We start from the raw sequence: 56,629 nt of genomic DNA, 5'->3' as shown, positions 1-56,629 counted from the left end.
GGGCCTGATCCCGCAGCCGTTGCAGCCTCACTGGCCCAGCGAAACGCGGCGATGGCGGCGATCACGACCCACGGCATGGCCGAGGGTGGCGTGCTGACGGTGCCCGGTGGCGGCGGCGGCACGGATTCCGTCGACGTTGCGGTGAAAGCGGCACCCGGGGAGAAAATCTTCGTCATGCAGCCGGAGCAGGCTGAGAGGCTGAAGCAATCCTCGAAGCTGCAGCACGTCACTCCCGAGCCGTTAAAGGACTTCCTCGGCGACAGCGTGCCGATACCAGGCGGCGGCTTCGCGTCGATGGGATCGATGATGGATGGCCACCCGGTCGGCGCTGCGGTTGCTGCCGGGTCATCCGGCGGCGCGGACGGCGACTGGAAGAAGGTCGATATCCACGTCTATCCGGGTGTTACGGCCGACACCTTCATCAAGTCCCGCGCTGAGGTCATGGGGGCGATGCGATGACCGTATCGGTCCCGCAGATTCCGAACGAGATCGCGGCCGGCGCGCAGGTCACGTTCACGCAGGACGTTGCCAAGAGCACCAGCGAGGGCGGCAACTCGAACCGCAAGGAGATGCGGAAGATCATCCGCAACTACACGGTCACAATCAGCCCAGAATACTCAGACGAGATGCAGGCCATCATCGAGTCGACCAGCGTCGCCCGGTATCCCGTCGCGATCATGGACCCGCTGCTGTTCTCGATCGTCAATGAGCCGGCAGTGATCCAGCCGGGCGGCGCGACGGCCAAGATCGTCAAGACATTCCAGCCGTCAACTGGGACAGTCTCGCGACAGAAGCGCATTCTCCTTCCGGTCCCCGCCACGCTCAGCGTCCTGATCAATGGCGTCGCAGCGACGTCTGGAGCGGCAACGCTTGCGGACTACGGCATCCTCAATCTCAGCCCCACGCTCGATCCAGACACTGACCTCGTCGAGGTGACCTGCCAGTTCTACACGCCGTGCTGCGGCCTCGACGCGCCGTCGGCAACGGCCTTTGGCCGGGTCGGCTCGGCGGTCCAGTACCAGTTCACCAGCATGCGCTTTGAGGAGATATTCGAGGCCGAGTTCGTGGAGCTGACCTCGTGAGGTCGTATCCGTTCGACGCGCTCAAGGCGCGCGGCCTCCACGCGCTGATCCAGATCGATATGTTCGTCGGGAACCTCCGCCTGACGACCTATTCCGAAGATGTGGTCGTCGACGGCGAGACATGGTACGCCAAAGGCGGCGTCAACATCACCCAGATCGCCTTCAACTCGGACGGCACCCCGGCGGCCGCCGACATCCGCATCGTGCCAGACGGCGTGTTCGTGCATTCGAGCTGGGGTTCGCGCGGCTATCTCGAGGGGCTGACCATCACGGTCAAGCTGTTCGACGTCGGCAACAAGGCCGCCGGCGGCTACAACATGCTGCCCGGCACGGTGATCGGGTCATGCTCCGAGGATACCGACGGCAACATCATCATCGGCACGCAGGGCAGGCTGGCGCTTCTGAAGGCCAATCTGCTCGAGGTCCACACCATCACCTGCAAGGCCGTGTTCGGGGACGACCGCTGCAAGATTCCCCTCGACGTTCCGCAGGTCACTCGCAACACCCACTACATCACCAAGACCCCGCTCAGCAATTGGGTGGTGACGCAGCAGGTCTTCGCCCGCGTGTTCCAGGCCGGGTCGTTTCACGACCTCGTCTACGAATGCACGACCGAGGGGATCACGCACCCGACGACGCAGCCTACATATCCAACCACCGTTGGCGGCACGGTAACGGACGGAACGGCCGTCTTTACCGCCCGCGCGGCAAGGCTGGTCGCCGCCACGGGGCAGGCGCTCGACTTCTACAATATCCAGCTCGACGCCGATCCGAGTCCCGAGCCCACGACACTCGGCAAGATCATCCCGCAGAGCGGCCCGCTGGCGGCCATCAAGATTCCGATCAGGGCCTACGATTCAGGAACCATGATCGTGACGACGTTCGAGCCATTCGCGCCGTCGAGCTTCCCGCCCGGGACGAGTTTCCTCGTTCATCCCGGATGCGACAAGCTCTGGACGACATGCAGCGGCACATATGGAAACGGCGACAACTTCCGCGGCGTGCCCTACGCCCCGACGTCCGACGATACGATGGCGAGGGCGTAAATGTCCTACCTGGTGCCTGACGGCAGGGGCGGCTACGCCCCGGCGCAGTCCTACGACCCGTCGCAATACACGGCATCGGCAGCGCCCGCGTCGTGGGGCACGCACTATGCCGACGTCAGCATCCTGACGCCCATCAGCATCCTCGCTCCAGTCAGCCCGGCCGCGACCACGACGCCGGCGCCGACCACGCCGGCCTTCCAGCAGTTCTCCGCCAACACCATCGGGACCGTGATCCCGCTGGCCATGGGCAACGTCCGCCTTGCCGGTCAGCCGATCTGGGACGGCGGCATCGAGGCCACGGCCACCGCCGGCGCGTCCAGCTTCGTGTCGATGTGCTGCGCCTATTGCGAGCCGATCGACGTCGCAGAGCCGATCCGCATCCAAAGGATGTGGGCCAACTCCACGCTGTTTTATGACTATTCGGCAGGCGGCGTCATCACGGTCGCGAATCTTTCGCCAGAGGACCAGCAGGCACTTGCCGACTGCGTCTCGACGATGGAGTTTCATGCGGGCGGCCCGGGCGAGTTGCCGAGCCCCATCATGGAAGAGTTCCTTGGTGCGGGGAATGTCCCGGCCTATCGCGGTCTGCGGACCATCGTCTTCCCAAACTTCCCGATGGCAATCGCGAACAACGCGGTGCCGAATATCAGCGTCGAATTCCGGCGGACCGATACGACGCTGCTCAATGTCAGCGACTGCCTCAACGGCGTCATCGCCGCGGCATTGGCGCGGCGCGGCTACGTCGGCTATCAGTCGGTCACCGGCATCGACGACCAGTGCTACGGTGTGATCGTGACCAGCCAGGGCTCGGTGGGCGACTTCCTCACCTCGCACAAGGACATCTACAATTTCCAGATCCTCGACGGCGATCACATCAAGATCGTGCGGCGCGAGGTCAACTCGTCGCTGGTGATCGACTTCGACGTTGATGAAGCTGACCTCATCCGGACCAATGGGTCGCCGACCATATCTTTCAGCCGGGCGACCCCCGACCAGGTCCCGGTCGGCGTCAACCTGACGTACCCGGACTTCAACCGCGGCTTTGATCTCAAGCCGGAATCGGCGCTGCATGAGGGGACGTCAGCCTCCACCCTCATCAGCTCACTCTCATCCTCATTCGTGGTTGATTCCACGACGGCGCGCGATCTTGCCTTCACCATCCTGTACACCTTGAGGGCCAAGGGCCTCCGCCTCGCATATGAGATGACCGACACCCGCGTCGAGGCCGGAGACACTGTCCAGATCACGACGACGAGCGGCGACCTCTACGTCACGCTGGTCGAGAAACAGACCCACACCAAGAACCGGACGGCGCAAGTCCAGGCTCTGAATCTGCTGACGGCAACCGGGGTCGACGTCAGCGGAGATTCTGGGAGCAGCGGCGGCTCCAATACCCGCCTCAGTTGGCCTGCGGACGTCATGCTGGCGGATTTTGTCGTCGATTCCGAGCGCGTCTACGCGGCGGCGGAATTCCCGATCTATGCCTCGGTGAACAGCTGGCCAACTCCACAGCTCAGGATCGGGTCATCCAAGTACAAGGCGCTCGATCAGAGCGACGTCGCCGGCGCCAACTGGGGCCGTGCGAACTACCCCGTCAACATGTTCGAGGACGATACCTACGTCTATTGGCTCGATCATGGCTATCTCTGCCTGTCTCGTCTGCCAAAGACGGCGACCACGATCACCGGCATCCAGACATGGACGGTCCCTGCGGGCTTCTATGATGGCGGAGCCAGCCCACACAACGTCAATACGAACACGGCCGGAAACTACGGCTTCACCTTCCGCAACGGCAAGCTGTACCTGCCGTGGATGGGCGGGTTCAATGGCTCGGCGTTCGCGAGCAGCAACGACATCAAGCTTGTTGTCCTCAACATCCAGATGTGGGGCGATCAGACATCCGCAGCGTGGGAACTCCACGACGTCTATAGCTTCGCCTCTGGCGACACGGCCTACACGGCAGCCGGCTGCGTCATCCTCGACAATGACCTCGTCGTCATCCCGGCCACCTCTGGCCTTGTGACCGGGACCAAGTTCTGGTCGTCCGACGTCGCCGACCTAACGGTCTGGTCCACCAATCTCTCGACCTTCACGCTCAAGAATTCGGAAACCCTGATCAGCCACGGCGACGTCTTCTACGGTGCCGAGGAAAATGGCAGCACGGGGCGCGCCTACGAGAAGCACCGCATTGCCCTCTGGGACTTCTCGTCAGGCTTCAGCGAGACTGTCGTCAACCTGACCGATGACCCCAACGTGGTTGCCATCAGCCAGGTGCGCGGCTGGGGGTGGCGATCGGACACCCACTTCTTCGTCTTCTGCAACCACACGAACTACAACTATTTTACAGACTTCCCGGTCCGCGCGCCCCGGCGCTACATCGCTCGCCGGAAGCTCAGCGACGGCTCGGCCGACGGCGGAGCGTTCGTCGACGAGATCATCTGGAACGGCTTCGACTTCTACGGCTTCCGCGGCCGCTATTTCAACGGCAAGAACTACATCCATTGGGATGCCTTCGCCCGTAACCACACGCGGCTTACGGAAATCAGCGAAAGCCTCGACCCGTCGACGGCGGTTCACTGGTGGCCGAAGCAGACAGCGACGCCGACGAACGACAGCTTCGCCTCGGCGCGGCTGATTGAACTCGACCAACTCGTCCAGGTCGACATGCGGTACGGCACGACAGAAGCGGCCGAGGACGACCCGCCGTGGGCCGCGCCGACTACGGGATCGGTCAACGACCCCTATACCTACCGGAACGGCCACTCCATGTGGCACAAGTTCACTTCGACGGTGACGGGTACGGTCACCGTCACGCTCGACGCCACGCTCAGCACAATTAAGGCCATCACATCTCCGAGTGACCGGCAGCTCGGTGTCACGGTGTGGACCGGCTCCGTCCTGGGGTCTCTGACGGCGGTCGCCCACTACACGCCGCGATCGATCGGCGGCACGGGCACGGTGTCGTTCACGTTCTCCGCTGTATCGGGGACCGACTACTACATCTCGACCCACGCGTACTCAGGCTCGCCCCCTGGCGCCACGAATGACGTCTTCGGCGGAGCGTTCGACCTCGACACCCAGGGCTTCGGCATCACCACCCTGAAGCTGACGGTGTGAACCAGAACAAGGAGAAATGCCCATGTTCGTCATCAAGAACGTGACCACCATGCCGTTGCCGATCGACGGGGTGTCGGTCGAGCCCGGCGAGCAGCTGTCGGTCACGACGCTGTCGACCGACATGGTCGCTGCGCGCGAGGCCGGCAAGCTTCAGGTCAAGGATGCTGCGACCACGCTCGAGGAGCGCAAGGCCGACGTCGACGGGGTCAAGCCGTTCAAGGTCGGCGATCCCGCGATCGACGAATAGAATTCGGAAAATTCGCATCAGCACCAGCCGCCCTCGAGGCGGCTTTTTTATTGTCAGGGAGCAAGAGCGATGGTCGATCAGTTCGGCAAGGATCATTCGTGGCAGGACGCCATGAAAATCTACCTGAAGTTCGAGGGCGGCAAGGACGATGATCCGGTCGACCCCGGCGGCCGCACCAACCAGGGCGTTATCCAGCGGGAATTCTCCGCATGGCTGCGAAAGAACGGCAAGCCGAACCGCGACGTCTTCACCATGACGGACGCGGAGCGTGATGAGATCTACTGGGAGAACTACGGCCAGAAGGTCCGCTTCAACGAGCTGCCGCCTGGCGTCGACCTCGTCGTAGCCGACGGCGCCATCAACTCGGGCCCGTCGCAGTCTGTGAAATGGGTCCAGCGCGCGCTCGGCCTCACCGCCGACGGCGTGCTCGGCAACGTCACCCTGCAGGCCATCCTCAACTATCCGGACCACGACGACCTGATCGCAAAGGTAGTCGAGCGGCGCAATGCGTTCCTCCGCTCGCTGAAGACCTTCTATCATTTCGGCAAGGGATGGCTTTCCCGCACCTCCCAGCTGCAGAAGATCGGCCAGGCCTGGGCCATGGGCAGCGTCGGCCCTGCCGTCGCATGGTCGCCGAACATGAACAAGAAGGCGACCATCGTCGACGCGCAGCCGCTGGTGTCCACCGCTCCGTCGGACGCGACGACCGCCGGCGGCGCCGTCACCACGACGCTCACCACCGTGCAGTCCACCCTGCAGCCGCTCCAGGGCGCCTCGCACTTCGTCGACCAGGCGCTGACTGCCATCATGGTGCTCGGCGCGCTGGCGACCGCCGGCGGCCTGCTATGGGCCTGGTACGCGCGGCGCAAGAATTCTGCACTGACCGATGCGCTCGACCTCGCGCCCGCTCCTGCTGTCAACGACAACGACATCGTGCCCGACGAGGTCAAGGCGCAGTACGTCGACCCCACGGCTCGAGGCTCCGAGACCGGCAACATCGCGCCCGGGACGGTGACCACCTCCGGCCGGCAGGCCGGCGACACCGAGGACCGCGTGAACCCGCCTGCCCCGATTCCGGCTGGGAAGCAGAGCGCGGCGTAAGGAGGCCGGCATGATGGCAGCCGCGATCGATCTGAGTATCTGGTTCAACTGGATCGTGGACCACATCCCGCTCTGGGTGTGGCTTACGATCGCGGCCGCCGGCGCGGGCGCAACCTTCTACTTCTTCTCGCCGATCCTGCTGCCGATCTGGGCGGCACTGCCGGCGCCTGTGCGCGTCGCGCTGATCGGGGTCGGAGCCGCGCTGCTCGCCTTCCTCGGCGGACGCTACCGCGGACGAGCTAATGCCGAGGAAGAGGAGCGCCGGCGCAACGCCGATGCGCTGGCCAAGAGAACGGAGGTCGACCGTGAAGTCTCAAATCTCTCTGACAAGCAGGCTGAGGACCGGCTTCGCGATCGCTGGTCTCGCGATTAGCCTGTCGGGCTGCGGCGGATCGGTGTGCACGGGCTGGTCGGCGATCTATGTCTCCAAAGACGACCGCCTGACGCCTGGCACATCCAAAGCGATCCTCGGCCACAATGAGTACGGCGAGCGGCTCGGGTGCCCGGCGTTCAAGCCGAAGTGAGCCCGTGGCGGCTCGTCGCCGCGCCTTTGCACGATGGAAGGTGAAGGTCGCTAATGACCGATTTTCAGATGGCGATGCTGGCACTCACCGGCGGCGGATTTCTCCTGACGTGCGCAACGGTGATCGTTTCGGTAACGCGCGCGGTTTCCAAAATCGAGAAAGACACCTCATCCAAGATCGCGGACGAGGTGATTGCCAGAACGAACGCCATCGCCGAGAGCCGTCGTCAGACTGAAAAAGCGCTCGCCGACGCCGTCACTTCGCGGAATACAGACATGACGAACATTCGCGATGACATGGACGCCATGTTCCGGGCATCCGATGACCGCGTCAGGGAAATCGCGAACGCGCTGCGAGGATTCACGGAGACCGTGGAGAAGGACGTCCATCGGGTCGAGAAGTTTGGCTTGCAATACTACGTGCAGAAGCCGGAATTCGAGCGGGCAATCGGTCAGATCGGCTCCGACCTGAAGGCTGGTTTTGCCGAGCTCAAGACCGAGATTCGCGAGTTCAAGACCGAGATGAAGGAAGACATCAAGGAAGCGAGATCGGAACACAGAAGCTAGAGCTTCATCCGCACTGCGATTGTGGCGCCCCGCTCGGCTCCGGCCGGCGGGGCGCTTTTTGCGTTTCTCAGGCCATGCCGGGAGGCGTGTTCGGGTCGGGCTCGCCGAGCAGGATGATGTTCGCGAGCGCCGCCATCAGGACGGCATTCCGTGTGAAGACGGCATTCTCCACGCGCACCGCCAGCACGGTGTGCGTCTCGTTCTTGGCGATGATCCTCGCCTCGGTGTCGAAATCGATGCTCAGATCACGTTGGTCTCCGCCCTGCGTCATTGCAAAACCCCGTACTGTTTTCTGAAATACTGCCGCACGCGCATCAGACCTTGAAAAATTGTCGCCATCCGCGTTTCGGTCTGTGCGCGTTCATCTCAACACATGCACGCTGAGGTCGACAACAGTCTTGGTGTCCAAAATGGACGCGACGAAAGGCGAAGCATCATCATCGCAGCTTCTCATGAGTTGCGCGCACCAGCCTGACGAGAGGTGCAGCTTGATCATTTCGGGACAGTTGGTCGAGCCGCTTTGCCGTCGTCCGGTAGGTGCCGCCGACCTTGTCGACGATGCCGAGCCTACGCAGTCGCGCGAGGCGGCGGATGAGGGTCGCGCGCGGCATGCCGACAAAGGCCGCGAGCCCGCTGGCCGTCATCGGCCTGCCCTCGACCGTGCTGATGTAGACTGCCGCGCCGATCAGCAGCAGCCCGATGCGCGATCCGAACTGATGCTGCATCTCCGGCGCCACGGTCCTATGCAACTGGCGCGTGAGCTCGACCCAGAGGCGCGTGACGTGGTAGAGCCTGGACTTGGTCAGCACCGGCGGCAGCCCTCCTCGCTGCTTGGCTGGGCACGGCTGGTGCCGGGCGGTTGATATTCAGCAGCAGAGCTTGCTGACCCCCGTTATTGCCGCCACGCAGGGAGCGACCCTGCGCTGCTACTAGCGGTTATTCGTGGGGCCGCCCGGCCTATGCCGGCAGTTGAGCTCTGCTGCCTTATCTCGCGGGGGCGGATATCAAGCCGCGCTCCGCGAGCGGAGGGGAGTATCACATCAGGTTCGGTGGTTTTCGAGAGACCAGAGGTTGCGTAACCGGTTCCTACGGCAGATGCTGCCGCGCACGCAACAGGAATCCCGTCACGACTGCTTCCGCATCTGGTCGAACAGCTCCTGGACCTCGGTCAGGCGCAGCTTCGATCCCTTCGGCATGTGCTCGAGCAGCATGTGCCTGGCGCGCGCAGCGATCTCCTCACGCCGTGTTACATCATACTCGGCGTGGTAGGCCTGCATCTCGGCGATGAACTGTCGGGCGACCTCAGGCGGGATCTCGAGCGGCTTTCGGCTCAATGGAGGCGTCGGCTTGCGGCTCATGGCCGGTACCGTGCCGGCCGCACATAGGTGACAGGATCGGACCTGATCTCGCCGCCCTTCTTGCCGCATGCGCTGCAGGTGAAGCTGGGCTCGACATCCGATAGCCGGACGTGGTCCGGCCAGCGGTCGGCGCTCATCGTGACATTGTGGCTGCAGGCGAAGTCCCGGCAATAGACGATGATGCCGCGATGGCCCTGCTCGCGCATCTCGCCGAAGGTGATCTTGACGGGGTAGGATCCGGCCACGTCAGCGGCGCCCGGTGGTTTTGCAAATGACCGGGAACTGGCCGGAAACAAGCGGATCGAAAAACGGGTCCATTGCAAAACCGGTCGAGGAATTTCAACGGGATAGCCCAGAACTCATTAGGCTACCGTTACACCATTCCCCAAGAAAGGCCCTGATATCAACAGCTTAGCTGGATGTCTGGACATCTCGGTACAGCGGGTTCGCCTGCCAAATCAGCGGTCCGCGCGAGAGCGACCTTCTACCTGCTTGGTCCCACGCTTGGCAAGCATTGTTGGCGGCGAATGGGCGTGAAAATCGCGGCCGGTGCGGCGTGTGGGGATGCGGCCCGGCTCCCCGGTCGCGGCGTCAGAGACCCGCACAAAGGAATTCAAGCAGCACGGAAAGATCTGTGGCAAGCAATGCCCCGGCGCAAAACCCTACGGTGCCGAGCGCAACCGCGCCGATCCAGCCGTGATGCGCCCATCCATAGCTCGCGCCGACCAGGGTAGCGAACGAGATCACGGCAATCGCCCACACGATGTGGACGGCGACCTTCAGCACCTTCAGCACCTTGAGCATTCGTGACCCGCAGCAAACGCCACTTCGATGCGCTTCCATCCATTAGGTCGGTCGCGCAAGCGGCACGTTCAAGCGGCCTGACAAAGCGCCGCACCGCCAACGTTGCCGCGGGCGGTGCGCGAGACTGAATGGATCGAGCCAGCCGGCGCTCGCTGCCCCGGCTCAGTACAGCCCGCCGGTGCCCGACCGCATCACCGCCTGCCCCGAATCCGGCGGCGGCTGCTGGGTGCCGTCGATCACATCGGTGCCGGCGACCAGCGTCGGGTCGTAGGCCGGCGGCGCGCTGCCCGGCTTGAACGCTTCGAGCACCACGCCCTTCTGACCGGCAGCCGCGCGCAGGCCGGTCTTGGCGTCGACCAGGACGAGGCGGATGCCGGCCGGCTGCTTGAACGGGGTTGCGGGCTTGTCGGCCAGCGCGAGCTTCATGAAGTCGCGGGCGATCGGCGCTGCGGTGTGGCCGGCCTGGGCGTTGCGGCCGAGCGAGCGCGGCTTGTCGTAGCCGACATAGAGGCCGACCACGAGGTCAGGCGAGAAGCCGACGAACCACAGATCCTTGGCCTCGTTGGAGGTGCCGGTCTTGCCGGCGATCGGCTTGCCGACCGCCTTCAGCGCGGTACCGGTGCCGGCCTGCACCACGCCCTCCATCAGCGAGGTGATCTGGTAGGCGCTCATGGGATCGAGCACCTGGTCGCGATGGTCGACCAGCTGCGGCTCGGCCTGGTTCTTCCAGCCCTCCGGCGCGTCGCAGCCGCGGCATTCGCGCTGGTCGTGCTTGAAGATGGTGTGGCCGTAACGGTCCTGGATGCGGTCGATCAGGGTCGCCTTCACCCGGCCGCCGCCATTGGCGATCATCGAATACGCCGTGACCATGCGCATCACCGTGGTCTCGCCGGCGCCGAGCGAATAGGACAGATAATTCGGCAGCTCGTCATAGACGCCGTAACGCCGGGCGTATTCGCCGATCAGGGGCATGCCGATCTCCTGCGCCAGCCGCACCGTCACGGTGTTGCGCGACAGCCGCAGCGCGTTGCGCAAGGTCATCGGCCCCATATACTTGCCGGCATCGAAGTTTTCCGGACGCCAGATGTTGCCCTGCCCCTGGTCGATTTCGATCGGCCCGTCGACCAGCACGCTCGAACCCGTGTAGCCATTGTCCAGCGCCGCCGAATAGACGATCGGCTTGAACGTCGAGCCCGGCTGCCGGTAGGCTTGGGTGGCGCGGTTGAACTGGCTCTGGTCGAACGAGAAGCCGCCGACCATCGCCAGCACGCGGCCGGTGCGCGGATCCATCGCCACCATCGCGCCCGACAATTCGGGAATCTGCCGCAGCCGATACTGGCCTTCGACGCGCTGGCCGTCCTTGTTGTAGAGCGGGTCGGCGTAGATCACGTCGCCGGGCTGCAGCACCTGCGCCACCGAGCTCGGGTTCTTGCCCTTGTACGGCCCGGAGAGCGCCCTCGCCCAGCGCACGCCCTCGAGCGTGACGATGCCGGTGTCGCGCTGCTTGCTGACGGCGCCGCCGAGCTCGCGGCCGGGCTGGAAGCCGATCCGCGCCGACTGGTCGTTGCTCTCCAGCACCACCGCCATCCGCCACGGCGAGATGTCCGACAGCGACTTGATCTCGGCGAGCGGCACGCCCCAATCGCCGGTGATGTCGAGCTTCTGGATCGCGCCGCGATAGCCCTGCTGCTCGTCATAGTTCACGAGCCCGGTCACCATCGCCTTGCGCGCCATCACCTGCACCTTGGGATCGAGCGTGGTGCGCACCGACAGGCCGCCTTCATACAGCTTCTTCTCGCCGTAGCGATCGAACAGGTCGCGACGGACCTCTTCCGAGAAATATTCGCCGGCAAAGGTGTGCGCGCCGTTGGAGCGGTTGGTGACGGTCAGCGGTTCCTTGCGCGCCTTCTCGGCGTCGGCCTGGGTGATCCAGCCGTTCTCCTGCAGGCGGTCGATCACGTAGTTGCGCCGCTCGATGGCGCGGGCGCGGTTGCGCACCGGATGCAGGCTCGCCGGCATTTTCGGCAGCGCTGCCAGATACGCGGCCTCCGAGACCGAGAGCTCGTTGACCGACTTGTCGAAATACACCAGCGAGGCGGCCGCGATACCGTAGGCGCCGAGGCCGAGATAGATCTCGTTGAGATAGAGCTCGAGGATCTTGTCCTTGGAATAGGCCTTTTCGATTCGCATCGCGACCAGGGCTTCCTTGATCTTCCGGGTGAACGACACCTCGTTGGTCAAGAGAAAGTTCTTGGCGACCTGCTGGGTGATGGTCGAGGCGCCCTGCGGACGGCGGTTGGAACCGAAATTCTGGATGTAGGCGACGCCGGCGCGGGCCATGCCGGTATAATCGACGCCGCCGTGCTCATAGAAATTCTTGTCCTCGGCGGCGAGGAACGCGTTGATCACGAGCTTCGGCACCGCCTGGATCGGCAGATAGAGCCGGCGTTCCTTGGCATATTCGCCGAGCAGCGCGCCGTCGGCCGCGTGGATGCGGGTCATCACCGGCGGCTCGTAGTTCTGGAGCTGCGAATAGTCCGGCAGGTCCTTGGAAAAGTGCCAGAACGCCCCTGCCACTGCGGCTAGGCCAGCCAGGAACAGGATGGACCCCGCGGTGAACAGGAATCCGAAGAACCGTAACAGAAATCTCATCGACCAGATTTTCCGTGGCGAATACGTGGCTCGTTCTGAGCCCGTTGCGCTGCCACACAGGCGGTCCGGTATATCGGTCGCCTCCCGGACCTGCAATTCGACGCGGGAGAATTATAGAGGCCCAAACGTCAAACTAATGCCATAGAGCGCGGCTCGGGCGCGGCGTCCAAATCAGCGCAATGGGCCGCAACAGGCGATGGCTCCGCGCGGCCGGAATCTCCAGCCTCAACCACCGGGCCTGCGCCAGCGGGGAGCGGAGTCCGTGCCCGCCCTCCCGCTCTGAGCCGCAGCAAAACCAGCCACCGATCCGGGCTTCTACGGGATGCGACTCAACGTAACATCCACAAAGCAGTGGATATTGCTGCGGAAATTGCGGCGTTAACTTTTTGTTAACTATAACTACTGCAAGTTGTTATCACGCAATCGACTCGCGAGGGCTGACTTGAATGGCACTGCGCGGTTTTAGACGGCCATTTTCGACCACTGAAAATATCCTCGGATTTCCACGACCGCCCGCTCCCAATGCCGGCGTCCAGGCTCTCGATCTCGTCTATCAGGCGGCGGATTTGTTCCGCAGCATCGAGGACAGGGCCCGTGCCGGCGAAGCGCGCGCCGAGGCCGCCGAGCGGGCCCAGATCGAAATCATCAACGCCACCGAACGCAAGCTGCGCGACGCCTCGCGCGCGCTTGAAGAGGCCCGGCAACGCATCGAGGTCCAGCAGGAGCAGCTCGAGGCGATCGAATTCCGCGCCCAGGCCGCCGAGGCCGACGCCCGCGAAGCCAGACAATCGCTCGCGCTGGTCGAGGACGCGATTCGCCGGCGGCTGCTGCTCACCGCCGACGAAGCCGCCGCCGGCGGGTCGTCGCAGGTCGCCTGAGGCCACACGGACGCGGTCTCGTAGCCCGGATGAGCGCAGCGATATCCGGGACTCGGTCCCCGCATATCGCTTCGCTCATGCGGGCTACGGCACTCAACGCACCGCTCAATACCCTGCGGCCAGTCCCGAATTGCGGCGCGGGTCGTTGGCGCCGTAGAAGCGGTTGTTGCCGACCGGCTTGCCGCCCAGCGACGGCGCGCCGATGATGATGACGGCGAGATGGTTGGCCGGCTGCGGCGGCCCGAATTTGTGGCCCATGCCCTCCAGAATCTTCCGCGTGTCCGGCGACAGCGTAAAATTCTCGAGATTGGTCGCCTCGGGCAGCCACTGCTGGTGGAAGCGCGGCATGTCGACGGCCTCCTGCGCGTTCATGCCGTAATCGATGGCGTTGATCATGGTCAGCAGCACCGCGGTGATGATGCGGCTGCCGCCGGGCGTGCCGATCACCATCACCGGCTTGCCGTCCCTGGAGACGATGGTCGGGCTCATCGAGGACAGCGGACGCTTGCCCGGCGCGATCGAATTGGACTCGCCCTGCACCAGGCCATAGAGGTTCGGCACGCCGACCTTGGCGGTGAAATCGTCCATCTCGTCGTTCAGCAGCACGCCGGTCTTGGCCGCCGTCACCTTGGCGCCGAACCAGTCGTTCAGCGTGTAGGTCACCGACACCGCGTTGCCGTCCTTGTCGGCGATCGAATAATGCGTGGTGTTGCTGCCCTCGTGCGGCGGCACGCCCGGCTTGATATCCTTCGACACGCCGGCCTTGGCCGGGTCGATCGCGGCGCGGATCTTTGCGGCGTAGCTCTTGTCGAGCAGGCGCTCGAGCGGGTTCTTCACGAAGTCGGGGTCGCCGAGATAGCTGTTGCGGTCGACATAGGCGTGACGCATCGCCTCGATCTGGTAGTGCACGGCCTCGGCCGAGTGATAGCCGAGCTCGCGCAGCGGATAGCCTTCCAGAATGTTCAGAACTTCACAGATCACCACGCCGCCGGAGCTCGGCGGCGGCGCCGAGACCACGTGATAGCCGCGATAGTCGCATTCGACCGGCGCCAGCTCGCGGACCTTGTAATTGTCGAGATCCTCCTGCGTGAGCAGGCCCTTGCCGGCCTGGTTGGAGGCCACGATCGCAGCGCCGACCCAGCCCTTGTAGAAGCCATCGCTGCCGCGCTTCGAGATCTCGCGCAGCGTTTCGGCAAGCTCATGCTGCGTCAGCCGCTCGCCGACCTGGAACGGCTTGCCGTTGTTGTTGAGGAAGATCGCAGCCGAGGCCGGGTCCTCGCGAAAATCATTGGTCGTCGAATGCAGCATCTCGATGTCGCCCTGGTCGAGCACGAAACCGTCCTCGGCGAGCTGCAGCGCGGGCGCGATCAGGTCGGCGCGCTTCATGGTGCCGTATTTCTCGCGCGCGTATTCCATCCCGGCCACCGAGCCGGGTACGCCGACGGCGAGATGGCCCTTGGTCGAGAGGCCCTTGATGACGTTGCCGTCCTTGTCGAGATACATGTTGGCGGTGGCGCCCTTCGGCGCGGTCTCGCGGAAATCGAGGAAAGTCTTGCGGCCGTCGGCGAGCTCGATGGTCATGAAGCCGCCGCCCCCGAGATTGCCGGCCGCCGGATACGCGACGGCTAGCGCGTAGCCGACCGCGACCGCCGCATCGACGGCGTTGCCGCCGCGCTTCAACACATCGACGCCGACCTGGGTGGCGAGGTGCTGGGCCGACACCACCATGCCGTTCTCGGCGGCGACCGGCGCCACCGAGGCGGCGCGCAGCGGCGCTGTGGCCACGGTACCGATCGCTACAATCGCGGCGGCGATCCACCGCACGCGCATCGTTGATTTTTGCATGGACTTACCCCCGGGAACGCCGACGTGTCGCGGCCTAGGTTGCACTTTGAGCGCGTAGGTTTAGCAGGCCGCACGCGCGCGCACTATAGGCGAAGCCGACGTTCAGCGCGTGCGACGCCCGCCTACCGCTCGGGGTCTCGCCTGCCTCTGCGCCGCTGGCGCGCGCCGTCAATCCGCGTTTATCGAACCGAAAGCAGCCAGGCGGAGAATGCGCGAATGATCCGCTCGCGGGGATGGCCTGGCCTGCGGACGACGTAGAACCGATATCCGGGTAGACTGAGGTCAAACGCCTTTACCAGCGCGCCGGACGCCAGTTCGGGAGCCACGAGCACATCGCTGAAAATCCCGACGCCTTGGCCTGCGACGACCGCTTCGATGGCGTGAAGCTCCTCACGGAAACTCAGATGTTGCATGTCCGTGAACTCGGGCAGATTGCGCCATTTGCGCCGCGCGACGGCGAGCCACCGCTGCCAGCTCGGCGGATCGATGTCAGATGGAAACCAATAGGAATGAACGAGGACATGGTTTCGAAGATCGGCCGCACTCTTCAGGCTGCCTCCGGCAGGAAGTAGCGCAGGGCTGCACACCGGCCAATAGGTGTCGCTCAAGAACTCTTCGACGATGCCCTCTCGCGGCACCTGGCGCGAGGTCGCATAGCGGATCGCCACATCGGCATCGCCCGCCGGCAAGTCGAGAACGCTGTCGGTGCCGGTGATATCGAGCGGTGCCTGAGGATGCTGCTTTCTCCAATGCGGCAGGCGGGGCACCAGCCATCGCGCGGCAAAAGCGTTCGTCGTCGTGATGCGAAGGGCCTGCCGATCGTCCTTGCGCCTGATCGCGCCGAGCGCGGTGGCAAAGGCTTCAAGGCCGTCGCGCACCACGGGAAACAGCCGGGCGCCCGCCTCCGTCAACGACATCGGTCGTGGCATGCGCCGGAACAATGCCTTTCCGCAATACTGCTCCAACAACCTGATCTGATGGCTGATCGCCGTCGGGGTGACGCCGAGTTCGGCCGCAGCCTTCTTGAAGCTGAGGTGCCGCGCGGCGGCCTCAAACGCGCGCAGTTCGATCAGCGGCGGCAGCTTGTTCATGCCTCAGCCTAGATGAATTGTATTCATCTTCAAGCTCAATTCTTTGAGTTTGCCTTCCGCGCCGGCAAGGTGTGAGTGATGGCGAGGCACAACGAGGGTAGCCCACCATGACCGCACTCCGATCGATTGCCGCTGAGGCGGCTGAGCTTGGCAACAAATTTGGCGGCACGCTCATGCAGCCGGGCGATGCGGGTTACGACGAGGCAAGACGGGTTCACAACGGGCTGATCAACAAGAAGCCCGCGCTCATCGCACAATGCCGGGATGCATCGGATGTCGCCGATGCGGTCAGGCTCGCGCAGCGACTGGGACTCGAGGTCGCGGTCCGTGGCGGCGGTCACAACGTCGCTGGCCGGGCAACGATCGACGGCGGCGTGATGATCGACCTTTCAGCAATGAAGCGCATCGAGGTCGACCCGGAACGCAGAACGGTGCGCGCACAGGGCGGTGTCACCTGGGCGGAGCTCGATCGCGAGACGCAGAAGCATGGCCTGGCGGTCACGGGCGGCGTCGTTTCGAGCACCGGAATCGCCGGACTGACGCTTGGCGGCGGTCTCGGCTGGCTGATGGGAAAATACGGCCTTGTGCTCGACAATCTTGTGTCGCTCGAACTGGTCAATGCCCAGGGCGAGTTGATACGCGCCAGCAAGACGGATGAGCCGGACCTGTTCTGGGCTGCGCGCGGCGGCGGCGGCAATTTCGGCATCGCCACCACGCTCGAATACCAGCTTCACGCGGTGGGGCCCACCATTACAGGCGGTCTGATCGCATACCCGTTCGATCGCAGCCGTGATGTGTTGTCGCTGTTCCGCGAACGCACGTCGTCGCTTTCAGACGAGCAAATTCTGTTCGCCACGCTGGCCCATGCTCCCGATGGCTCGGGCGTGAAATTGGCGGCGATGGTGACGTGTCATTGTGGCCCGCTCGCAGCCGGCGAACTGGCGATGCGTCCGCTCAGGCAATTGGGCACGCCCGCATTGGACGGGATCGGCCCGATGCCGTACTGCGATCTCAACAGCATGCTGGATGCGGGCTATCCCAAAGGTGCATTCAACTACTGGAAATCGACGTTCCTGCGAGATCTCTCCGACGACGCCATCCGGACAATGATCGAATGCTTTGCGCGCTGCCCGACCCCGATGGGCCAGTTCGTCGTGGAGCATGTCCACGGGGCGGCGGTTCGCGTCGGAATCGAGGAAACGGCATTTCCGCATCGGCAGGAGGGCTACAACTTCCTGATCCTGACTCAATGGCTGGATGCCGCGATGACCGATCGTTGCATCGCCTGGGCCCGCGATACCTATGCGCGGATGGCGCCGTTCGCTGCGGCCGGCAGATATGTCAACTATCTCGGGGACGATGAAGGCGGAGATCCCGTTCCCGCCGCCTACGGAGCGAACTACCGGCGCCTTCGCGAGCTGAAGAGCAAGTATGACCCCAAAAACTTCTTCCGCATGAATCAAAATATCAGGCCGTTAGTCTGATCGAGATCGTGACCGGATTCGCGAGCATAGGATGAACACCGATTTCGAGGTGGCGATCGTCGGTGGCAGTCTTTCCGGGGCAGCGCTCGGGCTAGCTCTGGCAAAACGCGGCATCCGGGTGCTGATTCTGGAACGAGACTCAATGTTCCGCGATCGGGTGCGTGGTGAGGGCATGCACCCGTGGGGCGCTGCCGAGGCGCAAGCCCTTTCCATTCTCGAGCTACTGACCGACGGCTGTGGACAGGAGGTCCCTTATTGGACGCGGCATAACCCGGCTTCGACACCCGTGCGGCGCGACTTGCCCGCGACGACGCCGGGAAAACGGGGATGCGTGACGTTCTATCATCCGGCCATGCAGGAGCGTTTGCTGCGCGCGGCATCGGAGGCCGGCGCGGTCGTCTGGCGCCCGTCCCTGGTCGTGCGCGTCGCTCCGGGCCAAAGGCCAGAGTTGACGGTGCAGATCGGAGGGAGGGAGCAGTCGCTTCAAGTCCACCTTGCTGTCGGGGCTGACGGACGCAACTCGCGTATGCGAGTTTGGGGAGGATTTCGGGTTCAGAAGGATCCTGACCTGCTCCGCATCTCCGGGGTGCTGCACGCAGATCTCGATCTGGACGAGAGCTCCGTTCATTCGCTCGAAGAACCGGTGTCGGGTCGCAAGGTGCTAATCTTTCCGATCGGCGGAAGAAGCTTCCGATCTTACTTCGTTTCGCGCGCTACCGACGGGGCTCCGTTGAGCGGCGAACGACATGCCCAGACATTTCTGGATGCGTGTCTCGCGACGGGCGCGCCGCCGATTTGGCTGAAGCACGCCAGGACAGTCGGCCCGCTGGCCTCCTTCAACGTTGCTGACCAGTGGGTCGAGCACCCCTACTGCGACGGCATAGTGCTGATTGGCGACGCGGCGGCGGCCAGCGACCCATGCTATGGCTGCGGCCTTTCCCTAACTCTGCGCGATGTTCGGACTCTGCGAGATAACATCGCCGCAAATCCCGACTGGTGCGCTGCGGCGGAAGCTTATGCGGACGAGCATGACCGCTACTTCGGCGCGTTGCATCGGATCCTTTCATGGAATCGCAACTTGAGCTATGCATCAGGGCCCGTGGCGGAAGCACGTCGTACGCGCGTGCGCGACCTGCTTCGACGCGACCCCCGGCGTTGGCCGGATTTCCTGGGGTTGGGTCCCGATGCGCCGAACGACGAAGCCGCGCGCCGTCGCTTCTTCGGCGAAGACTGAGTCCGGTACGAGGTCATGCCATGCGGGCTCAGCACTTGAGATCGGTGATCTGACCCGGGTCGCGGTGGTGGGAGCCCAGACGTGACGTCCGCCGCTTACTGAAGGGCAGATTTCCACTTCTGTACCATAGCTGAAAGCCTGTTTGACGATCGAAAAACGGGAGCGATTACGAAGTGTTTTTCCTTTTGTTCGCAGTTCTGATCGTCTGCGCGGTAACGCTTCTGGTGATCTTTGGCTCGGTGCGGTGGGCAGCCGGTTGCCTTGTTCTTCTGGGGTTCGCGCTAGCCGGCGGCTGGACCTATCGCCGCGTCATCGGGCCAATCCATGATGATAGTCCGATGGCCGGATATGGCTCTTTTCTCGCACATCAATTTTTGAGCGGTTATCTTGTCGCTGTGGCGATTTCTTTGCTCGGTCTGCTTTGGTATCGCGCCAGACGTCAAGGCTGATCGCCGTCGTGCGCGGTCCACGCCCTAGCTCCCGCTGCGGACCTTTGCGCTGACCTCGACCGCCAGCACCGCGCCCTGCTCGTCGCGCACGAGAACCCTCACCGTGGTGTCGCCCTGCTCAAAACTGTCCTTGGTGACGTCGCATGCAGTGCGCCGGGCCTGCAGCTCGGCCGACCGCTCGTCGGCCAGCTCGATGCCGTCCTCGTCCCGGAGGACGCGTCCGCTCTCATGGAGGTCAAAGAAGAATTTTGGCACAGTCAGTCCCTAGGCCGCCGGACCCAGATGGAGATAATGCGGGTCGAACTGCCCGAGTTCCTCCAGCCTCGGCTGGTCGAGCAGCTGGAACGCGGAGCGCTCGACCTCGAGCAATCCTTCGCGGCGAAGCTCCTGCAGCACCCGGTTGACGTGCACCGTCGACATCGCCAGGCAGTCTCCCAACTCCGCCTGCGTGATCGGAAGCCGGAACGAGCCATTCGGCGCACGGCCGATGACCTCGAGCCGCCGCCGCAGTTCCGACAGCAGGTGCGCCATACGCGCCAGCCCGGTCCGCCGGCCGACATTGACGATCCACTCCCTGAAAATGGCCGCGTCGATCAGCGTCTCCCGCCAGAGCGCCGCCGCCACGTTGGGGTGCACCTTATTCACGCGCTTCAGCGCGTCATGTGGGACGAAGCCAAGCGTGCACGCGGTCAGCGTGACCAGATCGTGATCCATGATGCCGAGGTGAAGGCTTTGCAGATCGGGAATCTCGCCGGGAACGTGCAGCGACAGGATCTGTCGCTGTCCATCGAACGTGGTCTTGGCCCGGAACATGAAGCCTTCGGCGACGAGGCAGCACTGTGTCGGCCTTTCCCCGTCCCTGACGACAATTTCGCGCGGCCCGACCATGCGTCGTTCGATCGGCAGCTTTTCGAGCATGCCGATGTCTTCCTGATCGAGCCTGTTCGAGACCGTTATCTTTCTCACCAAGGCATCCGCCAGATGGTTGGCCATCGTCCCGTTCCCTGAAAATTCCGGCCAGGACAGGCCAAACGAGCGGTCCCAGCTTCACAAGGGCGGACGATCGACGCTATCTGTCCACCAGTGCCCACTGGCTGTCGTCGGGCGATATGAGGCAAGTCCGCGAGTGCGGACGGTGTTCCTCAGCCGCGTATCGCATTGTAAATGCAGGTCTTCGCCGGACGGAGCACGGCTTGCCGCGCCTTGCGGGGATAGGAACGGCGAGAATTTCATTTCGGTCAGGAGCGAGAGCGGCGTGGAGTTCTTCCAGATCGCCCTCGCATCGACGACAGTCTAGTGGTCACTGCGCTGTGATGTTCTGGGTCGCGGTCGCTGCGCCCGGCGCAGGTTCAGCGGTAATAGCCCTGTCGCGCGACGGCGTAGTATTGCGGGTTGATGCCGCAATAGGCGTCGGTGCCCGACGCCGTCACTACACATTGCTCGTAGGTCGCGAACTGGCAGTTACCGGGATAGCCCCAGATGCGGCCCTGCAGGCAATAGCGGTCGTTCGGGACGTATGCCGACCAGTTGCGGTCGTGGTGACGGTGCCGCGGTCCTGCGGACGCGGCTGAGACGGCCGTGACCGAGATGGCAGCCGCGGTCAGCAGGACAAGTAACGGGCGGTTCATGTTCGGATCCTCAAGATTCGGTTCTCGCCGTTGAGCTTACCAACAAACGCTCTGTCCCCTCCAGCCGTCCCCGGGTTCACATCTGCGACACTATAACCCGACGGGCAACTCAGCCCGAAAAACCTGTCAAGACCTCGCGTCCAAAATAATTCTGTTTACACGAACGGAAAATTATCCTATGATCCGCCCATCTCATCCGATCGAGGGGCGCTTCGCGAGTCGTCACAAGTGTTGCGGTGAGATGCGGTGGCCGCTGCGGCGCGCGAGACGAACGTGCCGAAGCGGACGGTGAAGTCGTGCAGGCCTGACGCCCTCGTGGCAGGTGTCTCCTCACAGGACGCAAAAAAGCGTCTTCGCGAGTGACGGTGACAACAAAGCCCAGTCTCGCCGGGGTGAGCACGTATAAGCCGTAAAACCATTGCGCAGGGAATGCCGGAGTGTCTCCCGCTGAACCTGTATGCTCGTGTGCGCTTCTCTTCTCTACCCTTGCACGCGAGACCGCGGGTGCAGCGCGCACCCGGCATTCCCTGCGCCCTCTGTTTTCAGAGGGCGGAACGAATGGCAAAGCTCGGGCAGATCGTGTCGCGAGAATGAGAATGCACGCTCAAACCCATCACCGTCATCCTGAGGCGCGAGCCTTGCAGCGCAATTGCGCTGCTGGGCGAGCCTCGAAGGATGAATCGGCCCCGCTGGTGGCCGTCGATCCTTCGAGGCTCGCCGAAGAGGCTCGCACCTCCAGCGACAAAGGCCAAGCCTTTGCGCGGGGATGACGGGACTAACGGTACGACTCGCGACCTACACCCCGCCCCTCGCCCGCAGCCGGCTGTGGCGCCTTCCGTACACCGCATAGATCACGAGGCCGACCGCCAGCCACACCGCAAGCCTGATCCAGGTGTCGAGCGGCAGGCCGAGCATCAGGAACAGCGAGGTCGCGGCCGCGGCCGGCGCCACCAGCCAGATCGCCGGCGCGCGGAACGGGCGCGGCAGATCGGGATCGCGCAGCCGCAGCACCAATGTCCCGATCGAGACCACCGCGAACGCGAACAGCGTGCCGATCGAGACGAGCTCGCCGACCAGCCCGATCGGCAGCAGCCCGGCGAGCACAGCGGCGACGGCGCCGGAGAAAATCGTCGAGACATAGGGCGTCTGGAAACGCGGATGGATTCTGGCGGCAACGGCCGGCAGCAATCCGTCATGCGCCATGGCGCGGAAGATCCGCGGCTGCGCCAGCAGCATGATCAGGATCACCGAGGTCAGCCCGAACAGGATGCCGAGCTTGATGAAGGGGCCGAGCCAGCCGATGCCGATGGCGTCGATGCCGACCGCGATCGGATCGGGCACGCTGAGCCGGTCATAGGGCACGATTCCGGTCAGCACGAATCCGACCGCGACATAGAGCGCGGCGCAGATCACCAGCGAACCGAGAATGCCGATCGGCATGTCGCGCTCGGGCCGCTTTGCCTCCTGCGCGGCGGTCGAGATCGCGTCGAAGCCGATATAGGCGAAGAACACCACGGCGGCGCCGCGAATCACGCCGGACCAGCCATAGACGCCGGTGCCGGCATTGGGCGGGATCAGCAGGCCGTCGGGATTGCTCGGCGTCACCCAGTTCGCCAGCGTTACCGAGGATGCGGCGGCGGCAAGAAACAGCGCGATCACGGCGAGCTTGACCGCGACGACGAAGCTGGTGAAGCGCGCCGACTCGCGGATACCGATCACCAGCAGCGTGGTGATGCAGACGATGACGGCCATCGCCGGGATGTTGATGACCGCGCCGGTCGACGACCACGCGCCGGTGTTGGCGTCGTAGGCCAGCGGCGCCGAGGTGAATTGCGACGGCAAATTGAGGCCGAAATCGCGCATGAAACTGACGAAATAGCCGGACCAGCCGACCGAGACCGCGATCGCGCCGACCGCGTATTCGAGGATCAGGTCCCAGCCGATGATCCAGGCGATCAATTCGCCCAGCGTCGCATAGGCATAGGTGTAGGCGCTGCCGCAGATCGGCACCGTCGACGACATCTCGGCGTAGCACAGCCCGGCCAATGCGCAGGCGACGGCGCCGAGCATGAAGGAGAGCGTGACCGCAGGACCGGCATTGGCCGCGGCGGCGTGCCCGGTCAGCACAAAAATGCCGGCTCCGATGATGCCGCCGATGCCGAGCGTCACCAGTTGCAGCGCCGAGAGCGAGCGCCTGAACAGCGGCGTCGCCGCATCGCCTTCGGCGCGCGCCGCCTCCCGCAGCAGGTCGGCGGTCGACTTGCGCTCCCAGAAACTGGCCAAGGACCCTGTCGAGGCGTCGGTCACGGAGCTGCCCTCCGCCGCAGGCCCGGCGGGCTGGATGCGGCGAGCAACTATAACGCGCGAGGCGCCCGAGCGTTCAGGCGCCCGGCAAAAGCCGCTGCGCGAACGCCCTTATCCACCGGCAATAGCGTTACTGACAGGCGTGGCGGCGGCCGTCGCGGCCGAGGAAGGTGCCCGACGCCGGATCGAACGAACGGTAGCGGGCGCAGGCGGACGGAGCCGCCGGCGGCACGGCGTTATAGGCGTCGGCTGGAATGCCGCGCTGCCCGGCCTGGCGGGCCTCGCCCCACGGCGTCAGCCTGCCGCCGTCGATCGCGCTGCGTCCCGGATTCTGCGCGTCAAACAGCGCCGGCTCCGAAAGCTGGGCCATGGCAGGAGCAAACGTCATTCCCACGAGCAGCGCAGCTGCTGCAACAGCCTTGAAGCCGGCCATATGATATCTCCGAACGATCAATTGAAAATTGCCCGGGGACAGCGGCGTCGCCCCTGCGTCCCCCGCTGATGTGGGGAGGACACCACGCGAACGCAGCGGCGGAGCCGGTCACAATGCTGCGAGGCGGCAGGCCGCCCGGCAGGACGGCGCACCCGTCCGGCGTCGCTTCAATGGTTATGCACGTCGGGCCGCGGGTCGGCGACGAAGCCGTCGCGGTTCGGCATTTTGATCGCGCCGAGCGACCTCGCATCGAGCACGGCATTATCAGGCACGATGCCGTTGAGGCTGAGCAGATAGGCCGATACCGCGTAGACATCCTCGTTGCTCAGCGACTGCGGCGCGTTCTGCGGCATCGCGCGCCTGACATAGTCGAACAGCGTCGAGGCGTAGGGCCAGTAGCTGCCGATGGTGCGGATCGGCTTCGGGCTCGCGAGCGTGCCCTGTCCGCCGACCAGACGGTCGCCGATGCCGCCCTGCCCGCGATCGCCATGACACGATGCGCATTGCTCGCCGAACACGACGCGGCCGCGTGCAACGCTGCCGCTGCCCGGCGGCAGATTGGCGCCGTCGCGGCCGATGTCGATGTCCCAGCCGGCGATCTCCGCCGGCGTCGCCGCGCGCCCGATCCCGTAGCGCTCCGCGGCCTGCGTAGCGGCGGGCATCGCCAACGCGGCGGCGAGCAGCGCGACACCGAAGTTACCCCTGCGCATTGCTCACCTCGCCATTGGCATCGATCCGCCACGGCCAGATCGCGTTGTTATGATAGAACGAGTTGAGCCCGCGCACCGCCACCAGCTCGGCCAATGTCGGCTGCACGTAGCCGGTCTCGTCGATGGCGCGGCTCTGGATCACCGCCGGCGTGCCGTCCCAATGCCAGGGATAGCGGAAGCGGGTCAGCGCCCGCGTCAGGACCGGCTCCTGCAGCTCGGCGTCGCGCCAGCTGTTGCCGCCATCGACCGAGACCTCGACGCGCTTGATCGTGCCGTGGCCGCTCCAGGCCAGCCCGGTGATCTCGCAAATGCCCTTGGAAGTCAGCCGCTGGCCGCCCGAGGGCCGCGTGATGATCGACTTCGCCTCCATGTAGAACGAGAATTCGCGGGCCGTGCCGTCCGGCAGCGGGTCGGTGTATTTCGAGGTCTCCTCGCGCGAATAGGCCGGCTCGGCCACCACCTTCAGCCGGCGCAGCCATTTCACGTTCATGTTGCCCTCGAAGCCGGGCAGCAGCAGGCGCAGCGGATAACCTTGCTGCGGCCGCAGCCGCTCGCCGTTCTGGCTGTAGACCAGCATGGCGTCGTCGAGACATTTTTCGATCGGGATCGAGCGCGTCAGCGCCGCCGCGTCGGCGCCCTCGGCGACGATCCATTTGGCGCCGGCCTGCAGGCCGGCCTCGTCGAGCACGGTTTTCAGCGGCACGCCGGTCCATTCGGCACAACTGACGAGGCCGACGAGATCGGAGGCCGTTTTGCCGTAGGGCTTGGTGTAGACCGGATTGCCCGAGCACTCGATGAAGTGAATCCGCGATTGCGACGGGAAGCGGCGGATGTCCTCCATCGTGAACAGCAGCGGACGGTCGACCATGCCGTGCAACATCAGCCGGTGCTCGGCCGGATCAATGGTCGGCACGCCGCCATGGTGGCGCTCGTAGAACAGGCCGTTCGGCGTGATGATGCCGTCGAGCTCCTGCAGCGGCGTGCGGCCCGACGCCGAGATGTACTGCTGCAGAGTCTTGGAGATGTTCTTGACCACGCCCCGCTCATGCACCGACGGCGCGCCGTAGGGCTGGCTGCCCATCGGATCGCCGGGCGCCTTCATCCATTCCGGCACGTTGGGTGGAAGATTATTGTTGGGCTCAGCGAGTGCATTTGTGCCAGCGAGACCTGCCAACGCAGAACCGCTTGCCAACGCCGCACTGGTCTGAAGAAAATGCCTGCGAGACGCCTCTCGCACGCGCTTGCCCCTCGTCCGTTCGCTCATCGACGCTTTCCCCTGACGTTGCAGGTCGAGCCTAGCACCAAACGACCGAGGCCGAGCAATGATCAGGTATGCAGCGTCCGATCAACTGCCCGCGACGACCGGCAATGCCGTGAGCGAGCACAAGACCGAGCCGTCACCCGCGTACCCGCGGACACTCACATGCGTTCGCCGGGCAACAGGCTGGCTTGCTTCACCCAGTCGGCGAACTGGGCTTCGTCGAATTGGTCGTGCTCATGAATATCGAGATAGCGCGTATGCTGTTGCTTCGACGCGCCCGGCGGGACCGGACGCAGCGACGCACCGCGGAAGAACACCACCTTGACGTATCTGGTGAAGACATGGATGCCGAGGAACCAGCCTTGGCCTTCAACACCGTAGAGCGGCGAGTTCCACTTCACCGCCTTGTGCACGCCGGGAACGGCGCGCACGATCAGCGCATCGAGGCTGCGCCCGACGTCGCGCTTCCAGCCCGGCATCGCCGCGATATAGGCCTGCACGGGGGCGTCGCCGTAACCCTTCGCGATCTGCGGATTGCCGCCCGCAAGCAGCCGCGGCTTTGCAGCGCCACGCTTGGTCGCGGCGGCCTTCGTTCCGCGCTTCGCCGATGTCCTGGGAGTCTTGCCGGCCATGTGCCTGTTCCACTCGGTTCGCGCTGTGCAGCGTCGCCCCTAAACCCAAATCATAACGGGCGTGCGATGATGTTGTCGTCATCGATCGCGCCGGTGCGCGGCGGCGGATCGACGCGCGCGACGCTGCGGACCACGGTGCCCGATCGGCGCGGACGCTTATCACGTCACCGGCGGGGTGCCGTGGGTGTGGAACGACTCGATCGTCTTCAGGCCCCAGGCCTGTCCCCGCTTGCGCTCCTCCTCGGTCCACACGATCGGCTTCCAGTCCGGCGCGAGGATCAGGCGGGCACCGGCATTGGCGACTTCGACGCGGTTGCCGCCGGGCTCGTAGACATAGAGGAAGAAGGTCTGCTGGATCGCGTGCTTGTGCGGACCGGTCTCGATATGCACGCCGTGCTCGAGGAAGATGTCGGCGGCGCGCAAAATCTCCTCGCGGCTGTCGAGCGCGTAGGTGACGTGATGGAAGCGGCCGGCCTTGCCGTAATGGTCGCGGGTGTAGGCGAAGTCGTAGCCTTTGTTCGACATCGTCATCCACATCGCGGCCTCGGTGCCGTCGTTGAGCACGATCTGCTCGGTGGTGCGGCATCCGAGATAATTTTCGAAGAACAGGCGGTTGGCCTTGATGTCGACCGCGAGGCAGTTGAGGTGGTCGAGCCTGCGGACATTGACGCCGCGCGCCGGAAAGCGCTGCGCCTGATTCTTCAGCGCCGGCTTCAGCTCGGCGGGTGCCTGGTACCACTCGGTCTCGTAATAGAGCTCGATGACATGGCCGTCGGGATCGCGGCAGCGGAAGGCCGGCCCCTGCCCCATGTCGCCGTCGACCCAGCCGATCTCGAAGCCCGAACCCTTCAGTGCCGCGACGCGGCGCTCCAGCGCCTGCGGGCTGCGGGCGCGCAGCGCCATGTGCTCCATGCCCGAGGTGTTCGACGCCGTCAGCTTGAGCGAATAGCGCTCATAGTCGTCCCAGCCGCGCAGATAGACCGACTCCCCCTTGCGGCCGCTGACGGTCATGCCCATGACGTCGACGAAGAACGCCAGGCTCTCGTCCGGCTTCGGCGTCAACAGCTCCATATGCCCGAGATGAGCGAGATCGAAGATCGGTTCGGGCTGCATGAGACGGTCTCCTTCGCGGACGCCGGCTCGACCTCGCATCATCCATGCGCGCAAGCGGCGGCAGATCGATTTGTACTACTGTACAAAGGATTAGGTCTCGTCAATAAATTGTTGGCCGGCGGAGCGCACAACGGCGTTTCAGGCAACCGACGCAGCCGTCTCGCGGTGTGCCGACAGCAGGCGGCGGATCTCGGCGCCCGACACCGGCCGGCTGAACAGATAGCCCTGCATCTCGGTGCAGCCAAGCAGGCGGAGCATGGTGCGCTGCTGCTCGGTCTCAACGCCCTCGGCGGTGGTGGTCATGTCGCTGGCGGCCGCGATGTTCACCACGGCCTGGACGATGGTGGACGACGCGCCGGTGGCGCCGAGATCCTTGATGAAGGCGCGATCGATCTTGATCTTGTCGAACGGGAAGCGTTGCAGGTAGCTCAGCGAGGAATAGCCGGTGCCGAAATCGTCCAGCGCGATGCGCACGCCGAGCTCGCGCAGCTGATGCAGGATATCGAGCGCGGCCTCGTCGTCGCGGATCAGCACGGCCTCGGTGATCTCGAGCTCGAGCCGCGCGGCCGCAAGCCCGGACGCGGCGAGCGCGGCGGCGACGTTGAGCGCCAGCGTCTGGCTCTTGAACTGGATCGGGGAGACGTTGACCGCGACATGAACATGATCCGGCCAGTTCACCGCTTCGCGGCAGGCGGTGTTGAGCACCCAGTGGCCGAGATCGTTGATCAGGCCGGTGTCCTCGGCGATCGGGATGAAATCGGCGGGCGAGATCATGCCGCGTTCGGGATGACGCCAGCGCAGCAGCGCCTCGCAGCAGCTGACGGTGCCACCCTCGAGATGAAGCAACGGCTGATAATGCAGCTCGAAGCCGCCGTCGGCGATGGCCTGGCGCAGCTCCAGTTCGAGGCCGCGCCGCGCCTTGGCGCGCGCGTCCATGCCGGCCTCGAAGAACCGGTAGGTGCGGCGGCCGTCGCTCTTCGCGCCGTAGAGCGCGAGATCGGCGTTGCGCAGCAGCTGGCCGAGGTCGAGCCCGTCGCCCGGCGCCAACGCAATGCCGATACTTGCGTCGGTCGTGATCAGGTGCCCGCAGCAATCGATCGGCTCACGGATCGCCTGGTAGATCGCGGCCAGCAACTGCATGGTTTCGGTATGACTGCGGATCGCGGTCTGGATCACCGCGAACTCGTCGCCGCCGAGCCGCGCTGCGACGCCGGTCTGGCCGAGGCACAGCCGCAGGCGATCGGCGATCGCCTTGAGCAGCTCGTCGCCGATCTGATGGCCGAGCGCATCGTTGACGCTCTTGAACTCGTCGATGTCGATATACATGACGGCGAGCTGCTCATCGGAGCGCAGCGCCCTCAGCGCCTGCTCCAGCCGCTCGCGGAACAGCACGCGGTTGGGCAGGTCGGTCAGCGCATCGTAATGCGCCATGTGCGCGATCTTCTCGTCGGCGCGGGTACGCTCCGTGATGTCCTCGATGGTCGCCACCCATCCGCCCTCGGCCAGCGGCTTGTTGACGATTTCGATCGCGCGCCCACCGGGCGCTTCCGTCAGCTGCCGCGTTCCCTTGCCGAGCCTGACGTTGCGGATGATGGCATCGCAGAACGCGTCGACATCGCCGTCGAACGAGCCGGTCTCCTGCCGGTGGGCGATCAGCCGGTGCATCGTGCAGCCGGGCTTGGCGATGTCGGGCGAAAGGCCGAACATGTCGATGTAGGGCCGATTGCAGATGATGATGCGCGCAGAGGCGTCGTAGAGCACGAGCCCCTGCGGAATGTTGTTGACGGCGGTCGAGAGGTTGCGGCGTTCGGCGGCGAGCCGCTCGTCCGAGATTTGATGCCGCTTCAACACGAGCAGGACGATGACGGCCAGGATCACCACGGCCGCCATCAGCAGGCCTTCGCGCACGCTCCATTCCGCCGTCGCGCTGCCGAGCAGGCTGCCCACCAACAGACCGGCGCAGAACGCGAGCCCCTTGGTCGAACCGGAGTCGGCATTCCCAGACCACGGATTGCGGTGCTCGACGCTCACGCTGCTGTCTCCCCAGGCGCGGCATCGTTACGCGGCACAAATGGAGAGGGCGTTACAAGTTGCGGTTAGCAATCGGTTACGAGATACCATGAGAGCGGGCGCGGCAAATCGTGCCGGGACGTCCGCAAACCTACGGGCCGCCGAGCTCTCCTCGGACATGGTGAATCCGGCGTTAACAGAAACACCGGGAAATAATCGCGGTCCGTGTCGGAAAGCGACGATTTCATCGCGGAAGCGCGCGAACGGGACGCGCCGCGCCCGCTCGACCAGAACATTTCGTCACCGGGAAAGTGTAGATTTAGCCGATCCGGACCCCGGGGGATTTAACGGTTTTTCCAGCCCCGCCCTGGCATATTGGTCCGGACATTCATCGATCAGAACAAGCCAGGCAAAAACCGTGACATCCTTCGGACGTGTGATCTCTGTGCGCGGCTCACAGGCCCGTGTCGGACTTCTGGCCGCCGGCCAGATGCCGCTTTCGGAAGTGCGAGCAACCGTCGGCCGGTTCGTCAGCATCCGCTGTGCCAGCTCGATCATTGTCGCGATGATCACCGAAGTCTCGTGCGAGGATCTGCCGGCGACGGACAACTACATCGCGACCGCTTCGGTCGACCTGCTCGGCGAGATCCTCGGCGGCGACCGCCCGAAATTCCAGCGCGGCGTGACCCATTATCCGACCATCGGCGATGCCACCGAGCTGATCACGAACCAGGAGCTGCGCACCGTCTATGCGCCGAGCGGCTCGGACCAGATCAATGTCGGCACGCTGCAGCAGGATCGCTCGGTGATCGCCTATGTCGACGTCGAGGAAATGCTCTCCAAGCATTTCGCGGTGCTCGGCTCGACCGGCGTCGGCAAATCCACCGGCGTCTCGCTGCTGCTCAACGAGATCCTGAAGTCGCGGCCGAACCTGCGCATCTTCCTGCTCGACGTCCACAACGAATACGGCCGCTGCTTCGGCGAGCGCGCGCAGGTGCTCAACCCGCGAAACCTGAAGCTGCCGTTCTGGCTGTTCAACTTCGAAGAGATCGTCGACGTGCTGTTCGGCGGCCGGCCCGGCGTGCCGGACGAGCTCGACATCCTCGCCGAGGTGATTCCGATCGCCAAGGGCATCTACACCCAGTACCAGAACTCCGACCGCGTCGGGCTCGGGCTGAAGCGCGTCGATCCGAAGCAGATCGGCTACACCGTCGATACGCCGGTGCCTTACCGCCTCGTCGACCTGTTGTCGCTGATCGACGAGCGGATGGGCAAGCTGGAGAACCGCTCCTCGCGCATCATCTATCACAAGCTGATCTCGCGCATCGACGCGGTGCGCAACGATCCGCGCTACGCCTTCATGTTCGACAACGCCAATGTCGGCGGCGACACCATGGCCGAAGTGATCAGCCATCTGTTCCGCCTGCCCGCCAACGGCCGGCCGATGACCATCATGCAGCTCGCCGGCTTCCCCGCCGAAGTCGTCGATTCCGTGGTGTCGGTGCTGTGCCGCATGGCGTTCGACTTCGGGCTATGGAGCGACGGCGTCTCGCCGATGCTGTTCGTCTGCGAGGAGGCGCACCGCTACGCCTCCGCCGACCGCAACATCGGCTTCGGCCCGACCCGCAAGGCGGTGTCGCGCATCGCCAAGGAAGGCCGCAAATACGGCGTCTATCTCGGCCTGATCACCCAACGCCCGGCCGAGCTCGACGCCACCATCATCTCCCAGTGCAACACGCTGTTCACGATGCGGCTTGCCAACGACCGCGACCAGGCGCTGCTGCGCTCGGCGGTCTCGGACGCCGCCGCCAACCTGCTGTCGTTCGTGCCCTCGCTCGGCACCCGCGAGGTGCTGGCGTTCGGCGAAGGCGTGGCGCTGCCGACGCGGCTGCGCTTCAAGGAGGTGCCGCCGCATCAATTGCCGCGCGGCGAGGCCACCATCGCCACGGTGCCGTCGGTCACCGCCGGCCACGACATGCATTTCGTCAGCGCGGTGCTGGAGCGCTGGCGCGGCGCCACCTCGCATCGCGATACCACGGCCAACGACCCCGGCATGAACGCTCCGGCCGCGCCGCCGTCGCGCTCGATGTCACCCGCGGATGCTCCGATGCTGCAGCCCTCGCTGGGGCTCGATCCGGATCGTTTCTCGCTCTTGAAGAAGCCGCTGCGCTAATTGCGGCAAGGCGCGCACGCGCCTTGCGCCCGATCCATCATGGACTATGGTTCCGGATGACGCCGCGTCCCGCGGCATGCCGGAACCATCTCATGACGCAACCGATTGCAACGCGCTTCGCCACGCCCGCTCTCGACAAATTGCCCGAGGACATCCGCGCCCGCATTCTGGCGGTGCAGGAGAAATCGGGCTTCGTGCCGAACGTCTTCCTGACGCTGGCCTATCGCCCGGACGAGTTTCGCGCCTTCTTCGCCTATCACGACGCGCTGATGGAAAAGGAAAGCGGCCTCTCCAAGGCCGAGCGCGAGATGATCGTGGTGGCGACCAGCGCCGCCAACCAGTGCCAGTATTGCGTGATCGCCCATGGCGCGATCCTGCGCATCCGCGCCAAAAATCCGCTGATCGCCGACCAGATCGCGGTCAACTACCGCAAGGCCGACATCACGCCGCGGCAGCGCGCCATGCTCGACTTCGCGATGAAGGTGAGCCGCGCGGCCGAGGAGGTAGCGGAGGCGGATTTCGCCGCGCTCGCGGCCCACGGCTTCAGCGATGACGATGTCTGGGACATCGCCGCGGTTGCGGCGTTCTTCGCGCTCTCCAACCGGCTGGCCAACGTCACCGGCATGCGCCCGAACGACGAGTTCTACATGCTGGGCCGACAGCCAAAGTAGAAGCGAGGCTGCGTTGATTGACTGGAGCGAGATCATCCTGCGCCTCGGCGCCGCCACCCTGGCCGGTGGCGCGATCGGGCTCGACCGCGATTTGCGCGGCAAGCCGATCGGGCTGAAGACGCTCGGCCTCGTCAGCCTCTCGACGGCCACCATGGTGCTGCTCGCCGTCCAGGCGGCAGCGCCCGGGAGTTTCACCGACGCCGCGAGCCGCGTGGTCCAGGGCATCCTGACCGGCATCGGATTTCTCGGCGCCGGCGTCATCGTCCGGCACGGCGACCACTTCCAGATCCACGGCCTGACCAGCGCCGCATGCACCCTGTTCGCGGCCTGCGTCGGCATCGTCTGCGGCGCCGGACACTGGCCGATCGTGGTCACGGCGCTCGTGCTGGCGTTCCTGCTCCTGACCGTTGGCAAACCCGCGGAGCGATGGCTGCACCGCACCCTCGGCGGTAAGGACGAGCCGCACGATGCGCAGGCTGCGCCCGATCAGTCGTCCGACGCCGGCCCGCACCAGCCGGGCAGATAGACGGCCTCCTTGCCGCGCCCCACGGCGAGCCCCTTCTCCAGCGCCCTGGCGAAATTATTCACCACCATCTTGCGCGGGATGTGCCGGCGCAAAAAATCCGCCCAGAGGAATTCGCTGAACGGCGTCGTGTCCTTGGCGAAGCCGCCGGCCCGGCGCATCTCGCCGGCAAGGCTGCGGAACGGATCGTCCTTGAGATCCTTGATCGATTTCGGAATGTCGCGGAAATGCCGGCGCTCGCCCTTGGCATCGTAAGGGTAGACCCAGCGCTTGTTGTCCATCACGCCCCAGAACACGTCGCGCTCGACCATCGTGAGGTCGCCGATCACGGTGACCAGGATGTCCTTGACGCCCTCCTCGTGCAGCGCCCGCGCCATGTGATGGTGATCGACCACGTAGTAGCGGTCGTCCGGGCCATGGACCACCGGGATCATGTGCTTGCCGAGCAGTTCGGCGCGCTTCTTGTCCGACTTGTGCTCGCGCCAACGCTTCTGCTTCTCCTTCACCTCGTGCATGCCGACCGTCATCTGGGTCGGCCGCAGCGACAGGATCGGCACCGGTTTGACGTAGGGCTCGCGCGTGTGGGCCATGATCTGTACTCCCGTTTCACCGGCGCTTTGGCGTGAGTTCCATTATGACATGATGTCATCTGCGGGTGAAAGGCTCGGTTGAGACCGCCGCCTCGCGCTCGCGTGCTCATCGCTGTTCTGTGAACGCGGGCGCCAATGCGAGGCTCGACATTGCGACGCAAACTGTGCAGCCGCGAAAAACTCGCGCGACGATTTCGACATCCGTTTTCGGTGACCGTTACCCGCGACGCCGGCCGCCCTGAGTTCGACTGCCGCCAGTTCCGGCGAGACGATCAAAGATGAATACCACCTGTGCGCGCAGCAAGATTTTTGCTGTGGAGCGCTGCGAACATGCTAAGAATAATGGCGACGCGACCGGACTGACAGCAGTGAAAACGCAGCGGCCAATTTCCACGGATGACGAGCACGTGGTGCTCAAATTCCGGCCGCGCACGTCGGCGCAGCCACCCGGCAAGCGCGGGGAGCCGGCCCGGCAGGCCCGCCCCGCATCCGTCGCCAACGACCTGTCCCGCTACGAGAAGCCGCGCGAGGAGCCGGATGATTTCCGCCAGCGCATGCTGGCCAACATCGCGGCGTTCGCATTCACGGTGGCGCTCACCGCGATCGGCATCTGGCTCGCCATGAGCATCGCCGACCTGCGCAAGACCCAGGACTGCGTGCTGATGGGCCGCCGGGATTGCGCGAAGATTACCGTGATGCCGCGCAGCTGATTTGGCCGGAACCCCACCCAAAACCGTCCCCGCCCGGCCGGCCAAGCTCCATTGAACTCGCGGCCCCGCTCCGATATACGGGCACACGACTCCGGCAGCAGCAACAGGACATTTCCGGGGCAAAGCGCCCGCCTCCGCCGAGCCTACCCCGGATTATCCAAAATATATCAAAGGCTTAATGATGTCTTCCACATTCGAGCAGATCGCCAACATTATCGCGGAGACCTGCGACATCCCGCGCGATACGATCAAGCCGGAGAGCCACGCTATCGACGATTTGGGAATCGACAGCCTCGACTTCCTCGACATAGCCTTCGCCATTGACAAGGCTTTTGGGATCAAGATGCCGCTGGAAAAGTGGACCCAGGAGGTCAACGACGGCAAGGCCACGACGGAGCAATACTTCGTGCTGAAAAACCTCGCCGATCGCATCGATGAACTGGTCGCCGCCAAGAACGCGGGCGCGAGCACGGGCTCGTAATCGCCCATCATGCAGCTTGAAACTTTTCAGCTGATCGACCGAATCGTCGACCTCGACCTCGACGCAAGGACGATTGTGGTCGAAGCGGACGTTCCGCCTGAGTGCCATTCGGTCTTCGCCGGGCACTTTCCGGGCTATCCGATCATGCCCGGGGTGCTGCTCACCGAGGCAATGGCGCAGAGCTCGGGCTGGCTGATCCTCGGCCTCACCAAGTTCGAGCGCATGCCGTTCCTTGCCATGGTGCGGGAAGCCAAGATGCGCGGCTTCGTTCCGCCGGGCTCGCTGCTGACGATCGAGGCCAAGATCGAGCACGAAGGCTCAGGCTTCGCCGTGACCTCGGCGAAGGTCCGCGTCGGCAAAGAGCTCAAGTGCAATGCCGAGCTGACCTTCCGCCACATCCCCTTCCCCAGCCCGGACTTGCGCGTGCACATGGATGCGATGGCCAACAAGATCGGCTTCCCGCAGCAGGCAATGAGCAATGGCTGAGCCGAAAGAAGTCTGGATCACCGGCATCGGTTTGCTCTCCTCGCTCGGCGAGGGGCTGGATGCGCATTGGGAGGCGCTCGGCGCCAGGCGCGTCAATGCCGACGAGACGCGGCTCGCGCCTTATGTCATCCATCCGATCGCGCCGGTCAGCTTCGACGCCCAGATCCCCAAGAAGGGCGACCAGCGCCAGATGGAGATGTGGCAGCGCATCGGCACCTATGCGGCCGGCCTTGCGCTCGACTCCGCCGGCGTCAAGGGCAACCAGGAAATCCTGGCGCGGATGGACATGATCATCGCAGCCGGCGGCGGCGAGCGTGACCTGAACGTCGACGTAGCGATCATGAACGCCGATGCCCAAGGCAAGCTGCCGCCTGCCCTGCTCAACGAAAAGCTGATGAACGAGCTGCGCCCGACGCTGTTCCTGGCCCAGCTCTCCAACCTGCTCGCCGGCAATATCGCCATCGTCCACGGTGTCTGCGGAACGTCGCGCACCTTCATGGGCGAGGAGGCCTCGAGCATCGACGCCGCGCGCATCGCGGTTGCACGCATCGGGGCCGGCCAGAGCGACATTGCGTTGGTCGGCGCCGCCCATAATGGCGATCGCGGCGACCTGCTGATGCTCTACGCCTTCGGCAACTTCGCGCTCAAGGATCAGCACAGCGCGATCTGGGCGCGCCGCAACAATCCGGGCTTTGCGATCGGCTCCGCCGGCGCCTTCCTGGTGATGGAGTCGCGCGAACATGCCGAGGCCCGCGGCGCCAAGCCATACGCCAAGCTGAGCAAGGTGGTCGCCGACCTCGCGCAGCGCAAGCAGCCCGGCGCGGTGACCAAGTCGCTGCAGGCGATGTGGCCACAGCTCGGCGTCAGCGGCGACAACGGCGTTCTGATCACCGGCGCGAGCGGCGCCGAGCCTGCGACCGCCGAGGAGCGCGCCTTCCTGAGCGAGCACCCTGGCCTCGCCGTTCGCGCCACCGGTACGACCTTCGGCCACACCATGGAAGCGCAATTCCCGCTCGGGCTCGCGCTGGCGGCGCTGTCGATCTCGCGCGGCGCGCTCTATCCGGCCAACGATCCGACCGGGCTGGAGGTTGAAAAGACCGAGCCGCCAACCCAGATTGTCGTCTTGGGGGTCGGCCACTGGCAGGGCGAAGGCATGGCGCTGGTCGAGGCCGTCAGTTAGAGCATGCTCCGGAAAAGCGCGAAGCGGTTTTCCGAAAGATCATGCCCAAACGAATAGCCAAAGCGCGATGAATCCCATCGCGCTTTAAATACGGCGCTGATATCGACGGGGAAACCATGACAGCACCACGCGACAAATTCGGCAGACCGATCGTGGTCGTGACCGGCATGGGAATCGTGACCTCGCTCGGCGCCGGCAAGGCCGACAATTGGAAGCGCCTGACCGCGGGCGAGTCCGGCATCCGGACCGTGACGCGCTTTCCGATCGACAGCCTGAAGACGACGATGGCGGGCGCCGTCGATTTCGTCACCGTCGAGCCGTTCTCGTCGACCAGCCTGTCGCAGCGGCTGGCGGAGATGGCGACCGAGGAAGCCCTCGAACAGGCCGGCATCGGCAGCAAAGGCGACTTCCCCGGCCCGATGTTTCTCGCGGTCGCTCCGATCGAGACCGAATGGCCGCAGCGGCTGGAGGTCGCGCGCGCCGTCCCGAAGACGGACTTCAACATCATCGATTATCTGGCGACCTGCAGCGAAGGCGGCAAGTTCACCCACTTCCACCGCCGCTTCACCTTCGGCTCGGTCGCCCTCAGTCTCGCCGAGACCTTTGGCACCAAGGGCTCGCCGATCTCGCTGTCGACCGCCTGCGCGTCCGGCGCGACCGCCATCCAGCTCGGCGTCGAGGCGATCCGCCGTGGTGAGACCGATGCGACGCTGTGCATCGCGACCGACGGCTCGGTCAATCCCGAAGCCATGATTCGCTTTTCGCTGCTCTCCGCCCTCTCCACCCAGAACGATCCGCCCCAGGCCGCCTCAAAACCGTTCTCGAAGAATCGCGACGGGTTCGTGATGGCCGAAGGCGCCGGCGCGCTGGTGCTCGAAAGCTACGAAGCCGCGATGGCGCGCGGTGCGCGCATCCTCGGCGTCGTCGCCGGCTGCGGCGAGCTCACCGATTCCTTCCACCGCACCCGCTCGGCTCCGGATGGCAAGCCGGCGATCGGCTGCGTGCGCAAGACGCTGGCGGATGCCGGCATGGAGCCGAACCAGATCGACCACATCAACGCGCACGGCACCTCGACGCCGGAAAACGACAAGATGGAATATCTGGCGACATCGGCCGTGTTCGGCGAGCACACCGCGAAGATCCCGGTGTCGTCGAACAAGTCGATGGTCGGCCACACCATCTCGGCGGCCGGCGCGGTCGAGGCGATCTTCTCGCTGCTGACGCTCGAGCATCAGCGGATCCCGCCGACCATCAATTACGAGGTGCCGGATCCCGCGATTCCGTTCGACGTGGTCGGCAACAAGGCGCGCGACGCCAAGGTGACCGCCGTGATGTCGAACTCGTTCGGATTCGGCGGGCAGAACGCTTCGCTGATCCTGACGCGCGAACCGGCGTGAGCCGGCGCTCGCGCTTCGCACGATGAAACGCCTGCTCCTTCGCGCCAGGGCGCATCTGCGTGACGCCGCGAAGCCCGTCACCGATGCCGCCGTCGGCGGTCTGACGATCGGCCTGTTGCGAACCGCGCGCTATTTCGACCCGGACAAGACCGCGAGGTTCTTCGGCCGCGCCGCACATTTTGTCGGCCGAAGGCTCCGCGAAGACCGCATTGGCCGCGAGAATCTGAAGGCCGCGTTCCCGGAAAAGTCGCCGGAAGAGATCGAGGCCATCCTTACCGGTGTCTGGCACAATCTCGGACGCCTCGGCGCCGAGTTTGCGCATCTCGACCGCATCTGGGACCACGACCCCGCGCATCCCGACAAGCCCGGACGCGTCGAATTCTCCGGCCGCAGCAAAGAGCTGTTCGACCAGCTGCGCGACGACGGCAAGCCCGCGCTGTTCTTCGCCGCGCATCTCGGCAATTGGGAGCTGCCCGCGCTCGCCGCGGTGGCGCACGGGCTCGACGCCGCGATCCTGTTCCGCCGTCCGAACATCGAGGCCGCCGACCGCGCCATCGAGCGCATTCGCGCCGTCAAGATGGGCACGCTGGTGCCGGCCGGCCGCGACGCGCCGCTGAAGCTTGCGCAGGCGCTGCAGCGCGGCCAGCACGTCGCGATGCTAGTCGACCAGTATCTGACCAACGGCGTCCCGGTCACCTTCTTCGGCCGCAAGACCACAGCCAACCCGACCCTTGCGCGCCTGCGCCGGCAGATCGATTGCCCGATCCACGGCACGCGGATCATTCGCCTGCCCGACGGCCGCTTCCGCGGCGAGGTCTCCGAGGAAGTGAAGCCGGTATTCGATGCCTCCGGCGACATCGACATCCAGGGCACCATGCAGGCGGTCACCGACGTCGTCGAAGGCTGGGTTCGCGAGTATCCGGATCAGTGGCTCTGGCTGCACCGGCGCTGGCGGTAGGATCGCCGCTGCCCAACTCGTCGTTGCGAGGAGCGAAAGCGACGAAGCAATCCATGCTTCAACGCGTGCGGCGAGATGGATTGCTTCGCTCCGCTCGCAATGACGGCGAGTGCGGCCGCGACGCCTCGCGTCACTTTCCCGTCTTCACCCGCGTCCAGAGCCGGTTGATGATCCGCTGCGTCGCAGGATCGTGCGCGGTGATCACGAACAGCTTTTTCTGCATCGCGTCGTCGGGATAGATGTTCTTATCGTTCAGGATCTTTGGGTCGATCAGCTTCTGGCTCGCCAGATTGCCGTTGGCGTAGGACAGGAAGTCCGAGTTCTTGGCTGCAACCTCGGGGCGGTAGAGATAGTTGATCAGCTCATAGGCCTCGGTGACGTTCTTCGCATCCGCCGGAATGGCGAGATTGTCGAAGAACATCTGCGCGCCTTCCTTGGGGATCGTGTAGCCGATCTCGACCCCGGACTTGGCCTCCGCCGCGCGGCTGCGCGCCTGCATGACGTCGCCCGACCAGCCGACCACGAAGCAGATCTCGCCCGAGGCGAGCGCGCTGAGATATTCGGACGAGTGGAATTTGCGCACATAGGGCCGGATCTTGATGACGAGATCGGCGGCCTTCTCGAGATCGGTCTGTTTGGTCGAGTTCGGATCGAGGCCGAGATAGCTCAGCGCCGCCGGCAGGATGTCGTCGGCGGAATCCAGCATGTGGATGCCGCAATCCTTGAATTTTGCCAGGTTCTCCGGCTTGAACACCATGTCCCAGCTGTCGATCTTCGCATCGGGGCCGAGGATCTCCTGCACCTTCTTGACATTGTAGCCGATCCCGGTGGTGCCCCACATGTAGTTGGCGCCGTAATTGTTGCCGGGATCGTAGGTGGCGAGATGGTTCGTCACCATCGGCCAGGCGTTGGCGAGGTTCGGTAGCTTCGACTTGTCGAGCTTCAAAAACACCTTCGCCATGATCTGGCGCTGCAGGAAGTAGCCGGTCGGCACCACGACGTCGTAGCCGGACTTGCCGGCGAGCAATCGTGTCTCCAGCGTCTCGTTGGCGTCGAACGTGTCGTAGACCACCTTGATGCCGGTTTCCTTGGTGAAGTCCTCGAGGACTCCCGGCGCCATGTAGTTCGACCAGTTGTAGAAATTGACTGTGCGCTCCTCGGCACTTGCCGAGGCAGCGAACAACAGAACCGTGGCGACCGCACCGACAAGACTGACGAGACGACGGTTCTGCTGCATTCTGGCTTACCTCTTGCGGCGGTGTACTGCGTCGGACAGCCGCTCCAGCGCGGTGTCGAGCGTCGAGTCCTTCTTGGCGAAACAAAAACGCACGACCGACGTCACCGCATCCTGCTCGTAAAACGCCGACACCGGAATAGCCGCGACCTTGTAATCCTGCACAATTCGCCAGCAGAATTCCGCGTCGGTCTCGTTGAGACCGAGCGGCGACAGGTCCACGGTGAGGAAGTACGTGCCCTGCGACTTCAGCACGGGAAAGCCGATGCTCTCCAGCCCCTTGGTCAGGCGGTCGCGGCTGCGCGCCATATCCTTGCGCATGGTCAGGAAGTACTCGTCCGGCTTGCCGAGGCCGTAGGCGACGGCGGCCTGCAGGTTCGGCGCCGTCGTGAAGGTGAGAAACTGGTGCACCTTGGCGGCCACCCGCAGCAGCGGCGGCGCGGCGCACACGAAGCCGATCTTCCACCCCGTCAGCGAAAAAATCTTGCCGGCGCTGCCGACCTTGATGGTGCGGTCGCGCATGCCGGGGATGGTGATCAGCGGGATGTGCTCGCGGCCGTCGAAGGTGACGTGCTCCCAGACCTCGTCGCAGATCGCGACCACGTCGAACTCCTGGCAGAACCGCGCCAGGAGCTCGAGGTCCTCGCGCGGATAGACCACGGCCGCCGGGTTGAGCGGATTGTTGAACAGCACCGCCTTGGTCTTGTGATTGAAGACGCTGCGCAGCATCTCCTCGTTCAGCCGCCATTCCGGCGGCTCGAGCCGGAGCAGCCGCGGAATGCCGCCGGCCTGGCGGATGATCGGCAGATAGGAATCGTAGACCGGCTGGAAGCACACCACCTCGTCGCCGGGCTCGACCATCGCCAGGATCGAGGAGGTCAGCGCCTCGGTGCCGCCCGAGGTGACCATCACCTCGGTCATCGGGTCGAGCTTGAGCCCGTGCCAATGGCCGTAATGCGATGCGATCGCCTGACGGAGCTCGGGGATGCCCATCATCGACGGATACTGGTTGTAGCCGTTGAGCGAGGCGTCCGCGGCGGCGCGGCGGATGTCCTCCGGGCCGGGATCGTCGGGAAAGCCTTGGCCAAGATTGATGGCGGCATTGTCGCGCGCAGCCTGCGACATCGCCTCGAAGATGGTGACGGGCAGGTCCGCGAAGACCTTGTTCATGGAAGTCATGTCAGGGATCAGCCGCCGGTCTTGGTGGGCAACCCTGCCTGCTTCCAGCCGATGATGCCGCCGGCCAGGTGCTTGTCGTAGGGCAGGCCCGCGGCCTGCGCGGCCAGCGAGGCCGTCACCGAGCGCTTGCCCGAGCGGCAGGCGAACACCACCTGCTTGCCTTTCGGATCGGGAATCGCCGCCGGATCGAAGGTCGACAGCGGCACCACGACGCCGTCGGGATAGGCCTCGACGGCAACCTCATTCGGCTCGCGGACGTCGACCAGGAGATAGCGCCCTTCGGCTATTCCCTTCGACACCTCGTCCGGAAACAAATCTTGCACTTGGTGGTCCGCCACGAAAAAATCCTCCCGACTTCAGATTGGCCGGCGTCACGCCCCCTCGCCGGCTGGGTGCGCAAAGTCGCCCCTCGCGCGGAGAAAATCAAGCGTCCGAAACGGGTTACGGCCCTGCGCGGAGACGGATCGTGACCCTAGATCGAGACCTGCGTCCCGACCTCGACCACGCGGCCGGTCGGGATCTGGAAATAGTCGGTGGCGTCGTTGGACGAGCGGCTCAGGGCGATGAACAAATGGTCCTGCCAGCTCGGCATGCCGGAATGCGCCGCCGGCTTCAGCGCGCGGCGCGACAGGAAGAACGACGTCGACATGATGTCGAACTGCCAGCCGAGCTTGCGGGCGATCGCCAGCGTTTTGGGCACGTTCGGCTGTTCCATGAAGCCGAACTTCAGCGTCACCTTGGAGAAGGTCTCGCTCAACTGCTCCATGCGCACCCGCTCGGACGGATCGATCCGCGGCGTCGGCGCGGTCTCGATGGTGAGGATGACGTTCTTCTCGTGCAGCACCTTGTAGTGCTTCAGGCTGTGCATCAGCGCGGTTGGCGCGCTGACGGGATCGCTGGTCAGGAACACCGCGGTGCCGGAGACCCGCTGCGGCGGCCGCTTCTCCAACATCGCGACGAGATCGGCGAGCGGAAATTCCAGCTTGCGCGACTTCTCGAACAGCAGCCGGCTGCCGCGCCGCCAGGTGTACATCACGCCGATCATGGCCCCGCCCATCGCCAGCGGCACCCAACCACCCTCGAACACCTTGAGCAGATTCGCGGTCAGGAAGGTGAGATCGAGGAACAGGAACGGCGCGATCAGCGCCGCGGCCGTGAACGGCGACCACTTCCAGACCCGCCAGATCACCACAAAGCCCATCATCGCCGTCACCACCATGGTGCCGGTCACCGAGATGCCGTAGGCCGAGGCAAGCGCGCTCGACGAGCGGAACATCAGCACCAGCACGATGACCGCGATGAACAGGAAGCGGTTGATCCGCGGCATGTAGATCTGACCGGAATGCGCTTCCGAGGTGTGGCGGATCTCGAACCGCGGCAACAGGCCGAGCTGGATCGCCTGCCGCGTCAGCGAATAGGCGCCGGTGATGACGGCCTGGCTCGCGATCACGGTCGCGACCGTGGCAAGCGCCACCATCGGGATCAGCGCCCAGTCCGGGAACATCAGGAAGAACGGGTTCTCGATGCCTTTGACATCGCCGAGGATCAGCGCGCCCTGCCCGAGATAGTTCAGCGCCAGCGACGGCAGCACGATGAACAGCCACGCGGTCTGGATCGGGCGTTTGCCGAAATGGCCGAGATCGGCATAGAGCGCTTCCGCACCGGTGACCGCAAGAAACACCGCTCCGAGGGTGATGAAGCCGATCACGCCGTGATGCACCATGAACGACACCGCGTGGATCGGGTTGAGCGCGTACAGCACCTCCGGATGCCGCGTGATCTGCGGCAGCGCCGCGATCGCGATCACGGCGAACCACACGCACATCACCGGTCCGAAGAAGGTCGCGACCCGCGCGGTGCCGCGCGACTGCACCGAGAACAGGATGACCAGGATCACCACCGTGATCGGCACCACGTAGGGATCGAACGTCGAGGTGACGAGCTTGATGCCTTCGATCGCCGACAGCACCGAGAGCGCCGGCGTGATGACCGCATCGCCATAGAACAGCGCGCCGCTGATGATGCCGAGCAGCACGATGGCGCCGGCGCCCTTGGTCGCCGCGCGCTGCGCCAGCGCCATCAGCGCCAGCGTACCGCCCTCGCCGTTGTTGTCGGCGCGCAGCAGGATCACGACGTATTTCAGCGTGACGACCACGACCAGCGCCCACAGGATCAGCGAGAGCACGCCGAGCACCGCATACGACGTCACACCGCCCTCGCTGCCGCTGGCGGCCGCCACGGCCTCGCGGAAGGCGTAGAGCGGGCTGGTGCCGATGTCGCCGTAGACCACGCCGATGCTGCCGAGCATCAGGGCCCTGAAGGTAGCGGTAGAATGCGCTTCGCCATTGCCGTTGGCCGCGGGCGTTTCCGCCGCGGTGATCGCACTCTCGGATGACATGGGAAGCTGCGCCTCTGTCTTCTGCCGCACTGCACAATGCCGGGATGCAGGGCTATACTCCCGGCAGGAATGCATAGGTTAGCCCGGATTCAGGCCTCCGCCATGCATATCACGCATAGATCACGGTTTTTCGACCCAAGAATCCTGCTGTCCATTCAGATAGTTACCTGAGTACCCACCTCAACCACCCGCCCCGTGGGGATCTGGAAATAATCGGTGGCATCGTTGGCCGAGCGGCTCATCGCGATGAACAGATGGTCCTGCCACTGCGGCATGCCGGATTGCGCCGAGGGCTTGAGCGAACGGCGCGACACGAAGAACGACGTCGACATGATGTCGAACTGCCAGCCGAGCTTGCGCGCCACCGCCAGCGCCTTCGGCACGTTCGGCGACTCCATGTAGCCGAAGCGCAGCCGCACCGCGGTGAACTTGTCGCTGATCTTCTCGATCGCGACCCGCTCGGAGACATCGACACGCGGCGTCGGCGCGGTCTCGATGGTCAGGATCACATTGTGCTCGTGCAGCACCTTGTTGTGCTTGAGATTGTGCAACAGCGCGGTCGGCACGAAGCTGGGGTCGCTGGTCAGGAACACCGCGGTGCCCTTGACGATGTGCGGCGGCCGCTTCTCCAGGCTCTGGATCAGGTCGCGCAGCGGCACCTCGATGCGGCGGGTCTTCGCCAGCAGGATCGCGACACCGCGCCGCCAGGTCCAGATCATGGTCGCCACCACGACGCCGAACAGCAGCGGCACCCACGCGCCTTCCAGCAGTTTCAGCAGATTGGCGCTCAGGAACGCCATGTCGACGATCACGAACGGCAGAATCAACGCCGCCGCGGACGCCACGCGCCAGTTCCAGAGCTTCCAGATTACGATGAAACCCATGATGCCGTCGGCGACCATGGTGGTGGAGACGGCGATGCCATAGGCCGAAGCGAGCCCACTCGAGGTGCGGAACAGCAGCACCAGCAGCAGCACGCCGACCAAGAGCAGCCGGTTGACGCGCGGCAGGTAGATTTGGCCGGCATGGGTCTCCGAGGTGTAGCGGACCTCGAAGCGCGGCAACAGCCCGAGCTGCACCGCCTGTCGGATCAGCGAATAGGCCCCGGTGATCACCGCCTGGCTCGCGATCACCGTCGCAGCGGTGGCGAGCACCACGAGCGGCAGCAGCAGCACGTCCGGCACCATGCGGTAGAACGGATTTTCGACCGCGCTGGGGTCGGACAGCACCAGCGCGCCCTGCCCGAAATAATTCAACAGCAGCGCGGGCAGCACGAAGAACATCCAGCCGGACTGGATCGGCTTGCGGCCGAAATGGCCGAGATCGGCATATAGCGCCTCGCCGCCGGTCACCGCGAGGAACACCGCGCCCAAGGTCACGAGGCCGATGGTGCCGTGGGTCAGCATGAACTGCAGCGCATAATACGGATTGATCGCGGCCAGTACCGTCGGATCGTCCTTGATGTGGACGATCCCCATCACCGCCAGCACGGCGAACCAGACCACCATCACCGGGCCGAAGGCGGAGGCAACGCGGGCGGTGCCGCTGCTCTGCACCGAAAACAGCACGACGAGGATCAGGATCGTCAGCGGCACCACATAGTGCTCGAGATGCGGGGTGGCGAGCTTGAGGCCTTCGACCGCCGACAACACCGAGATCGCCGGCGTGATCATGGAATCGCCGATGAACATCGAGGCGCCGACCACGCCGAGCGCCAGCAGCGGCCAGCTGCGGCGGCCGACCGCGCGCTGGCCGAGCGCCATCAGCGACAGCGTGCCGCCCTCGCCATTGTTGTCGGCGCGCAGCAGCAGCAGCACGTATTTGGCGGTGACGACGGTGAACAGCGCCCACAGGATCAGGCTGAGCACGCCGAGCACCATGATCCGGGTGACCGGCTGGCCGTGCGCGGCGCCGCCGACCGCCTCACGGAAGGCATAGAGCGGCGAGGTTCCGATATCGCCGAACACAACACCGATGCTGCCCAGTGTCAGGGCCCAGAAGCCCGAGGTGGTTTGACCTTCCTGGGCTTCGGTGGATGAGACGCTGACAGCCATGGCGAGGGTGGAACGCCCGATCGGTTGATTTGATCCGCGCGGCTATCGACGCTTCCGCTGTGCGTGTCAACTGAGCAACACGGCTAGCTTGACGGTAGCATGATAACACACAGCTACGGCTTCAGGTCCGGCGGCAGCGGCGGATTTTCCCGCATCAACGTGATGGTCACGCGACGATTCGCCGGCAGGGTCGGATCGTCGGGAAACAGCGGCTGGCCGTCGGCCTTGCCGGAAACCGCGAAAACATGCGAGGGCGGCAGCCCTTCCCGCTCCAGAATCTGCCTGACCGCATTGGCGCGGTCGGCCGACAGGTCGAAGGCGTCGTAATCGCTGCGCGCTGGCACAAAACCTGCGGCAGTATGCCCCACGATCGAGATCCGCAACGGCGTCGCCTTCAGCGGCGCGGCGAGCTTCTGGATCAGCCGCCTTGTGCGGTCATACGGCTCGCGGGAGCCATCGGCGAACATCGAGCGGCCGTCCTGGTCGACGATCTCCAGATTCAGCCCCTCCTTGGTCTCCTCGAACATGATGTTCTTGGAGATCTCGGTGAGCTCCGGCATGTCCTGCAGCGCCTGCCGCAGCGAGGCCGAGGCCAGCGCGAATTCGCGGTCGATCTTCAGCCGCGCGCCGTTGATCTGGCTGCGCTCCTTCTCGTCCGGCGTCGGGTTGGCGGAGGATTCCTCCGGCGAGATGTGCTCGACATTCTTCAGTTTCGGCCGGGTCGGCAGGCCGTCGGATTCGACGATGCCGGAATAGCGCACATTGGTCTGCACGCCGAAGGCGTCGCGCATCGAGCCGGCGACGATCTTCAGCTTGTTGTTGTCCATGGTGGAGAACGCGACGAGCATCACGAAGAAGCTCATCATCAGCCCCATCAGATCGGCGAAGGTCACGAACCAGCCGTGACCTCCTGTATGGGCGTCGCCGCGCTTTTTCTTGGCCATCGCTGCTGTTTCCGGGAGCGCCGATGCCGCGCCGTCAGGCCGGGACCGGCTCGCCTTCCTCGTTGCGATGCTTCTCCGGCAGGTAGGCCAGCAGCATCTCGCGCACCAGCGCCGGGCTCTTGGAGTCGCGGATCATCAAGATGCCGTCGATGATGAGCGTGCGGTTGGTCTCCTCGTCGAGCAGCTTGCCGTGCAGCTTGTCGGCGATCGGCAGGCAGAACAGGTTGGCGACCAGCGCGCCGTACAGCGTCGCCAGCAGCGCGGTCGCCATGAACGGGCCGAGCTTCGACGGATCGGTCATGTTGGCGAACATCTGCACCATGCCGATCAGCGTGCCGATCATGCCGAACGCCGGGGCGCAGTCGCCGATCGCACGGTAGATCTTGCTGCCCTCGTCGAGATGCATCAGGAAATTGTCGCGATCGCGCTCCATGTTATCGCGGATGAATTCGAGGTCGTAGCCGTCGGCGACGTAACGGATGCCCTTGGCGAGGAACGGCTCGTCGGTCTCGACCTTCTCGAGCCCCACCGGGCCCTGCTTGCGGGCGATCTCGGCGATGCGGGCCAGCTCGTCGACGAGGTCGCGGGCCGACAGCCGGCTCATGGTGAAGGCATATTTGGCGCCGAGCGGCAGGCCGTGCAGCATCACGCCGAGCGGAAAGCGGATCATGGTCGCGGAGATCGAGCCGCCGAAGATGATGATCATGGCGTGCTCGGAGATGAACATGTGCAGGTCGCCGCCCATGAACATCATGACTGAAATGACGATGATGCCAGCAAACAGCCCGGCGCCTGTCATGATATCCATGAAAAACTCCAACGCGAACGCGAGACCCGCCTGTCCTGGACGGCGTGCGGCCCAAGGCGGGCCGCGTTGGAAAACCCTAACGTTAATGCGATTAAGGACGCGTTACCGAATTTGGTAGGGATAACAATGGGTAAACGGCGTCCTTTTCGCGATGTTGTTGAAGATGTTGGCTTTCCGCAATGGCGCTGCGGCGGTATGCGCAAAAGGTCTCCCCGTAGAACAACGGACATGAGATAGCTTCCGGTCGGGGAAACGAACAAGCGAGCACAGGATGAAGGCGGTCGTCGTCGAGCAATATGCGCCCATCGATCAGATCGGGCTGAAGGAGATCGCCACGCCTGAGGTGGGACCGGGTCAGATCCGGGTCCGGGTGCACGCCGCGAGCATCGGCTTCGTCGACGGGTTGAAGGTCGAGGGCCGCTATCAGACCAAGGATCCGCTGCCGTTCACGCCCGGCGCCGAGTTCGCCGGCGTGGTCGATGCGGTGGCGGGCGACGTCACCGGCTTCACGCCGGGCATGCGGGTGATGGGCGCCGGGCGGTCCGGCGCGCTCGCGGAGTCCGTTGTGGTGCCGGCCGACGCCGTCGAGGTGATGCCCGACGGACTGTCGATGGAGGCCGCCGCCGCATTCCGCACCAACTACCTCACCGCGCTCTATGCGCTCGGCGAACGCGGCACCCTTCGGAATGGCGAGCAGTTGCTGGTGCTGGGCGCCGCCGGCGGCACCGGCATTGCCGCGATCCAGATCGGCAAGCTGCTCGGCGCCCGCGTTATCGCCGCGGCCTCGACCGAGGAGAAGCGCAGTTTCGCGGCGAGCTTTGGCGCCGACGCCGTCGTCGACTACACCAGGCCCGACTGGCGCGACGCAGCGAAGGACGCGACCGGAGGTGGCGGCCCCGACGTGATCTTCGATCCGGTCGGCGGCGAGGTGTCCGTGCAGGCGTTCCGCTCGATCGCCTGGAACGGCCGTCACGTCGTGGTCGGCTTTGCCGCCGGCAGCATCCCCGCTTTGCCGTTCAATTTGCCGCTGCTCAAGGGCGGCCTCCTGATCGGCGTCGACGCCGCCCAGATCGCGCGCCGCGAGCCGGACGCGCAGACCCGGGTGATGAGGCAATTGTCGGCCTGGCTGAACCACGGCGAACTCGTACCAGTCGTCGGCAAGGTGTTCGCGTTCGAGGATTTTCGATCGGCGTTCAAGACCATGCAGAGCCGCGCCGCACTCGGCAAGATGGTGGTGCGGATCGGCTAGCGAGACCTGCGCTGCCGTCACGTCAGCCTCCGTGTCGTCCTGCGAAGGCAGGGACCCATCCTGCGGCGACCTGGATGATGCATGGCGACGTGGATAGAGGCCGCGCCGGCAAAACTATCATGCGTTATTGTCGCCGCATTCGACGCCCCCTACCGTTCCGGAAAACCGAGCAGAGGCAGGACAATGCAGGACATGCTGACGCATCTGGAGAAATTGCGCGCCGACGCGGCGGAGTGCGCATTGATCCGGGATCTCGCCACCGACATCAAGAAGCGCGAGCTGTTCACCAAGCTGGCGGAGCATCTGTCCGCCCTCGCCGCGGAGGTCGAAAAGGCCGTTGCCGCGCAGCGCAGGGAAGGCGAAGCCAGCTGAGGCGTGCCTTGCGGTCCTCCGACGGGCGGTGGCCGGCGCCCTCGCCTGATCAAGCAGCACAACAAGTTCAGGAGATCGACGTAGCGAACGCCACAAGTGGCTGGGAATGCGCAGATTTCGCTCAGCGGGAACCAGCGATGCGAAGGCGCGTTATCAGGTTCATCCAACGGTTGAGGAGTAACACCCTGCCAGCTCCGGTTTTGCGCCGCTCCTGGCGGGTGGCTGCTCCGTCGGCGCGGGCACGTATTGCACCTCCGGGCATTTTGATCGTGGCACCTATTGTACAGCCAAGACTCGGCAAGACACTGCAGCGCGCGCCCGGGCGGCCGTCAGAGACGACGCGATGAAGAACGACAAGGCCATCTGGTTCGTCTCGTTCGCGCTCAGAACCCCCGACGCCGGACACCATCGCTTCGCCCGCCAGACCCGCACCTTTCCCAATGAACAGGAAGCCAAGATCTTCGCGCGCGGTCTGCTCGACCAGACCGAGGACATCAGCGCCGGGACCATCAACCCGCACACGCCCAGGCGCGTGATCGCGCCGGCGGCGATCGTGACCTGGGTCGGTGATACCTGAGGCGTGTGCCAGTTCTCCCGCCTGGTCGACCAGGCGGTCGCCGAGCCCCGCTCTAGCCAATTCCGCGGCAAGCAGACAGAATGCCGACCCTGCCGGCCAATGAGCGAGACCGTGGAGGAGCCATCGCAAACCGCGCCCTTTGCACCGTTCGAATGGATGCTCTCCGCACGCTACCTCCGGGCGCGTCGCAGGGAAGGCTTCATCTCGGTCATCGCCGGGTTTTCGTTTCTGGGCATCATGCTCGGCGTCGCCACGTCGGTTCCTGTCATGGCTGACCGGCATCCAGCTGTTCCCGCCCGAACTCTATTTCCTGTCCGAGCTGCCGGCGGAGGTCGACGCAGCGCAGACCGCGGCCATCGTGATCATGGCGCTGACGCTGTCGTTCCTTGCCACGCTCTATCCGTCATGGCGCGCAGCGCGGCTCGATCCGATCGAAGCATTCCGCTAACGCGGTCTGCTACAGGAAACGCGCCGGAGCGAACGGCGCGAGCGGAATCTCCGGCTCGCGGCCGCTCAGGAGTTGCGCGACCAGCCGGCCGGTGCGGGCCGAACCGACCAGCCCGACATGGCCGTGACCGAAGGCATAGACGACGTCGCGCATCGCGCGCGCGTAACCGATGCAAGGCCGCCCGTCGGGCATGCTCGGGCGATGGCCGAACCAGGTTTTGATGCGCGATGCCGGAATATCCTTCGGCAACTTCGGAAACATGCTGAGCAGATGCTCGCGCAAAATCTCGGCGCGCTTCCAGTTCGGTTCGGCGTCGAGGCCGGCGATCTCGACGGTGCCGGCGGCGCGCAGGCCCTTGTCGGTCCAGTTCACCACCATCTTGGCGTCGGACGCCATCATCGAATTGCGCGGACCCGACTCCGGGTTCTCGATCATGACGTGGTAGCCGCGCTCGGTTTCGAGCGGCAGGGTATCGCCGATCGAGGCGGTGAGCTGCTTCGAGCGGGCGCCGGCCGCGACGACGGCAGCGTCGCAGGCGATCTCGCCGCTCTCGGTGACGACGGCGACGAGCCGGTCGCCCTGCAGCTTGAGGCCGGTCGCCTTGGCGGCTACGCGCACCGCGCCGTTTGCGATCGCGTGCGCGGCAAGCGCCGCGACATAAGCGCCAGGATCGCGGCAGCGGCCGGCCTCCTCGACCACGACGCCGAACTTGTAGCGCGGATGCAAATCAGGCTCACGCTGGCGCATCTCGTTTTCGTCGAGCTCGAGCCATTCGATGCCGACGCGCTTTCGGATGCGCCAGCCGAGATCGCGGTCGAACGGCGCGCGCGAGGGAAACACGTGCATCACGCCGCGGCGCTCGATCAATTCGGGCACGCCGGCCTCTTCGGCGAGCCGCCGGTGCAGCAGCGGCGCGTCCTTCAGCAGGTCGCGCATCGCCCGCGCGGTGGCCTCGACCTGGGCCTCGGTCCGGCTCGACAGCAGATACTTGACCAGCCAGGGCAACGCCTTCGGCAGATACGACCAGCGGATCGCAAGCGGCCCGAGCGGGTCCATCAGATAACCCGGGACCTTTTTCCAGGTGCCGGGCTCGGCGGGCGGGATCACCGAATGCGACGACAGCCAGCCGGCATTGCCGTAGCTCGCGGCCTGCTCACCGCCGGGCTCCCCGGGATCGATCAGCGTGACGCGGTGGCCGGCGCGCAGCGCCTCGATGGCGCTGATCACGCCGACCGCGCCAGCGCCGATGATCGCGACGTGGCGACCGGCGAGCTTAGACATCAGGCCGTGGCCTCTCGTTGAGGCATGATCTGTTCGGAAAACCGCTTCGCACTTTTCCGGATCATGCCTGCTGCGGCACAAAATCCTTGCCGACCGACAGCGCGCGCTGATCGACCAGGCAGTGCAGGATCGCGGGCTTGCCCGAAGCCAGCGCGCGCTCGAACGCCGGCGCAAAGTCCTCGGTGCGCTCGACCCGCTCTCCATGGCCGCCGAACGCCTTGGCGTACAGCGCAAAATCCGGGTTCTTCAGCTGGGTGCCGACGACGCGGCCGGGATAATCGCGCTCCTGATGCATGCGGATGGTGCCGTATTGCGCGTTGTCGATGACGACGACGATCAGCGGCGCATCATACTGCACGGCGGTGGCGAACTCCTGGCCGTTCATCAGGAAGCAGCCGTCGCCGGCGAACGCCACGACGACGCGATCCGGATGATGCCGCTTGGCCATCACCGCCGCCGGCACGCCGTAGCCCATCGAGCCCGAGGTCGGCGCGAGCTGCGCGGCGAAGCTGTGGAAGCGATGGTGGCGGTGCAGCCAGCCGGCATAATTGCCGGCGCCGTTGCAGACGATGGCGTCCTTCGGCAGCCGGTCGCGCAGCCAGGTGACGACCTGGCCATACTGAAAATGGCCCGGCAGCTCGCGCGGCTTTTCGGTCCAGGCGAGATAGTCGGAATGCGCCTTGGTCGCCTCACCCTTCCAGGCCGGCGCGGCCGCGGGCTTCATGTTTTCCACGGCGGCGGCGAAGGCGGCGGGCGTGGCCTGGATCGCCAGCGCCGGCTGATAGACGCGGCCGAGCTCTTCGGAGCCCGGATGGATGTGGATCAGCTTCTGGCTCGGCACCGGAATGTCGAGCAGCGTGTAGGACGACGACGGCATCTCCGACATCCGGCCGCCGATCAGCAGGATGACGTCGGCGCCGGTGATGCGCGCCTTGAGCTGCGGGCTCGGGCCGATGCCGAGGTCGCCGGCGTAATGCGTGTGGTCGGCGTCGAACAGCGAGGCGCGGCGGAACGAGGTGGTGACCGGCAGATCGAAGCGCTCGGCGAAACGCGCGATGCCCTGCGCCGCCTCCGCGGTCCAGGCCGAGCCGCCCAGCACCACGATCGGCGCCTTGGCGCTCGCCAACATGGCGCCGAGCCGGTCGAGATCTGATGGCGCCGGCCAGGTCGCAGCGGGCTCGACCTTCGGCGCGTCGGCGACCGCGGCGGCCTCGGTCAGCATGTTTTCCGGCAGCGAGATCACGACGGGGCCGGGGCGGCCTTGCAACGCGACGCGGAAGGCGCGCGCCACCAGCTCCGGAATCCGGTCGGGCCGGTCGATCTCGACCGCCCATTTCGCCATGGTGCCGAACACCGCCTTGTAGTCGAGCTCTTGGAACGCCTCGCGCTCGCGCATGCCGGTGTCGACCTGGCCGACGAACAGGATCATCGGGGTGGAATCCTGCATCGCGATGTGGACGCCATGGGCGGCGTTGGTCGAGCCCGGGCCGCGGGTGACGAAGCAGATGCCGGGCTTGCCGGTGAGCTTGCCATATGCCTCCGCCATCATCGCCGCCCCGCCCTCGGCGCGGCAGATCACGACGTCGATCGGGCTGTCATGCAGGGCGTCCAGCGCCGCCAGATAGCTCTCGCCAGGCACGCAGGTGACGCGCTCCACCCCCTGCGCGACCAACTGGTCGATCAGGATCTGGCCTCCGGTCCGGGCATTGCTCTTGGTCATGACGGCTCCCTGCGGCTACTGGCGCGCGCCTTGGCCTCGCGCCGATCGTGGCCCCACGGGGTATGATAGACGGAAATAGGGTGCAAGACCGAAGCCGCGTCGCGCGGGCGAAGCGGCGTCTAGCCATGCGATAGGCAATGGGCAGCGCTGTTTCGTCATCGATTTCCGCAGAGCGGACGATCGCGAGATCGTCGCGACCCAGCCCCGGAGCGCAGGCGGGCAATCCTCCGCCGATTTCAGACCGGCTCTCGCCGCCAGTTTGCGGATGAAATGTTCCGCCACCGGTCAACCGGCTCGATCCGGACTCGCGCCGCGCCAAGATCAACCTGTGCGTGTTTCTCTCAACAATAGCCTCATCGACGACACGACCGCCTCGCGCTCATCGCGAGGCACCGGCCATCGCCCACAGCGCGCATGCGCGACGACGATGCGCAAGCATCGCCAACACCGGCGGCGCGCCGCTGTACGACATGAGTCCAACGCGTTGCAGCGCGCGATAACAGCACGGCACAAACTGCATAGAGCGCCGCGCCCTATGCACGATAACAATCATTCGAAGCGCACGCCTGCGTTTCCGTAAGACTACGGTGCAACGATCGGTCGCTTCGCGCCCTTCGTTGCATGATCGCGCGGATATCGCGGTAAATCGCCGTCTTACACAGCGATTTCGGCTGCGTGCATCGCATGCATCGCGCGTCGCATCCTGCACGGTCGCGCGCGGCGCTCGGCATGTGCTTTGGGATGGAACTCGAATCGCCTACGGTTTCGTACAGTCAGAAATTGTAAATCGTGTACGGCACCTGCCCGCCGTTCCGCTGCGGAAGGCATTTCTGCTGCCGATCAGGTGCACTCTTTTTGGTTCACCAATTGATACCAATGCTGGAGGCAATGCATGTTGGGGATGAAGAGTGTCGCAAGCGTGATCGGCTCCGATAGTTCATACCGGCTGCTCGACGATATGCCGATCAGTGTCATGCTCTGCGAGCTGGACAATTTCAGGATCACCTACATCAACGAGTCGACGCGGCAGAATCTGAAGAAGATCGAGCATGTGCTGCCGGTGAAGGTCGACGCGCTGATCGGACAATCGATCGACATCTTTCACAAGAACCCGCAGCATCAACGCCGGCTGCTGTCCGATCCGAAGAACCTGCCGCACAAGGCGCGCATCACCATCGGCGGCGAGACGCTCGATCTCACCGTGACGGCGATGACCAACGGGCGCGGACGCTATGTCGGGCCGATGCTGACCTGGGAGCTTGCGACCGAGAAGGCGCGGCTCGAAACTCAGACCGAGCGGCTGTTGCAGATGCTCGACAACATGCCGATCAACATCATGATGTGCGATACCGAGTTCAACATCACCTATATCAACCAGACCAGCCTGAAGACGCTCGACACCGTGAAGCATTTGCTTCCGGTCGCGCCGGAGAAGATCCTCGGCAACTCGTTCGACATCTTCCACAAGAACCCGGCGCATCAGCGCCGCATCGTCGGCGATCCCAGGAACCTGCCGCACGCGGCCAAGATCAAGCTCGGTCCGGAAACGCTCGACCTGCGGGCGTCGGGGCTCACCGACAAGCGCGGCAACTATACCGGCGCAATGCTGAGCTGGTCGGTTGTCACAGGCAATGTGAAACTGGCCGACGATTTCGAAAAGGACGTGAAGGGCCTTGCCGGAATGCTGGCGTCGGCCTCGACACAGATGCAGGGCACGGCCCGGTCACTGACGACGACTGCCGAATTCGTCAATCAGCGCTCGGCGAGCGCGGCGTCCGCCTCCGAAGAGCTGTCGTCCTCGGTCAACGAGATCAGCCGCCAGGTCGCCGAGGCGAGCCGCATCGCCCGCATGGCGGTCGAGGAAGCCGAGAAGTCCGACAAGCTGGTCGCGGGCCTCGTGACCATGGCGCAGAAGATCGGCGACGTCGTCGCCCTGATCAGCCAGATCGCCGGCCAGACCAACCTGCTCGCGCTCAACGCAACGATCGAGTCCGCCCGCGCCGGCGAGGCCGGACGCGGATTTGCCGTCGTCGCGTCCGAGGTGAAGGCGCTGGCCAACCAGACCGCCAAGGCCACCGAAGATATTTCGGCGCAGATCAACGAAATGCAGACCGCGACCGGCAACACCGCCACGGCGCTGAAGGCGATCTCGCAGGTCATCGTGCAGATCAGCGAGATCTCGACCGTGATCGCCAGCGCCGTCGAGGAGCAAGCGGCGGCCACCAAGGAGGTCACCGCCAACATCAACGGAACCACCAAGGCGATCGACGACGCCAGCAAGGCCGCGGAGAACGTTCTGGCGGCTTCCGGAGAGCTCGCCAGCAACGCGTCCGAGCTTGAAGTTCAGGTCGACAAGTTCCTCAAGAACGTGCGCGCGATGTAATCGCCGTCGGGATCGCGCGCTTGCCTATAGCGAGCGCGCGATCAACAGCTTCATGATCTCGTTGGTGCCGCCGTAGATCTTCTGGATCCGGGAATCGATGAACATCCGCGAGATCGGATATTCCTGCATGTAGCCGTAGCCGCCGAACAGCTGCAGGCATTCGTCGGCAGTCTCGACCTGCTTCTGCGAGCACCACCATTTCGCCATCGAGGCCGTCACCGTGTCGAGGTCGCCGGCGACCAGCCGTTCGACGCACCAGTCGACGAAGACGCGGGCGATCATCGCCTCGGTCTTGCGCTCGGCGAGTTTGAAGGCGGTGTTCTGGAATTCGAGCAGCGGCTTGCCGAACGCGGTGCGCTCCTTGGTGTAGTCGGCCGTGATCCTGACCGCGCGCTCCATCGACGCGACGGCGCCGATCGCGAGCGACAGCCGCTCCTGCGGCAGCTGCTGCATCAGCTGCACGAAGCCGTTGCCCTCCTCGCTGCCGAGCAGGTTTTCCGGCGGAACCGTGACATTGTCGAAGAACAGCTCTGAGGTGTCAGAGGCGTGCAGGCCGATCTTGTCGAGGTTGCGGCCGCGCCGGTAGCCTTCGGCGCCCGCGGTCTCGACCACGATCAGCGAGATGCCTTTCGAGCCTGCGCCGCCGGTGCGCGCCACCACGATGACGAGGTCGGCGGCCTGGCCGTTGGTGATGAAGGTTTTCTGGCCGTTGATGACGTAGGAATTGCCCTGCTTCTTCGCCGTTGTCTTCACGCTCTGCAGATCGGAACCGGTGCCGGGCTCGGTCATCGCGATAGCGCCGACCATCTCGCCCGAGGCCATCTTCGGCAGCCAGCGCTGCTTCTGCTCCTCCGAGCCGTAGTTGAGGATGTAGTGCGCGACGATCGCGCTATGCACCGACACACCCGTCGTCACCTCCGGCACCGTGCTCTCGATATCCTCGAGCACCGCGGCGTCATAGGCGAAGGTGGCGCCGAGACCGCCATAGGCCTCGGGCACGCTCGGCAGCAGCGCGCCCATCTCGCCGAGCGCGCGCCAGGCCGAACGATCGACCAGCTTCTGCTCGCGCCATTTCTCGGCGTGCGGCGCCAGATCCCTGGCGAGGAATTTGCGGAACTGGTCGCGGAAGACGTCCAGTTCCTCGGTCATCCAGGACGATCGGTACTGCATCATGCCCTCTTGGTTAGTTCTTGCTACTGTGTCCCAGACTGCTACGGCCGCTATGCCGCGAGCTATCCCCGTCA

General features: G+C 64.8%; 55 protein-coding genes and 1 pseudogene (1 of these 56 running past the window's edge). 26 read left to right on the top strand and 30 right to left on the bottom strand.

Translation table 11 applies throughout. The features are described from left to right. The 3 genes in view from XH93_RS17750 to XH93_RS17740 are tightly spaced (each overlapping or abutting the next) and all read left to right on the top strand, a layout consistent with a single transcriptional unit that may run on beyond the window. A protein-coding gene (locus XH93_RS17750; protein ID WP_194474516.1) for a tape measure protein crosses the window boundary here: on the top strand, positions 1-459 show its final stretch. The gene continues 4,128 nt to the left of window position 1, outside the view; the window shows 459 of its 4,587 coding nt (coding positions 4,129-4,587); the start codon falls outside the window, past its left edge; it ends in the stop codon at positions 457-459. After that, positions 456-1,082, top strand: a complete 627-nt coding sequence (locus tag XH93_RS17745; RefSeq protein WP_194474515.1) for a hypothetical protein — start codon at positions 456-458, stop codon at positions 1,080-1,082. The genes XH93_RS17750 and XH93_RS17745 overlap by 4 nt, the downstream gene beginning before the upstream one ends. Further along, entirely contained in the window at positions 1,079-2,128 is a 1,050-nt protein-coding gene (locus XH93_RS17740; protein WP_194474514.1) for a phage BR0599 family protein, read from the top strand. Before XH93_RS17745 ends, XH93_RS17740 begins: the two co-directional genes overlap by 4 nt. A 104-nt stretch (positions 2,129-2,232) precedes the next feature. On the opposite strand, the gene XH93_RS41900 is transcribed toward XH93_RS17740, so the two are convergent. Further along, positions 2,233-2,373 (bottom strand): hypothetical protein, encoded by a 141-nt coding sequence (locus XH93_RS41900; protein WP_210340493.1) that lies wholly within the window; start codon positions 2,371-2,373, stop codon positions 2,233-2,235. Between XH93_RS41900 and XH93_RS17735 the strand changes: the two genes are divergently transcribed. The 5 genes from XH93_RS17735 (at position 2,357) to XH93_RS17715 (ending at position 7,683) form a co-directional block, all read left to right on the top strand. After that, positions 2,357-5,245: a phage tail protein gene (locus XH93_RS17735; RefSeq protein WP_210340492.1), complete on the top strand. Its 2,889-nt coding sequence runs from the start codon at positions 2,357-2,359 to the stop codon at positions 5,243-5,245. The two genes, XH93_RS41900 and XH93_RS17735, sit on opposite strands and share 17 nt — an antisense overlap. A 22-nt stretch (positions 5,246-5,267) precedes the next feature. Next, the gene (locus tag XH93_RS17730) at positions 5,268-5,492 is read left to right on the top strand and encodes a hypothetical protein (protein WP_194474512.1); all 225 of its coding nucleotides are present in this window, start codon (positions 5,268-5,270) and stop codon (positions 5,490-5,492) included. Between the two features lie 69 nt (positions 5,493-5,561). Then, positions 5,562-6,593: a glycoside hydrolase family 108 protein gene (locus tag XH93_RS17725; RefSeq protein WP_194474511.1), complete on the top strand. Its 1,032-nt coding sequence runs from the start codon at positions 5,562-5,564 to the stop codon at positions 6,591-6,593. 13 nt (positions 6,594-6,606) lie between these two features. Next, complete coding sequence (locus tag XH93_RS17720) at positions 6,607-6,966, top strand: hypothetical protein (protein ID WP_194474510.1); 360 nt, start codon at positions 6,607-6,609, stop codon at positions 6,964-6,966. 204 nt (positions 6,967-7,170) lie between these two features. Further along, positions 7,171-7,683 (top strand): hypothetical protein, encoded by a 513-nt coding sequence (locus tag XH93_RS17715; protein WP_194474509.1) that lies wholly within the window; start codon positions 7,171-7,173, stop codon positions 7,681-7,683. A gap of 67 nt (positions 7,684-7,750) precedes the next feature. Here the strand turns inward: XH93_RS17715 and XH93_RS17710 are convergent, their stop codons facing one another. The 6 genes from XH93_RS17710 to XH93_RS17685 form a co-directional block, all read right to left on the bottom strand. Further along, complete coding sequence (locus XH93_RS17710) at positions 7,751-7,954, bottom strand: hypothetical protein (RefSeq protein ID WP_194474508.1); 204 nt, start codon at positions 7,952-7,954, stop codon at positions 7,751-7,753. 166 nt (positions 7,955-8,120) lie between these two features. After that, positions 8,121-8,492, bottom strand: coding sequence for a helix-turn-helix domain-containing protein (locus XH93_RS17705; RefSeq protein WP_194474507.1), 372 nt, complete (start codon positions 8,490-8,492; stop codon positions 8,121-8,123). A 315-nt stretch (positions 8,493-8,807) separates the two neighbouring features. Then, entirely contained in the window at positions 8,808-9,041 is a 234-nt protein-coding gene (locus XH93_RS17700) for a hypothetical protein (protein WP_194474506.1), read from the bottom strand. After that, a complete protein-coding gene (locus XH93_RS17695) occupies positions 9,038-9,286 on the bottom strand; it encodes a hypothetical protein (RefSeq protein WP_194474505.1) in 249 nt (82 codons plus the stop codon). Before XH93_RS17695 ends, XH93_RS17700 begins: the two co-directional genes overlap by 4 nt. A 346-nt stretch (positions 9,287-9,632) precedes the next feature. Beyond that, the gene (locus XH93_RS17690) at positions 9,633-9,845 is read right to left on the bottom strand and encodes a hypothetical protein (RefSeq protein WP_139861446.1); all 213 of its coding nucleotides are present in this window, start codon (positions 9,843-9,845) and stop codon (positions 9,633-9,635) included. 162 nt (positions 9,846-10,007) lie between these two features. Beyond that, positions 10,008-12,497 carry a penicillin-binding protein 1A gene (locus XH93_RS17685; protein ID WP_194474504.1) on the bottom strand — a complete coding sequence of 830 codons (2,490 nt, stop codon included), beginning with the start codon at positions 12,495-12,497 and terminating at the stop codon, positions 10,008-10,010. A 566-nt stretch (positions 12,498-13,063) separates the two neighbouring features. Here XH93_RS17685 and XH93_RS17680 point away from each other — a divergent pair. Then, a complete protein-coding gene (locus XH93_RS17680; RefSeq protein WP_229175215.1) occupies positions 13,064-13,375 on the top strand; it encodes a hypothetical protein in 312 nt (103 codons plus the stop codon). A 105-nt stretch (positions 13,376-13,480) separates the two neighbouring features. Here XH93_RS17680 and ggt read toward each other — a convergent pair whose 3' ends face one another. Together ggt and XH93_RS17670 are read right to left on the bottom strand one after the other, a co-directional pair. Beyond that, positions 13,481-15,220, bottom strand: a complete 1,740-nt coding sequence (gene ggt / locus XH93_RS17675; RefSeq protein WP_194474503.1) for a gamma-glutamyltransferase — start codon at positions 15,218-15,220, stop codon at positions 13,481-13,483. A gap of 179 nt (positions 15,221-15,399) precedes the next feature. Beyond that, entirely contained in the window at positions 15,400-16,311 is a 912-nt protein-coding gene (locus XH93_RS17670) for a LysR substrate-binding domain-containing protein (protein WP_194474502.1), read from the bottom strand. 107 nt (positions 16,312-16,418) lie between these two features. Between XH93_RS17670 and XH93_RS17665 the strand changes: the two genes are divergently transcribed. The 3 genes from XH93_RS17665 (at position 16,419) to XH93_RS17655 (ending at position 19,478) form a co-directional block, all read left to right on the top strand. Continuing rightward, positions 16,419-17,795: an FAD-binding oxidoreductase gene (locus tag XH93_RS17665; protein WP_194474501.1), complete on the top strand. Its 1,377-nt coding sequence runs from the start codon at positions 16,419-16,421 to the stop codon at positions 17,793-17,795. Positions 17,796-17,826: 31 nt separating this feature from the next. Then, on the top strand, positions 17,827-19,029 hold the full coding sequence (locus XH93_RS17660; RefSeq protein ID WP_194474500.1) for an NAD(P)/FAD-dependent oxidoreductase: 1,203 nt from the start codon (positions 17,827-17,829) through the stop codon (positions 19,027-19,029). Between the two features lie 173 nt (positions 19,030-19,202). Then, on the top strand, positions 19,203-19,478 hold the full coding sequence (locus XH93_RS17655) for a hypothetical protein (protein WP_194474499.1): 276 nt from the start codon (positions 19,203-19,205) through the stop codon (positions 19,476-19,478). A 24-nt stretch (positions 19,479-19,502) separates the two neighbouring features. On the opposite strand, the gene XH93_RS17650 is transcribed toward XH93_RS17655, so the two are convergent. The 10 genes from XH93_RS17650 to XH93_RS17605 all read right to left on the bottom strand — a co-directional run bounded on the left by XH93_RS17650 (position 19,503) and on the right by XH93_RS17605 (position 29,590). Further along, complete coding sequence (locus XH93_RS17650) at positions 19,503-19,733, bottom strand: hypothetical protein (RefSeq protein ID WP_194474498.1); 231 nt, start codon at positions 19,731-19,733, stop codon at positions 19,503-19,505. A 9-nt stretch (positions 19,734-19,742) separates the two neighbouring features. Further along, positions 19,743-20,471: a Crp/Fnr family transcriptional regulator gene (locus XH93_RS17645; protein WP_194474497.1), complete on the bottom strand. Its 729-nt coding sequence runs from the start codon at positions 20,469-20,471 to the stop codon at positions 19,743-19,745. A gap of 356 nt (positions 20,472-20,827) precedes the next feature. Further along, the gene (locus tag XH93_RS17640; RefSeq protein WP_194474496.1) at positions 20,828-21,106 is read right to left on the bottom strand and encodes a DUF3551 domain-containing protein; all 279 of its coding nucleotides are present in this window, start codon (positions 21,104-21,106) and stop codon (positions 20,828-20,830) included. Between the two features lie 795 nt (positions 21,107-21,901). Next, positions 21,902-23,389 (bottom strand): amino acid permease, encoded by a 1,488-nt coding sequence (locus tag XH93_RS17635; RefSeq protein WP_194474495.1) that lies wholly within the window; start codon positions 23,387-23,389, stop codon positions 21,902-21,904. Between the two features lie 151 nt (positions 23,390-23,540). Further along, positions 23,541-23,843 carry a BA14K family protein gene (locus XH93_RS17630; RefSeq protein WP_139482739.1) on the bottom strand — a complete coding sequence of 101 codons (303 nt, stop codon included), beginning with the start codon at positions 23,841-23,843 and terminating at the stop codon, positions 23,541-23,543. A gap of 167 nt (positions 23,844-24,010) precedes the next feature. Beyond that, positions 24,011-24,553: a c-type cytochrome gene (locus XH93_RS17625; protein ID WP_194474494.1), complete on the bottom strand. Its 543-nt coding sequence runs from the start codon at positions 24,551-24,553 to the stop codon at positions 24,011-24,013. Beyond that, positions 24,540-25,817 (bottom strand): sulfite dehydrogenase, encoded by a 1,278-nt coding sequence (gene soxC, locus XH93_RS17620; protein ID WP_194474493.1) that lies wholly within the window; start codon positions 25,815-25,817, stop codon positions 24,540-24,542. Before soxC ends, XH93_RS17625 begins: the two co-directional genes overlap by 14 nt. A 155-nt stretch (positions 25,818-25,972) precedes the next feature. After that, positions 25,973-26,446 carry a DUF1801 domain-containing protein gene (locus XH93_RS17615; protein ID WP_194474492.1) on the bottom strand — a complete coding sequence of 158 codons (474 nt, stop codon included), beginning with the start codon at positions 26,444-26,446 and terminating at the stop codon, positions 25,973-25,975. Between the two features lie 159 nt (positions 26,447-26,605). Continuing rightward, positions 26,606-27,559: a catechol 2,3-dioxygenase gene (locus XH93_RS17610; protein ID WP_194474491.1), complete on the bottom strand. Its 954-nt coding sequence runs from the start codon at positions 27,557-27,559 to the stop codon at positions 26,606-26,608. 138 nt (positions 27,560-27,697) lie between these two features. Continuing rightward, positions 27,698-29,590 (bottom strand): putative bifunctional diguanylate cyclase/phosphodiesterase, encoded by a 1,893-nt coding sequence (locus tag XH93_RS17605; protein ID WP_371815080.1) that lies wholly within the window; start codon positions 29,588-29,590, stop codon positions 27,698-27,700. 397 nt (positions 29,591-29,987) lie between these two features. Between XH93_RS17605 and XH93_RS17600 the strand changes: the two genes are divergently transcribed. The 3 genes from XH93_RS17600 (at position 29,988) to XH93_RS17590 (ending at position 32,939) form a co-directional block, all read left to right on the top strand. Beyond that, a complete protein-coding gene (locus XH93_RS17600; RefSeq protein WP_194474490.1) occupies positions 29,988-31,742 on the top strand; it encodes an ATP-binding protein in 1,755 nt (584 codons plus the stop codon). A gap of 92 nt (positions 31,743-31,834) precedes the next feature. Continuing rightward, positions 31,835-32,413, top strand: a complete 579-nt coding sequence (locus tag XH93_RS17595; RefSeq protein WP_194474489.1) for a peroxidase-related enzyme — start codon at positions 31,835-31,837, stop codon at positions 32,411-32,413. A 13-nt stretch (positions 32,414-32,426) separates the two neighbouring features. Further along, the gene (locus XH93_RS17590) at positions 32,427-32,939 is read left to right on the top strand and encodes an MgtC/SapB family protein (protein ID WP_194474488.1); all 513 of its coding nucleotides are present in this window, start codon (positions 32,427-32,429) and stop codon (positions 32,937-32,939) included. Here the strand turns inward: XH93_RS17590 and XH93_RS17585 are convergent. Then, entirely contained in the window at positions 32,900-33,526 is a 627-nt protein-coding gene (locus tag XH93_RS17585) for a ParB-like protein (protein ID WP_139482731.1), read from the bottom strand. The genes XH93_RS17590 and XH93_RS17585 overlap by 40 nt on opposite strands. 368 nt (positions 33,527-33,894) lie before the next feature. On the opposite strand from XH93_RS17585, the gene XH93_RS17580 reads away from it, so the two are divergent. The 6 genes from XH93_RS17580 (at position 33,895) to XH93_RS17555 (ending at position 38,738) form a co-directional block, all read left to right on the top strand. Beyond that, positions 33,895-34,236: a hypothetical protein gene (locus XH93_RS17580; protein ID WP_139862090.1), complete on the top strand. Its 342-nt coding sequence runs from the start codon at positions 33,895-33,897 to the stop codon at positions 34,234-34,236. 181 nt (positions 34,237-34,417) lie between these two features. After that, positions 34,418-34,717, top strand: a complete 300-nt coding sequence (locus tag XH93_RS17575) for an acyl carrier protein (protein ID WP_139482730.1) — start codon at positions 34,418-34,420, stop codon at positions 34,715-34,717. A gap of 9 nt (positions 34,718-34,726) precedes the next feature. Further along, a complete protein-coding gene (locus tag XH93_RS17570; protein ID WP_139482729.1) occupies positions 34,727-35,203 on the top strand; it encodes a 3-hydroxyacyl-ACP dehydratase FabZ family protein in 477 nt (158 codons plus the stop codon). Then, positions 35,196-36,383: a beta-ketoacyl-ACP synthase gene (locus XH93_RS17565; protein ID WP_194474487.1), complete on the top strand. Its 1,188-nt coding sequence runs from the start codon at positions 35,196-35,198 to the stop codon at positions 36,381-36,383. Before XH93_RS17570 ends, XH93_RS17565 begins: the two co-directional genes overlap by 8 nt. Positions 36,384-36,499: 116 nt before the next feature. Further along, on the top strand, positions 36,500-37,780 hold the full coding sequence (locus XH93_RS17560) for a beta-ketoacyl-ACP synthase (RefSeq protein WP_139482727.1): 1,281 nt from the start codon (positions 36,500-36,502) through the stop codon (positions 37,778-37,780). 22 nt (positions 37,781-37,802) lie between these two features. Then, positions 37,803-38,738, top strand: a complete 936-nt coding sequence (locus tag XH93_RS17555; RefSeq protein WP_194474486.1) for a lipid A biosynthesis lauroyl acyltransferase — start codon at positions 37,803-37,805, stop codon at positions 38,736-38,738. A gap of 130 nt (positions 38,739-38,868) precedes the next feature. On the opposite strand, the gene XH93_RS17550 is transcribed toward XH93_RS17555, so the two are convergent. The 7 genes from XH93_RS17550 to XH93_RS17520 all read right to left on the bottom strand — a co-directional run bounded on the left by XH93_RS17550 (position 38,869) and on the right by XH93_RS17520 (position 47,355). Beyond that, positions 38,869-39,975 carry a polyamine ABC transporter substrate-binding protein gene (locus XH93_RS17550; protein WP_194474485.1) on the bottom strand — a complete coding sequence of 369 codons (1,107 nt, stop codon included), beginning with the start codon at positions 39,973-39,975 and terminating at the stop codon, positions 38,869-38,871. Between the two features lie 6 nt (positions 39,976-39,981). Beyond that, positions 39,982-41,151 carry an aminotransferase gene (locus XH93_RS17545; RefSeq protein ID WP_194474484.1) on the bottom strand — a complete coding sequence of 390 codons (1,170 nt, stop codon included), beginning with the start codon at positions 41,149-41,151 and terminating at the stop codon, positions 39,982-39,984. An 8-nt stretch (positions 41,152-41,159) separates the two neighbouring features. After that, positions 41,160-41,489: a rhodanese-like domain-containing protein gene (locus XH93_RS17540; RefSeq protein ID WP_139861462.1), complete on the bottom strand. Its 330-nt coding sequence runs from the start codon at positions 41,487-41,489 to the stop codon at positions 41,160-41,162. A 134-nt stretch (positions 41,490-41,623) separates the two neighbouring features. Continuing rightward, on the bottom strand, positions 41,624-43,549 hold the full coding sequence (locus tag XH93_RS17535; RefSeq protein ID WP_194474483.1) for a potassium transporter Kup: 1,926 nt from the start codon (positions 43,547-43,549) through the stop codon (positions 41,624-41,626). 155 nt (positions 43,550-43,704) lie between these two features. After that, positions 43,705-45,603, bottom strand: coding sequence for a potassium transporter Kup (locus XH93_RS17530; protein WP_194474482.1), 1,899 nt, complete (start codon positions 45,601-45,603; stop codon positions 43,705-43,707). Between the two features lie 113 nt (positions 45,604-45,716). Continuing rightward, entirely contained in the window at positions 45,717-46,547 is an 831-nt protein-coding gene (locus XH93_RS17525; RefSeq protein ID WP_194474481.1) for a flagellar motor protein MotB, read from the bottom strand. Positions 46,548-46,581: 34 nt separating this feature from the next. Beyond that, a complete protein-coding gene (locus XH93_RS17520) occupies positions 46,582-47,355 on the bottom strand; it encodes a motility protein A (protein ID WP_139482719.1) in 774 nt (257 codons plus the stop codon). Between the two features lie 271 nt (positions 47,356-47,626). Between XH93_RS17520 and XH93_RS17515 the strand changes: the two genes are divergently transcribed. The 4 genes and pseudogenes from XH93_RS17515 to XH93_RS17500 form a co-directional block, all read left to right on the top strand. Further along, entirely contained in the window at positions 47,627-48,604 is a 978-nt protein-coding gene (locus XH93_RS17515) for an NADPH:quinone oxidoreductase family protein (protein ID WP_194474480.1), read from the top strand. A 183-nt stretch (positions 48,605-48,787) separates the two neighbouring features. Next, on the top strand, positions 48,788-48,976 hold the full coding sequence (locus XH93_RS17510; protein ID WP_139482717.1) for a hypothetical protein: 189 nt from the start codon (positions 48,788-48,790) through the stop codon (positions 48,974-48,976). A gap of 343 nt (positions 48,977-49,319) precedes the next feature. Further along, on the top strand, positions 49,320-49,553 hold the full coding sequence (locus XH93_RS17505; RefSeq protein ID WP_139482716.1) for a hypothetical protein: 234 nt from the start codon (positions 49,320-49,322) through the stop codon (positions 49,551-49,553). Positions 49,554-49,800: 247 nt separating this feature from the next. Then, positions 49,801-50,001: pseudogene (locus XH93_RS17500) on the top strand (lipoprotein-releasing system transmembrane subunit LolC); the annotation flags it as partial. 9 nt (positions 50,002-50,010) lie between these two features. Here the strand turns inward: XH93_RS17500 and XH93_RS17495 are convergent. Together XH93_RS17495 and XH93_RS17490 are read right to left on the bottom strand one after the other, a co-directional pair. Then, positions 50,011-51,282, bottom strand: a complete 1,272-nt coding sequence (locus XH93_RS17495) for an FAD-binding oxidoreductase (RefSeq protein WP_194474479.1) — start codon at positions 51,280-51,282, stop codon at positions 50,011-50,013. A 61-nt stretch (positions 51,283-51,343) separates the two neighbouring features. After that, complete coding sequence (locus tag XH93_RS17490) at positions 51,344-53,002, bottom strand: thiamine pyrophosphate-binding protein (RefSeq protein WP_194474478.1); 1,659 nt, start codon at positions 53,000-53,002, stop codon at positions 51,344-51,346. 892 nt (positions 53,003-53,894) lie between these two features. Here XH93_RS17490 and XH93_RS17485 point away from each other — a divergent pair. Continuing rightward, complete coding sequence (locus XH93_RS17485; RefSeq protein WP_194474477.1) at positions 53,895-55,385, top strand: methyl-accepting chemotaxis protein; 1,491 nt, start codon at positions 53,895-53,897, stop codon at positions 55,383-55,385. A gap of 24 nt (positions 55,386-55,409) precedes the next feature. On the opposite strand, the gene XH93_RS17480 is transcribed toward XH93_RS17485, so the two are convergent. Further along, the gene (locus tag XH93_RS17480) at positions 55,410-56,555 is read right to left on the bottom strand and encodes an acyl-CoA dehydrogenase family protein (protein ID WP_194474476.1); all 1,146 of its coding nucleotides are present in this window, start codon (positions 56,553-56,555) and stop codon (positions 55,410-55,412) included. Between the last annotated feature and the right edge of the window lie 74 nt (positions 56,556-56,629).

The sequence above is a fragment of the Bradyrhizobium sp. CCBAU 51753 genome (assembly GCF_015291565.1).
Classification (GTDB): domain Bacteria; phylum Pseudomonadota; class Alphaproteobacteria; order Rhizobiales; family Xanthobacteraceae; genus Bradyrhizobium; species Bradyrhizobium ivorense.
The sequence above is the reverse complement of the archived record's forward strand: the minus strand, read 5'-3'. Positions and strand labels throughout refer to the sequence as shown.

Bases quoted from the DNA above. Each gene is read 5' to 3' on its own strand.
- XH93_RS17630 (WP_139482739.1), bottom strand. From the start codon at position 23,843: ATGGCCGGCTTCAAGGCTGTTGCAGCAGCTGCGCTGCTCGTGGGAATG.
- XH93_RS17715 (WP_194474509.1), top strand. From the start codon at position 7,171: ATGACCGATTTTCAGATGGCGATGCTGGCACTCACCGGCGGCGGATTT.
- XH93_RS17710 (WP_194474508.1), bottom strand. From the start codon at position 7,954: ATGACGCAGGGCGGAGACCAACGTGATCTGAGCATCGATTTCGACACC.
- XH93_RS17485 (WP_194474477.1), top strand. From the start codon at position 53,895: ATGTTGGGGATGAAGAGTGTCGCAAGCGTGATCGGCTCCGATAGTTCA.
- XH93_RS41900 (WP_210340493.1), bottom strand. From the start codon at position 2,373: ATGGCCAGCGGGATCACGGTCCCGATGGTGTTGGCGGAGAACTGCTGG.
- XH93_RS17560 (WP_139482727.1), top strand. From the start codon at position 36,500: ATGACAGCACCACGCGACAAATTCGGCAGACCGATCGTGGTCGTGACC.
- XH93_RS17585 (WP_139482731.1), bottom strand. From the start codon at position 33,526: ATGGCCCACACGCGCGAGCCCTACGTCAAACCGGTGCCGATCCTGTCG.
- XH93_RS17595 (WP_194474489.1), top strand. From the start codon at position 31,835: ATGACGCAACCGATTGCAACGCGCTTCGCCACGCCCGCTCTCGACAAA.
- XH93_RS17615 (WP_194474492.1), bottom strand. From the start codon at position 26,446: ATGGCCGGCAAGACTCCCAGGACATCGGCGAAGCGCGGAACGAAGGCC.
- XH93_RS17490 (WP_194474478.1), bottom strand. From the start codon at position 53,002: ATGACCAAGAGCAATGCCCGGACCGGAGGCCAGATCCTGATCGACCAG.
- XH93_RS17575 (WP_139482730.1), top strand. From the start codon at position 34,418: ATGTCTTCCACATTCGAGCAGATCGCCAACATTATCGCGGAGACCTGC.
- ggt (WP_194474503.1), bottom strand. From the start codon at position 15,220: ATGCAAAAATCAACGATGCGCGTGCGGTGGATCGCCGCCGCGATTGTA.
- XH93_RS17645 (WP_194474497.1), bottom strand. From the start codon at position 20,471: ATGGCCAACCATCTGGCGGATGCCTTGGTGAGAAAGATAACGGTCTCG.
- XH93_RS17570 (WP_139482729.1), top strand. From the start codon at position 34,727: ATGCAGCTTGAAACTTTTCAGCTGATCGACCGAATCGTCGACCTCGAC.
- XH93_RS17505 (WP_139482716.1), top strand. From the start codon at position 49,320: ATGAAGAACGACAAGGCCATCTGGTTCGTCTCGTTCGCGCTCAGAACC.
- XH93_RS17725 (WP_194474511.1), top strand. From the start codon at position 5,562: ATGGTCGATCAGTTCGGCAAGGATCATTCGTGGCAGGACGCCATGAAA.
- XH93_RS17510 (WP_139482717.1), top strand. From the start codon at position 48,788: ATGCAGGACATGCTGACGCATCTGGAGAAATTGCGCGCCGACGCGGCG.
- XH93_RS17525 (WP_194474481.1), bottom strand. From the start codon at position 46,547: ATGGCCAAGAAAAAGCGCGGCGACGCCCATACAGGAGGTCACGGCTGG.
- XH93_RS17495 (WP_194474479.1), bottom strand. From the start codon at position 51,282: ATGTCTAAGCTCGCCGGTCGCCACGTCGCGATCATCGGCGCTGGCGCG.
- XH93_RS17480 (WP_194474476.1), bottom strand. From the start codon at position 56,555: ATGCAGTACCGATCGTCCTGGATGACCGAGGAACTGGACGTCTTCCGC.
- soxC (WP_194474493.1), bottom strand. From the start codon at position 25,817: ATGAGCGAACGGACGAGGGGCAAGCGCGTGCGAGAGGCGTCTCGCAGG.
- XH93_RS17670 (WP_194474502.1), bottom strand. From the start codon at position 16,311: ATGAACAAGCTGCCGCCGCTGATCGAACTGCGCGCGTTTGAGGCCGCC.
- XH93_RS17535 (WP_194474483.1), bottom strand. From the start codon at position 43,549: ATGTCATCCGAGAGTGCGATCACCGCGGCGGAAACGCCCGCGGCCAAC.
- XH93_RS17550 (WP_194474485.1), bottom strand. From the start codon at position 39,975: ATGCAGCAGAACCGTCGTCTCGTCAGTCTTGTCGGTGCGGTCGCCACG.
- XH93_RS17700 (WP_194474506.1), bottom strand. From the start codon at position 9,041: ATGAGCCGCAAGCCGACGCCTCCATTGAGCCGAAAGCCGCTCGAGATC.
- XH93_RS17515 (WP_194474480.1), top strand. From the start codon at position 47,627: ATGAAGGCGGTCGTCGTCGAGCAATATGCGCCCATCGATCAGATCGGG.
- XH93_RS17730 (WP_194474512.1), top strand. From the start codon at position 5,268: ATGTTCGTCATCAAGAACGTGACCACCATGCCGTTGCCGATCGACGGG.
- XH93_RS17660 (WP_194474500.1), top strand. From the start codon at position 17,827: ATGAACACCGATTTCGAGGTGGCGATCGTCGGTGGCAGTCTTTCCGGG.
- XH93_RS17665 (WP_194474501.1), top strand. From the start codon at position 16,419: ATGACCGCACTCCGATCGATTGCCGCTGAGGCGGCTGAGCTTGGCAAC.
- XH93_RS17640 (WP_194474496.1), bottom strand. From the start codon at position 21,106: ATGAACCGCCCGTTACTTGTCCTGCTGACCGCGGCTGCCATCTCGGTC.
- XH93_RS17690 (WP_139861446.1), bottom strand. From the start codon at position 9,845: ATGCTCAAGGTGCTGAAGGTGCTGAAGGTCGCCGTCCACATCGTGTGG.
- XH93_RS17685 (WP_194474504.1), bottom strand. From the start codon at position 12,497: ATGAGATTTCTGTTACGGTTCTTCGGATTCCTGTTCACCGCGGGGTCC.
- XH93_RS17565 (WP_194474487.1), top strand. From the start codon at position 35,196: ATGGCTGAGCCGAAAGAAGTCTGGATCACCGGCATCGGTTTGCTCTCC.
- XH93_RS17625 (WP_194474494.1), bottom strand. From the start codon at position 24,553: ATGCGCAGGGGTAACTTCGGTGTCGCGCTGCTCGCCGCCGCGTTGGCG.
- XH93_RS17610 (WP_194474491.1), bottom strand. From the start codon at position 27,559: ATGCAGCCCGAACCGATCTTCGATCTCGCTCATCTCGGGCATATGGAG.
- XH93_RS17745 (WP_194474515.1), top strand. From the start codon at position 456: ATGACCGTATCGGTCCCGCAGATTCCGAACGAGATCGCGGCCGGCGCG.
- XH93_RS17545 (WP_194474484.1), bottom strand. From the start codon at position 41,151: ATGACTTCCATGAACAAGGTCTTCGCGGACCTGCCCGTCACCATCTTC.
- XH93_RS17555 (WP_194474486.1), top strand. From the start codon at position 37,803: ATGAAACGCCTGCTCCTTCGCGCCAGGGCGCATCTGCGTGACGCCGCG.
- XH93_RS17530 (WP_194474482.1), bottom strand. From the start codon at position 45,603: ATGGCTGTCAGCGTCTCATCCACCGAAGCCCAGGAAGGTCAAACCACC.
- XH93_RS17720 (WP_194474510.1), top strand. From the start codon at position 6,607: ATGGCAGCCGCGATCGATCTGAGTATCTGGTTCAACTGGATCGTGGAC.
- XH93_RS17520 (WP_139482719.1), bottom strand. From the start codon at position 47,355: ATGGATATCATGACAGGCGCCGGGCTGTTTGCTGGCATCATCGTCATT.